The sequence below is a fragment of the Enterococcus sp. DIV0174 genome, from assembly GCF_050529065.1.
Lineage (GTDB): Bacteria > Bacillota > Bacilli > Lactobacillales > Enterococcaceae > Enterococcus_B > Enterococcus_B thailandicus.
In genome coordinates this window covers 1-57,671 of sequence record NZ_CP172881.1, presented here as the reverse complement: position 1 = coordinate 57,671, position 57,671 = coordinate 1, and the positions used below count along the sequence as shown (strand labels likewise).

Annotated in this window: 56 protein-coding genes (1 of these 56 running past the window's edge); 10 read left to right on the top strand and 46 right to left on the bottom strand. The window is 36.5% G+C overall.

Annotation, left to right across the window (positions count from 1 at the left end; genetic code table 11):
* From rplB to rpsL, 9 genes are all read right to left on the bottom strand, one after another.
* Window positions 1-721, bottom strand: partial view of a 50S ribosomal protein L2 gene (rplB, locus tag IGJ93_RS00280; protein ID WP_067483545.1) — the 5' portion only. The gene continues 113 nt to the left of window position 1, outside the view; the window shows 721 of its 834 coding nt (coding positions 1-721); it begins with the start codon at window positions 719-721; its stop codon lies off the left edge, out of view.
* Window positions 722-761: 40 nt separating this feature from the next.
* The gene (gene rplW, locus IGJ93_RS00275; protein ID WP_067483546.1) at window positions 762-1,052 is read right to left on the bottom strand and encodes a 50S ribosomal protein L23; all 291 of its coding nucleotides are present in this window, start codon (window positions 1,050-1,052) and stop codon (window positions 762-764) included.
* Window positions 1,052-1,675, bottom strand: coding sequence for a 50S ribosomal protein L4 (rplD, locus tag IGJ93_RS00270; protein ID WP_067483547.1), 624 nt, complete (start codon window positions 1,673-1,675; stop codon window positions 1,052-1,054). The genes rplW and rplD overlap by 1 nt, the downstream gene beginning before the upstream one ends.
* 27 nt (window positions 1,676-1,702) lie before the next feature.
* The gene (gene rplC / locus IGJ93_RS00265; protein ID WP_067483548.1) at window positions 1,703-2,332 is read right to left on the bottom strand and encodes a 50S ribosomal protein L3; all 630 of its coding nucleotides are present in this window, start codon (window positions 2,330-2,332) and stop codon (window positions 1,703-1,705) included.
* A gap of 26 nt (window positions 2,333-2,358) precedes the next feature.
* Entirely contained in the window at window positions 2,359-2,667 is a 309-nt protein-coding gene (gene rpsJ, locus IGJ93_RS00260) for a 30S ribosomal protein S10 (RefSeq protein ID WP_005880808.1), read from the bottom strand.
* 335 nt (window positions 2,668-3,002) lie between these two features.
* Window positions 3,003-4,190 (bottom strand): elongation factor Tu, encoded by a 1,188-nt coding sequence (tuf, locus tag IGJ93_RS00255; RefSeq protein WP_067483550.1) that lies wholly within the window; start codon window positions 4,188-4,190, stop codon window positions 3,003-3,005.
* 172 nt (window positions 4,191-4,362) lie between these two features.
* Window positions 4,363-6,450 (bottom strand): elongation factor G, encoded by a 2,088-nt coding sequence (fusA, locus tag IGJ93_RS00250; protein WP_067483552.1) that lies wholly within the window; start codon window positions 6,448-6,450, stop codon window positions 4,363-4,365.
* Between the two features lie 90 nt (window positions 6,451-6,540).
* Window positions 6,541-7,011 (bottom strand): 30S ribosomal protein S7, encoded by a 471-nt coding sequence (rpsG, locus tag IGJ93_RS00245; protein WP_067483554.1) that lies wholly within the window; start codon window positions 7,009-7,011, stop codon window positions 6,541-6,543.
* 92 nt (window positions 7,012-7,103) lie between these two features.
* Window positions 7,104-7,517: a 30S ribosomal protein S12 gene (gene rpsL, locus IGJ93_RS00240; protein ID WP_002294318.1), complete on the bottom strand. Its 414-nt coding sequence runs from the start codon at window positions 7,515-7,517 to the stop codon at window positions 7,104-7,106.
* Window positions 7,518-7,827: 310 nt separating this feature from the next.
* On the opposite strand from rpsL, the gene rpiA reads away from it, so the two are divergent.
* The 3 genes from rpiA to gpmA all read left to right on the top strand — a co-directional run bounded on the left by rpiA (window position 7,828) and on the right by gpmA (window position 10,059).
* Complete coding sequence (rpiA, locus tag IGJ93_RS00235; RefSeq protein ID WP_086270533.1) at window positions 7,828-8,517, top strand: ribose-5-phosphate isomerase RpiA; 690 nt, start codon at window positions 7,828-7,830, stop codon at window positions 8,515-8,517.
* A 117-nt stretch (window positions 8,518-8,634) separates the two neighbouring features.
* Window positions 8,635-9,216, top strand: coding sequence for a recombinase family protein (locus tag IGJ93_RS00230; protein WP_067483558.1), 582 nt, complete (start codon window positions 8,635-8,637; stop codon window positions 9,214-9,216).
* 156 nt (window positions 9,217-9,372) lie between these two features.
* Window positions 9,373-10,059, top strand: a complete 687-nt coding sequence (gene gpmA, locus IGJ93_RS00225; protein WP_067483560.1) for a 2,3-diphosphoglycerate-dependent phosphoglycerate mutase — start codon at window positions 9,373-9,375, stop codon at window positions 10,057-10,059.
* 58 nt (window positions 10,060-10,117) lie between these two features.
* Here the strand turns inward: gpmA and IGJ93_RS00220 are convergent, their stop codons facing one another.
* From IGJ93_RS00220 to IGJ93_RS00160, 13 genes are all read right to left on the bottom strand, one after another.
* Complete coding sequence (locus IGJ93_RS00220) at window positions 10,118-11,302, bottom strand: iron-containing alcohol dehydrogenase (RefSeq protein ID WP_075491927.1); 1,185 nt, start codon at window positions 11,300-11,302, stop codon at window positions 10,118-10,120.
* Window positions 11,303-11,377: 75 nt separating this feature from the next.
* Window positions 11,378-12,085, bottom strand: a complete 708-nt coding sequence (deoD, locus tag IGJ93_RS00215) for a purine-nucleoside phosphorylase (protein WP_095803337.1) — start codon at window positions 12,083-12,085, stop codon at window positions 11,378-11,380.
* A 38-nt stretch (window positions 12,086-12,123) separates the two neighbouring features.
* Window positions 12,124-12,942 carry a purine-nucleoside phosphorylase gene (locus tag IGJ93_RS00210; protein ID WP_067483566.1) on the bottom strand — a complete coding sequence of 273 codons (819 nt, stop codon included), beginning with the start codon at window positions 12,940-12,942 and terminating at the stop codon, window positions 12,124-12,126.
* Window positions 12,943-12,976: 34 nt separating this feature from the next.
* A complete protein-coding gene (deoB, locus tag IGJ93_RS00205) occupies window positions 12,977-14,143 on the bottom strand; it encodes a phosphopentomutase (protein ID WP_067483569.1) in 1,167 nt (388 codons plus the stop codon).
* 102 nt (window positions 14,144-14,245) lie between these two features.
* Entirely contained in the window at window positions 14,246-15,202 is a 957-nt protein-coding gene (locus IGJ93_RS00200; protein ID WP_067483571.1) for an ABC transporter permease, read from the bottom strand.
* Window positions 15,202-16,335, bottom strand: a complete 1,134-nt coding sequence (locus IGJ93_RS00195; RefSeq protein WP_067483573.1) for an ABC transporter permease — start codon at window positions 16,333-16,335, stop codon at window positions 15,202-15,204. Before IGJ93_RS00195 ends, IGJ93_RS00200 begins: the two co-directional genes overlap by 1 nt.
* Window positions 16,328-17,890 (bottom strand): ABC transporter ATP-binding protein, encoded by a 1,563-nt coding sequence (locus tag IGJ93_RS00190; RefSeq protein WP_067483575.1) that lies wholly within the window; start codon window positions 17,888-17,890, stop codon window positions 16,328-16,330. The genes IGJ93_RS00195 and IGJ93_RS00190 overlap by 8 nt, the downstream gene beginning before the upstream one ends.
* 214 nt (window positions 17,891-18,104) lie before the next feature.
* Window positions 18,105-19,196 carry a BMP family lipoprotein gene (locus IGJ93_RS00185; RefSeq protein ID WP_067483707.1) on the bottom strand — a complete coding sequence of 364 codons (1,092 nt, stop codon included), beginning with the start codon at window positions 19,194-19,196 and terminating at the stop codon, window positions 18,105-18,107.
* 61 nt (window positions 19,197-19,257) lie between these two features.
* On the bottom strand, window positions 19,258-19,659 hold the full coding sequence (locus IGJ93_RS00180) for a cytidine deaminase (RefSeq protein WP_067483577.1): 402 nt from the start codon (window positions 19,657-19,659) through the stop codon (window positions 19,258-19,260).
* 1 nt (window position 19,660) lies between these two features.
* A complete protein-coding gene (gene deoC, locus IGJ93_RS00175) occupies window positions 19,661-20,323 on the bottom strand; it encodes a deoxyribose-phosphate aldolase (RefSeq protein WP_071868759.1) in 663 nt (220 codons plus the stop codon).
* 14 nt (window positions 20,324-20,337) lie between these two features.
* The gene (locus IGJ93_RS00170; protein ID WP_071868760.1) at window positions 20,338-21,639 is read right to left on the bottom strand and encodes a pyrimidine-nucleoside phosphorylase; all 1,302 of its coding nucleotides are present in this window, start codon (window positions 21,637-21,639) and stop codon (window positions 20,338-20,340) included.
* A 140-nt stretch (window positions 21,640-21,779) separates the two neighbouring features.
* A complete protein-coding gene (locus IGJ93_RS00165) occupies window positions 21,780-22,796 on the bottom strand; it encodes a LacI family DNA-binding transcriptional regulator (protein WP_067483582.1) in 1,017 nt (338 codons plus the stop codon).
* Between the two features lie 167 nt (window positions 22,797-22,963).
* Complete coding sequence (locus IGJ93_RS00160; protein ID WP_067483583.1) at window positions 22,964-23,569, bottom strand: class I SAM-dependent methyltransferase; 606 nt, start codon at window positions 23,567-23,569, stop codon at window positions 22,964-22,966.
* A 250-nt stretch (window positions 23,570-23,819) separates the two neighbouring features.
* Here IGJ93_RS00160 and coaA point away from each other — a divergent pair, with 250 nt between their 5' ends.
* From coaA to IGJ93_RS00140, 4 genes are all read left to right on the top strand, one after another.
* The gene (gene coaA / locus IGJ93_RS00155) at window positions 23,820-24,743 is read left to right on the top strand and encodes a type I pantothenate kinase (protein ID WP_067483584.1); all 924 of its coding nucleotides are present in this window, start codon (window positions 23,820-23,822) and stop codon (window positions 24,741-24,743) included.
* Between the two features lie 57 nt (window positions 24,744-24,800).
* Complete coding sequence (gene guaA, locus IGJ93_RS00150) at window positions 24,801-26,366, top strand: glutamine-hydrolyzing GMP synthase (protein ID WP_067483585.1); 1,566 nt, start codon at window positions 24,801-24,803, stop codon at window positions 26,364-26,366.
* A 398-nt stretch (window positions 26,367-26,764) separates the two neighbouring features.
* A complete protein-coding gene (locus tag IGJ93_RS00145) occupies window positions 26,765-27,502 on the top strand; it encodes a class I SAM-dependent methyltransferase (protein WP_086270527.1) in 738 nt (245 codons plus the stop codon).
* A 221-nt stretch (window positions 27,503-27,723) separates the two neighbouring features.
* The gene (locus IGJ93_RS00140) at window positions 27,724-28,746 is read left to right on the top strand and encodes an LLM class flavin-dependent oxidoreductase (protein ID WP_067483610.1); all 1,023 of its coding nucleotides are present in this window, start codon (window positions 27,724-27,726) and stop codon (window positions 28,744-28,746) included.
* 223 nt (window positions 28,747-28,969) lie between these two features.
* On the opposite strand, the gene IGJ93_RS00135 is transcribed toward IGJ93_RS00140, so the two are convergent.
* From IGJ93_RS00135 to IGJ93_RS00120, 4 genes are all read right to left on the bottom strand, one after another.
* A complete protein-coding gene (locus IGJ93_RS00135) occupies window positions 28,970-29,641 on the bottom strand; it encodes an ABC transporter ATP-binding protein (RefSeq protein ID WP_067483612.1) in 672 nt (223 codons plus the stop codon).
* A gap of 9 nt (window positions 29,642-29,650) precedes the next feature.
* Window positions 29,651-30,721, bottom strand: a complete 1,071-nt coding sequence (locus IGJ93_RS00130) for an ABC transporter permease (RefSeq protein ID WP_430596961.1) — start codon at window positions 30,719-30,721, stop codon at window positions 29,651-29,653.
* A 160-nt stretch (window positions 30,722-30,881) separates the two neighbouring features.
* Complete coding sequence (locus IGJ93_RS00125; protein ID WP_067483616.1) at window positions 30,882-31,289, bottom strand: NUDIX hydrolase; 408 nt, start codon at window positions 31,287-31,289, stop codon at window positions 30,882-30,884.
* 132 nt (window positions 31,290-31,421) lie between these two features.
* Window positions 31,422-32,024 (bottom strand): response regulator transcription factor, encoded by a 603-nt coding sequence (locus IGJ93_RS00120; protein ID WP_270375926.1) that lies wholly within the window; start codon window positions 32,022-32,024, stop codon window positions 31,422-31,424.
* Window positions 32,025-32,312: 288 nt separating this feature from the next.
* On the opposite strand from IGJ93_RS00120, the gene IGJ93_RS00115 reads away from it, so the two are divergent.
* Window positions 32,313-32,924 (top strand): hypothetical protein, encoded by a 612-nt coding sequence (locus tag IGJ93_RS00115; RefSeq protein ID WP_067483620.1) that lies wholly within the window; start codon window positions 32,313-32,315, stop codon window positions 32,922-32,924.
* A 237-nt stretch (window positions 32,925-33,161) separates the two neighbouring features.
* Here the strand turns inward: IGJ93_RS00115 and IGJ93_RS00110 are convergent, their stop codons facing one another.
* The 5 genes from IGJ93_RS00110 to IGJ93_RS00090 form a co-directional block, all read right to left on the bottom strand.
* Window positions 33,162-33,527: a hypothetical protein gene (locus IGJ93_RS00110; protein WP_071869221.1), complete on the bottom strand. Its 366-nt coding sequence runs from the start codon at window positions 33,525-33,527 to the stop codon at window positions 33,162-33,164.
* 142 nt (window positions 33,528-33,669) lie between these two features.
* A complete protein-coding gene (locus tag IGJ93_RS00105) occupies window positions 33,670-33,825 on the bottom strand; it encodes a helix-turn-helix domain-containing protein (protein WP_261768395.1) in 156 nt (51 codons plus the stop codon).
* Between the two features lie 229 nt (window positions 33,826-34,054).
* Window positions 34,055-34,297: a helix-turn-helix domain-containing protein gene (locus IGJ93_RS00100; protein ID WP_067483624.1), complete on the bottom strand. Its 243-nt coding sequence runs from the start codon at window positions 34,295-34,297 to the stop codon at window positions 34,055-34,057.
* Between the two features lie 364 nt (window positions 34,298-34,661).
* Complete coding sequence (locus IGJ93_RS00095) at window positions 34,662-35,237, bottom strand: TMEM175 family protein (RefSeq protein WP_067483626.1); 576 nt, start codon at window positions 35,235-35,237, stop codon at window positions 34,662-34,664.
* A 517-nt stretch (window positions 35,238-35,754) separates the two neighbouring features.
* Complete coding sequence (locus IGJ93_RS00090; protein WP_067483631.1) at window positions 35,755-36,573, bottom strand: ZIP family metal transporter; 819 nt, start codon at window positions 36,571-36,573, stop codon at window positions 35,755-35,757.
* A gap of 154 nt (window positions 36,574-36,727) precedes the next feature.
* On the opposite strand from IGJ93_RS00090, the gene spxB reads away from it, so the two are divergent.
* Entirely contained in the window at window positions 36,728-38,455 is a 1,728-nt protein-coding gene (spxB, locus tag IGJ93_RS00085; RefSeq protein ID WP_071869222.1) for a pyruvate oxidase, read from the top strand.
* A 51-nt stretch (window positions 38,456-38,506) separates the two neighbouring features.
* Here the strand turns inward: spxB and IGJ93_RS00080 are convergent, their stop codons facing one another.
* The gene (locus tag IGJ93_RS00080; protein WP_067483636.1) at window positions 38,507-39,031 is read right to left on the bottom strand and encodes an HdeD family acid-resistance protein; all 525 of its coding nucleotides are present in this window, start codon (window positions 39,029-39,031) and stop codon (window positions 38,507-38,509) included.
* Window positions 39,032-39,258: 227 nt separating this feature from the next.
* Here IGJ93_RS00080 and IGJ93_RS00075 point away from each other — a divergent pair, with 227 nt between their 5' ends.
* Complete coding sequence (locus IGJ93_RS00075) at window positions 39,259-40,881, top strand: ABC-F family ATP-binding cassette domain-containing protein (protein WP_071869223.1); 1,623 nt, start codon at window positions 39,259-39,261, stop codon at window positions 40,879-40,881.
* A gap of 69 nt (window positions 40,882-40,950) precedes the next feature.
* Here the strand turns inward: IGJ93_RS00075 and IGJ93_RS00070 are convergent, their stop codons facing one another.
* The 14 genes from IGJ93_RS00070 to dnaA all read right to left on the bottom strand — a co-directional run bounded on the left by IGJ93_RS00070 (window position 40,951) and on the right by dnaA (window position 57,671).
* Entirely contained in the window at window positions 40,951-41,814 is an 864-nt protein-coding gene (locus IGJ93_RS00070; protein WP_067483640.1) for a DegV family protein, read from the bottom strand.
* Window positions 41,815-42,043: 229 nt separating this feature from the next.
* The gene (locus IGJ93_RS00065; protein ID WP_067483642.1) at window positions 42,044-43,336 is read right to left on the bottom strand and encodes an adenylosuccinate synthase; all 1,293 of its coding nucleotides are present in this window, start codon (window positions 43,334-43,336) and stop codon (window positions 42,044-42,046) included.
* A 211-nt stretch (window positions 43,337-43,547) separates the two neighbouring features.
* Entirely contained in the window at window positions 43,548-44,915 is a 1,368-nt protein-coding gene (gene dnaB, locus IGJ93_RS00060) for a replicative DNA helicase (RefSeq protein ID WP_067483644.1), read from the bottom strand.
* 184 nt (window positions 44,916-45,099) lie between these two features.
* Window positions 45,100-45,552, bottom strand: coding sequence for a 50S ribosomal protein L9 (gene rplI, locus IGJ93_RS00055; protein WP_067483646.1), 453 nt, complete (start codon window positions 45,550-45,552; stop codon window positions 45,100-45,102).
* A 5-nt stretch (window positions 45,553-45,557) separates the two neighbouring features.
* Entirely contained in the window at window positions 45,558-47,531 is a 1,974-nt protein-coding gene (locus IGJ93_RS00050) for a DHH family phosphoesterase (RefSeq protein ID WP_071869224.1), read from the bottom strand.
* A 167-nt stretch (window positions 47,532-47,698) separates the two neighbouring features.
* A complete protein-coding gene (rpsR, locus tag IGJ93_RS00045; RefSeq protein ID WP_016623165.1) occupies window positions 47,699-47,935 on the bottom strand; it encodes a 30S ribosomal protein S18 in 237 nt (78 codons plus the stop codon).
* A 24-nt stretch (window positions 47,936-47,959) separates the two neighbouring features.
* Window positions 47,960-48,472, bottom strand: a complete 513-nt coding sequence (ssb, locus tag IGJ93_RS00040; protein ID WP_067483650.1) for a single-stranded DNA-binding protein — start codon at window positions 48,470-48,472, stop codon at window positions 47,960-47,962.
* A 47-nt stretch (window positions 48,473-48,519) separates the two neighbouring features.
* Window positions 48,520-48,819, bottom strand: a complete 300-nt coding sequence (gene rpsF, locus IGJ93_RS00035; RefSeq protein ID WP_067483652.1) for a 30S ribosomal protein S6 — start codon at window positions 48,817-48,819, stop codon at window positions 48,520-48,522.
* A 182-nt stretch (window positions 48,820-49,001) separates the two neighbouring features.
* Complete coding sequence (gyrA, locus tag IGJ93_RS00030) at window positions 49,002-51,494, bottom strand: DNA gyrase subunit A (protein WP_285700733.1); 2,493 nt, start codon at window positions 51,492-51,494, stop codon at window positions 49,002-49,004.
* A 21-nt stretch (window positions 51,495-51,515) separates the two neighbouring features.
* Window positions 51,516-53,462 (bottom strand): DNA topoisomerase (ATP-hydrolyzing) subunit B, encoded by a 1,947-nt coding sequence (gyrB, locus tag IGJ93_RS00025; protein WP_075491783.1) that lies wholly within the window; start codon window positions 53,460-53,462, stop codon window positions 51,516-51,518.
* Window positions 53,459-54,583, bottom strand: coding sequence for a DNA replication/repair protein RecF (recF, locus tag IGJ93_RS00020; RefSeq protein ID WP_075491781.1), 1,125 nt, complete (start codon window positions 54,581-54,583; stop codon window positions 53,459-53,461). Before recF ends, gyrB begins: the two co-directional genes overlap by 4 nt.
* On the bottom strand, window positions 54,570-54,812 hold the full coding sequence (yaaA, locus tag IGJ93_RS00015) for a S4 domain-containing protein YaaA (protein ID WP_067483660.1): 243 nt from the start codon (window positions 54,810-54,812) through the stop codon (window positions 54,570-54,572). The genes recF and yaaA overlap by 14 nt, the downstream gene beginning before the upstream one ends.
* Before the next feature lie 224 nt (window positions 54,813-55,036).
* Window positions 55,037-56,167 (bottom strand): DNA polymerase III subunit beta, encoded by a 1,131-nt coding sequence (gene dnaN / locus IGJ93_RS00010; protein WP_075491779.1) that lies wholly within the window; start codon window positions 56,165-56,167, stop codon window positions 55,037-55,039.
* 169 nt (window positions 56,168-56,336) lie between these two features.
* Window positions 56,337-57,671, bottom strand: a complete 1,335-nt coding sequence (gene dnaA / locus IGJ93_RS00005) for a chromosomal replication initiator protein DnaA (RefSeq protein ID WP_067483664.1) — start codon at window positions 57,669-57,671, stop codon at window positions 56,337-56,339.

Sequence of the window (57,671 nt, the reverse complement as noted above, 5' to 3'; positions counted from 1 at the left end):
TCGGAGCTTTACCTTCACCACCACCGTGTGGGTGATCGTTAGGGTTCATTACGCTACCACGTACTGTTGGGCGTTTACGCATCCAACGAGAGCGTCCAGCTTTACCGATGTTAATAAGTTCATGTTGTTCATTACCTACAGAACCGATTGTTGCACGGCATGCAGCTAAAATCATACGAACTTCACCAGAGTTTAAGCGGATCAATACGTATTTGCCTTCTTTACCAAGTACTTGAGCACTTGTACCAGCAGAACGAATCAATTGTCCACCTTTACCAGGTTTCATTTCGATGTTATGGATAACAGTACCAACTGGAATGTTTGCTAAAGGAAGAGCATTCCCAACTTTGATATCTGCATCTGGACCTGAAACAAGTTTCATTCCAACTTGTAGTCCTTTTGGTGCTAAGATGTAAGCTTTCACTCCATCTTCGTAGTGTACTAACGCGATATTTGCTGAACGGTTTGGATCATATTCGATCGTTTGAACAGTAGCAACAACGTTATCTTTGTTACGTTTGAAGTCGATTACGCGGTATTGACGTTTGTGTCCGCCGCCTTGATGACGTACAGTGATGCGACCGTTGTTATTACGACCAGCATGGTTTTTCAATGGTTGTAACAATGTTTTTTCAGGTGTTGATGTTGTGATTTCAGCAAAATCAGAACCTGTCATGTTACGACGACCATTTGAGGTAGGTTTGTACTTTTTAATCGCCACGTTTTTCCCTCCTATTTATAATAAGTTTTCAAGATAGTGCTTATTCAGCAGCTTCGAATAATTGAATTTCTTTTGAATCTTCTGTTAATGTAACAATCGCTTTGCGACGTTTTTTAGTGTATCCCGCATGTTTGCCCATACGCTTGAATTTCGCACGAACGTTCACGATGTTCACGTTTTTGACTTTAACGTCAAAAGCAGCTTCAACCGCTTGTTTTACTAAAGTTTTGTTTACGCGAGTGTCAACTTCGAAAGTATACTTTTTATCATCCATAGCAAGCATAGATTTTTCAGTGATCACTGGGCGTTTAATTACGTCTAGTAAGTTCATTATGCAAGCACCTCCTCAATTTGAGTAAGAGCAGTTTGTGTTGCTAATACTTTCACGTTAGAAACAACGTCTAGAACACTAACATTATCAGAAGTTACTACAGAAACGTTTGATAAGTTACGTGCAGATAAAGCAGCGAACTCATTGCCAGTTTCTAAAACTACTAATACTTTAGCGTCTACAGATAAGTTAGCAAGAACTTCTTTAAATTCTTTTGTTTTTGGTGCGTCAAAGCTTAATGCGTCAACAACAACCAAGTTATTTGAAGCAACTTTTTCTGATAAAACAGATTTCATTGCTAAACGACGAACTTTTTTAGGAAGTTTGTAGCTGTAAGAACGTGGTGTTGGTCCGAAAACTACGCCACCTCCACGCCATTGTGGTGAGCGGATAGATCCTTGACGAGCACGACCTGTTCCTTTTTGACGCCATGGTTTACGTCCACCGCCGCGAACAGCACTACGATTTTTAACCGCATGTGTTCCTTGTCTTAATGAAGCACGTTGCATAACGATTGCATCGTAAACAACACTTTCATTAGGTTCGATTCCGAAAATTTCTTCGTTAAGTGTGATTTCACCGTTTTGGCTACCATCTTGTTTGAATAATGCTACATTCGGCATTCCTTAGTTCCTCCTTTCTTCCTACTATTATTTAGCTTTCACAGCTGATTTGATAGTGATTAGTGATTTTTTAGCTCCAGGAACGTTTCCTTTAATTAAGATTACGTTTCTTTCTGCATCAACGCGTACAACTTCCAAGTTTTGGATTGTCACGCGGTTGCCACCCATACGGCCAGCAAGACGTTTATTTTTGAATACACGGTTAGGTGCAACTGGACCCATTGACCCAGGACGACGATGGTAACGAGAACCGTGAGCCATTGGTCCGCGGCTTTGGCCGTGACGTTTGATAACCCCTTGGAATCCTTTACCTTTCGTAGTACCTGTTACATCAATAATGTCTCCTGCTTGGAAAACATCTACTGTAACTTCTTTTCCTACTTCATATTCTCCTAGCTCAACATTTTTGAATTCACGAATGAAGCGCTTAGGAGCCGTGTTTGCTTTTGCAACATGACCTTTCGCAGGTTTGTTTGATAAAACTTCACGCATATCTTGGTAACCAACTTGAATAGCTTCGTAGCCATCAGTTTCCATTGTTTTCACTTGTAGCACTACGTTTGGAGTAGCTTCTACAACAGTTACTGGAATTAATTCACCAGATTCAGTGAAGATTTGTGTCATTCCCACTTTTTTCCCTAAGATTCCTTTGGTCATGAGTACACCTCCATTAATTTAGTTTTTTATAGTTTGATTTCGATGTTTACACCAGATGGTAAGTCTAGCTTCATCAAAGCATCAACAGTTTTTGGTGTTGGGTTCACAATGTCAATTAGACGTTTGTGAGTACGCATTTCGAATTGTTCGCGAGAATCTTTGTATTTATGAGTCGCACGAATAACAGTGTAAAGACTACGTTCTGTTGGTAATGGAATTGGACCAGATACACTAGCTCCAGTTCTTTTTGCAGTTTCTACAATTTTATCCGCTGATTGATCTAAAATACGGTGTTCATACGCTTTTAAACGGATACGAATTTTTTGTTTTGCCATCTTGTTCCCTCCTTCGCCTATTTTGAAAAGTAGACATAGCTCCACGAAAATTTCCGTCACGCTCGTTCGTGGCAAAGCGTCCGGGCGTGTCGCAACCTCTCGTTTCTTAGCCGACAAGAATCAAATTGATTCCGTCTGTGCAATTCACCAAGGTAAACGCACCTTTGTAATTATAGTATATTCAAACACACAACGCAAGGCTTTTTCTTTGGAAATTCAATTTATTTTCATATTTTTTCATAAAGAAAAGAAAAAGCTCGAAACAATCACTAAATAATGATTGCTTCGAGCTTTTAGGTCCGAATATAATGTTGCATTAATTAGGCTTAAAAAAATTAAGCTTTGATTTCAGTAACGACACCGGCACCAACTGTACGTCCGCCTTCACGGATTGAGAATTTAGTACCGTTTTCGATAGCGATTGGGTGAATTAATTCAACTTCCATAGTTACGTTGTCGCCAGGCATAACCATTTCAGTTCCTTCTGGCAATTCAACAACACCAGTTACGTCTGTTGTACGGAAGTAGAATTGTGGACGGTAGTTAGTGAAGAATGGAGTATGACGTCCACCTTCTTCTTTAGTCAACACATATACTTCTGCAGAGAATTTTGTATGAGGTGTAATTGTACCTGGTTTAGCTAAAACTTGACCACGTTGGATATCGTCACGTGAAACACCACGTAATAATGCACCAATGTTATCGCCTGCTTCAGCGTAATCCAATAATTTACGGAACATTTCAACACCAGTTACAGTTGTTTTTGAAGTTTCTTCAGCAATACCAACAACTTCAACTTCGTCCCCAACGCGAACTTGTCCACGTTCAACACGACCAGTTGCAACAGTACCACGACCAGTAATTGAGAATACATCTTCAACTGGCATCATGAATGGTTTGTCGTTTTCACGTTCTGGAGTTGGGATATATTCGTCAACTGCAGCCATTAATTCAAGGATTTTTTCTTCGTATGAAGCGTCGCCTTCTAGAGCTTTTAAAGCTGAACCAGCAACAACAGGAACATCATCACCAGGGAATTCGTATTCTGTTAATAAGTCACGAACTTCCATTTCAACTAATTCTAATAATTCTTCGTCGTCAACCATGTCAACTTTGTTCAAGAATACAACGATGTAAGGAACACCAACTTGACGTGACAATAGGATGTGTTCACGAGTTTGAGGCATAGGGCCATCAGCAGCAGAAACTACTAAGATAGCTCCATCCATTTGAGCAGCACCAGTGATCATGTTTTTAACGTAGTCCGCGTGTCCTGGGCAGTCAACGTGAGCGTAGTGACGTGCGTCAGTTTCATACTCAACGTGAGCTGTTGAAATAGTGATTCCGCGTTCGCGTTCTTCTGGAGCACCATCGATTTGATCGTAAGCCATAGCTTGGCCGCCGTTTTTCTTAGATAGTACAGTTGTGATTGCAGCTGTTAATGTAGTTTTACCATGGTCAACGTGGCCAATAGTACCAATGTTAACGTGTGGTTTAGAACGGTCAAATTTTTCTTTTGCCATTTTAAAATGTCCTCCCAAAATACAATATAATTTTTTATTTATCTGATAGGAACATGATGTACTAAACGTACATCACATGCCCATATCATCGATAGCTATTTTACACGAAACTATATTAAAAATATAGTCTCTTTAGATAATCTCTTTACGTGATTATCAAGTTTTTAAGAAATTATTCAGCTTTTCCGCCGTTTTTCTTAATGATTTCTTCTTGAACTGATTTCGGTACATCTTCGTAGTGATCAAATGTCATAGTAAATGTACCACGACCTTGAGTAGCTGAACGAAGAGTTGTAGCATAACCAAACATTTCAGCAAGAGGGACCATAGCACGAACAACTTGTTGTCCGCCAGCGCGAGCTTCCATACCTTCAACGCGACCACGACGTGCAGTAACGTGTCCCATAACATCACCTAAGTAATCTTCTGGAATAACTACTTCAACACCCATGATTGGTTCAAGGATAACTGGATTAGCTTTCTTAGCTGCCGCACGCAATGCCATAGAAGCAGCAACACGGAAGGCAGTTTCATTTGAATCGACATCATGGTATGAACCATCGTAAAGTTTTGCTTTGATATCAACTAATGGATATCCAGCTAAGACACCATTTTCCATAGCATCTTTCAAACCTGTTTCAACAGCTGGGATATATTCACGAGGAACAACCCCACCAACGATTGCATTTTCAAATTCAAAGCCGCCGCCTTCTTCGTTTGGAGTAAATTCAACCCATACGTGACCGTATTGACCTTTACCACCAGACTGACGTACAAACTTACCTTCGGCTTGAGTGCCAGAACGGAAAGTTTCACGGTAAGATACTTGAGGAGCACCTACGTTAGCTTCAACTTTAAATTCGCGACGCATACGGTCTACGATAATGTCTAAGTGAAGTTCACCCATACCAGCGATAATAGTTTCGCCTGTTTCCACGTTTGTTTCAGCGCGGAAAGTAGGATCTTCTTCAGATAGTTTTTGAAGAGCAACACCCATTTTATCTTGGTCAGCTTTTGATTTAGGTTCAATAGCGACTTGGATAACTGGTTCTGGGAATTCCATTGATTCAAGAATTACTAAATTCTTTTCATCACAAAGAGTGTCCCCAGTTGTTGTATCTTTCAAACCAACAGCAGCAGCGATATCTCCAGCGTAAACTTCAGAGATTTCTGAACGTGAGTTAGCATGCATCTGTAAGATACGACCAACACGTTCGCGTTTGCCTTTTGTTGCGTTTTGTACGTATGAACCTGATTTCAAGACACCAGAGTACACACGGAAGAAAGTTAGACGACCTACGAATGGGTCAGTCATAACTTTAAATGCTAATGCTGAGAAAGGAGCTTCATCGTCTGCAGGACGTAAAACTTCTTCGTCAGTTTTAGGATCAATCCCTTTAATAGCAGGAATATCTAATGGTGATGGTAAGTAGTCAAGAACAGCGTCCAATAATAATTGAACCCCTTTGTTCTTAAATGCTGAACCACATAATACTGGGTAGAAGTCTACGCCAAGTGTTGCGCGACGAATACCTTCTTTTAACTCAGCTTCAGTGATTTCTTCACCTTCTAAGTATTTTAAAGTAAGTTCTTCATCAGTTTCAGCAACTGCTTCAACCAATTTTTCACGCCATTCTTCAGCTAATTCACGATATTCTTCTGGAATTTCTCGTTCTTCAATTTCAGTACCTAAATCATTTGTATAGATTTCAGCCTTCATTGTTACAAGGTCAATAATTCCTGTGAAGTCATCTTCAGCACCAATTGGTAATTGAATTGGGTGAGCATTTGCTTGCAAGCGGTCATGTAAAGTTGATACTGAGTATAAGAAGTCAGCACCAATTTTATCCATTTTGTTTGCAAATACAATACGAGGTACACCATAAGTTGTAGCCTGACGCCAAACTGTTTCAGTTTGAGGTTCTACACCTGATTGTGCATCAAGGACTGTAACAGCACCATCAAGTACACGCAATGAACGTTCAACTTCAACAGTGAAGTCTACGTGTCCTGGTGTGTCGATGATGTTGATTCGGTGACCCTTCCATTGTGCAGTTGTTGCAGCAGAAGTGATCGTAATTCCACGTTCTTGTTCTTGTTCCATCCAGTCCATTTGTGAAGCTCCTTCATGAGTTTCACCAATTTTATGGATTTTACCAGTATAGTACAAGATACGTTCAGTAGCAGTTGTTTTACCAGCATCAATATGGGCCATGATACCGATATTACGAGTATTATCTAAAGAAAATTCTCTGGTCATTCTCCTTGTTTCTCCTCTCTTTACTATCTAGTTGCTAAAAATAAGGATATCTTCTGAGGTCGGCACAAAGCCGACCAAACAGAGAGAATCTTACCAGCGGTAGTGAGCAAACGCACGGTTAGCATCTGCCATTTTATGAGTGTCTTCACGTTTTTTAACAGAAGCACCTGTGTTGTTTGCAGCGTCCATGATTTCTTTAGCTAGACGTTCTTCCATTGTGTGTTCACCGCGCAAACGAGCGTAGTTTACTACCCAACGAAGACCTAGAGTTGTACGACGTTCAGGGCGAACTTCAACTGGTACTTGATAGTTTGAACCCCCAACACGACGTGCTTTAACTTCAAGAACAGGCATTACATTTTTCATTGCTTGTTCAAACACTTCTAATGGATCGTTACCTGTAGATTCTTTGATTAAATCAAAGGCATTATAGATAATGTTAGCTGCAATCCCGCGTTTTCCATCAACCATTACACGGTTGATTAAGCGAGTTACTAATTTTGAGTTATAAATAGGATCTGGTAAAACATCACGTTTTGCAACAGGACCTTTACGTGGCATCCGTAACTCCTCCTTCCGAAATATAGTTCTTAGTATTTACTCCTTTTATATAGAAGTAAAGTTTAATTGTTTGTTTGACTAATTAATTAAAATTAAGCTTTAGGTTTCTTAGTACCGTATTTAGAACGGCTTTGTTTACGATCGTTAACACCAGCAGTATCTAGTGCACCACGAACGATGTGGTAACGTACCCCTGGTAAGTCTTTTACACGTCCACCGCGTAATAATACAACGCTATGTTCTTGTAAATTATGACCAATCCCTGGGATATAAGCAGTAACTTCAATCAAGTTTGACAAACGAACACGAGCATATTTACGCAAAGCTGAGTTCGGTTTTTTAGGTGTCATAGTTCCCACACGAGTTGCTACCCCACGTTTTTGAGGAGAGTTCACGTTAGTTTGAGTTTTCTTAAAGCTGTTATATCCTTTGTTCAAAGCAGGTGAATTTGATTTTTCCACCTTTGATTTACGAGGTTTACGTACTAATTGGTTAATTGTAGGCATTCCTTGTTTCCTCCTTCCCTCATTCGCATCTAGTTCCACACATCCAGGTGGTTCTTTTTTTGCGATAAAAAATAAATGCAATGTCTGCATCTTTATCAAATATGCTTTGATAAACAGTCAGCACGTCTCTTTACAGAGACCTGTAGATAAAGCACCTTCGTTAGAATAGCACGAATGAAAACCCATGTCAACTTGTTCCATATTTTTTTTGAAAATCATTCAAATTGGTACCAAAGAAAGGTATCTTTTTACTAAAATAAACGCTAAAATAAGCAGGAAAGCTCAAACTCAAAAAAGGGGAAAAGCAAACATGAATCTAAAACAACAAGCTGGTATCGAAGCCGCAAAATTTGTCAAAGATGGTATGATCGTTGGTCTTGGAACAGGATCTACTGCTTACTATATGGTAGAAGAACTTGGTCGTCGTATGCGAGAAGAAGGCTTAAATATCATAGGTGTAACAACATCAAACGCTACGAAAGAACAAGCTGAGAAACTTGGCATTCCATTAAAGAGTATTGATGATGTTGTTGAGGTTGACTTAACAATTGATGGCGCAGATGAAATTAGTACTGATTTCCAAGGGATTAAAGGTGGAGGTGCAGCCTTACTATTCGAAAAAATCGTTGCTACTTATTCAAAAGAAACGATTTGGATCGTTGATGAATCAAAATTAGTCGAAAACCTTGGTGATTTCCCTCTTCCTGTTGAAGTTATCCCTTATGGTTCGCAACAACTATTACGTCTATTTGCAGCAAAAGATTTTCATCCAGTTTTACGAAAAACAGCTGATGGTGAAACACTTAAAACTGATAGTGGTCATTTCATTATTGATTTACACCTTCAAACTATTGAACAACCAGAAATACTTGCTGACTACTTAGATAATCTCGTTGGTGTTGTTGAGCATGGCTTATTCTTGAATCTTGTTTCAAAAGTAGTTGTCGGATCCGAAAATGGTGTGAAAATTTTGGATACACCACATGCCCCTAAAGCATAGTATTTTCAGATAAAGCTTCTAGATAAAATCCACTAAAATACTATCTTTTTAGTGGGCTTTATGCTAAATTTTTACTATTGTATTCTGTTTAAAATTCACCGCTAGAAAGGAATCATCATGAAAATTATTGGTTATGCACGCACAACCATAAACGATGTTGATTTAACAACTCAGGTTGAACAACTATCTACCTTTGGTTGTCAGGAAATTTTCCATGAAACGTACGAAGCAAAAGATGCTGAGACAATGATCAAATTACAATCCGTCATTGAACAAATGCAACAAGGAGATACTCTTGTCATTTGCCAACTTCATCGTCTTGGCAAATCAACAAGACAATTAACGGAATTTACAAAACTTTTTAACGATCGTGGGCTCCATTTAGTAAGTATCGCTGAAGAAATCGATACTCGTAAACCAATGGGCAAGGTTTACTTTCAATTAATGGAAGGTCTAGCTACGATGGAATGCTCATTGATTAAAGAACGCACTTTAATTGGCTTGAATGAAGCACGTAAAAAAGGGAAAATTGGCGGCCGTCCTAAAATTGATGCCAAAACCATCAAAAAAATTCGTCGCCTTTATTATGAGAAGAAAGAAACAATTCAATTTATTTCATCAAAATGTGGTGTTTCAGTTGGAACTTGCTATAAATATATAAATCTTCCAGAAAAAGATATTGAGCAATTATATAATTAATTAAAAATAAGTAATCTTTCCGAAGATTACTTATTTTTTTGTGTATCTGAATTCAATCTTCTATCATTTTCAATGGAAATCTTTTCAAAAAAATTGTACAATAAACAAGAACTGAAATTTTCAGAAATAAATACATTTTAAAAAGGAGCACACAACATGCCAAAATTAGTTTTTTCTCGTCACGGTCTTAGTGAATGGAACGCTTTAAACCAATTTACTGGTTGGGCTGATGTAAACTTAGCACCAGAAGGTATCGAAGAAGCAAAAGAAGGCGGACGCAAAATCAAAGAAGCTGGAATCGAATTTGATATTGCTTACACTTCTGTTTTAACTCGTGCCATCAAAACTTGTAACCTTATCTTAGAATACTCAGATCAACTTTGGGTACCTCAAGTAAAATCATGGCGCTTAAACGAACGTCATTATGGTAAATTACAAGGCTTGAACAAAAAAGAAACTGCTGAAAAATATGGTGATGAACAAGTTCATATTTGGCGCCGTTCTTACGACACTCTTCCTCCATTATTGGACGAAACTGACGAAGGTTCAGCTGCAAATGAACGTCGTTACGCTATGTTAGACAAACGCGATATTCCTGGTGGCGAAAACTTAAAAGTTACTTTGGAACGTGCTTTACCATTCTGGCAAGATCATATTGCTCCAGCATTACTAGACGACAAAACTGTTTTAGTAGCTGCACATGGTAACTCATTACGCGCTTTAGCAAAACATATCGAAGGAATCTCTGACGAAGACATTATGGATCTTGAAATTCCAACAGGTCAACCACTTGTTTATGAATTGAATGATGATCTAACTGTTGCTAAAAAATACTACTTATAATTTTCATTGATTATAAGCAAAAAAAGGAGTGGCGATAAAATCGCCACTCCTTTTTTACTTATAAATAATTAGATTCTGTCAAACACTCGCGCAAAATTTTTTCGACTGCTTGTTCATCCAATGGAACATACGCATCTGTAGCAATTTGACTGTGCTTAACAGCTTGTTCTGCCATCAAAGAAAATTTGGTTTCATCAATCCCTACCTCAGGCAAAGTCATAGGTATGCCGCATGCTTTAAAGTAATCATATGTTTTTTGAATTCCTTCTTTTGCAGCAAGATGATTTACTGACTCTTGAATTCCCCACACGTTACGAGCAAATTGTGCAAATTTTTCTTCAGTTTCTTCATTCAATGCATAATTCATCCAGCGTGGCGTCAAAATAGCCAAGCCAACGCCATGCGTAATATCATAAAATGCACTTAATTCATGTTCAATTGGATGGCAGGACCACGCACCCGTCTTTCCACTACCAGTTAATCCATTTAGAGCTAAGGTACTAGCCCACATTAAGTTTGCTCGTGCATCATAATCATCTGGATACTTCAATGCAATTGGGCAATTTTTAATGACTGTTCTAAAAATTCCTTCTGCAACGAAATCTTGAATATCTGTTCCAGCGGTCCGCTTAAAATAATTTTCAGTTAGATGACTGAAAATATCTGCTGAGCCTGCCGCCGTTTGATTCTTTGGTACAGTGAATGTCGTTGTTGGATCAAGAAATGAAACTTTGGGTAACATTTCCCAACCACCTAGACCTAGTTTTTGATTTGTTTTGGGATTTGAAATGACCGCTCCTCGATTCATTTCGCTTCCGGTTGCCGCAAGTGTTAAAACTGTTACTAATGGTAATACTTTCCCGACGTTTGCTTTTTTGATGACTAAATCCCATGGATCTCCCTCATAGAAAACGCCAGCACCAATCACTTTAGCGCAATCAATTGTTGAACCTCCGCCGACTGGAAGAATTACATCAATTTGATTTTCATGACAAAGAGCAATCCCTTTTCTAACTGTTTCAATACGAGGATTTGGTTCTACCCCACTTAGTTCTGTCACATTGAAATCATGTTCTTGCAGACGACTCATAATATTTTGATAAACACCATTTTTTTTAATACTTCCTCCACCATAAACAAGTAAAATATTTTTTCCAAACTGATATAAGACCTCTGGTAATTCGTCCCAACGATCTTTACCAAAACGAATATCTGTTGCTACATCAAAGCGAAAGTTTTCCATTTTTCTTTTCCTCCTTACCTATTAAAAAAGCCTGGAACCAACATTAATAATAGTCGTTCCAAGCTTTTTCTACAATTATTTTGCGATTGCTGTCTCTAAACCGACTTCAATCATTTCATTAAACGTTGTTTGACGTTCTTGTGCCGTTGTTTCTTCTCCAGTAATCAAATGATCACTAACTGTCATAATTCCTAACGTTTGCACTTTATATTTTGCACCCAAATAGTAAAGTGCTGCAGCTTCCATCTCAACACCCAAAACACCAAGTTCAGCTAGCTTTAGTGTTTCAGTTAAATCATCTTTATAAAAGGTATCTTCTGACAAAACATTTCCTACATGAGTCGTGTACCCTTTTCCTTTAGCAAATTCGTAAGCTTTTAATAGTAAATCGAAATCACCAATTGGTGGAAAATGGAATTGATGAAAATTCTTTTCAATCATAGATGAACTTGTTGCTGCACCTTGAGCAATCACTAAATCTCTCACATGAACATCTTTTGATAACGCACCACAAGTCCCAACGCGAATCAATTTTTTCACGCCATAAGAATTAATTAGTTCATGCGCATAAATAGTCGCTGAAGGCATCCCCATCCCTGTACCTTGTACAGAAACACGCTCACCTTTATATTCTCCTGTATAACCTAACATTCCACGAACTTGATTATAGCAAACCAGATTTTCTAAAAAAGTTTCTGCAATATATTTTGCACGTAGTGGGTCTCCTGGAAGTAAAATCTTATCGGCAATTTCGCCTTGTTTTGCTTCGATATGAACACTCATTTAGTTTATCTCTCCTTCATTTTCAACTACTACTCTTTTTATAATACTGCTAGGGTTTCTTTCACTAAAGCTTTAAATGATTGTTTAACACGTTCCGTTGTTTCCACTACTTCTTCGTGATTTAAATTTGCTTGCATTCCTGCCGCTAGGTTTGTGATACAAGAAATACCCAACACCTTTAATCCACCATGTGCCGCAACGATTACTTCCGGTACAGTCGACATTCCGACTGCATCAGCACCCATGACACGTGACATTTTAATTTCTGCTGGCGTTTCATAAGTTGGACCTGAATAACCCATGTAGACACCTTCTTTTAAGTCTAACCCTAACTTGTTAGCAACTTCTTTTGCAGATTCTCGATACGCAGGTGTGTAAGCTTGACTCATATCCGGGAAACGTGGGCCGATTTCATCTTCATTTGGTCCAATCAACGGATTAGTGCCTGTAAAATTAATATGATCACTGATCAACATCAAATCACCTGGTACAAAAGATTCATTTACGCCACCGCAAGCATTTGTTACGATCACTGAATGTGCACCAAGAGCGCCCATTACTCGGACTGGATAAGTAACTGTTTGCATGGAATGCCCTTCATAAAAATGAAAACGTCCTTGCATTGCTAAGACTTTTTTGCCTGATAATGTACCGTAAACTAGTTGTCCCGCATGTCCAACAACGGTTGAAACTGGGAAGAAAGGAATTTTGTCATATGGAATCTTAATTGCATCTTCAATTTCATCTGCCAACTCACCAAGACCTGAGCCAAGAATCATACCAAATTCAATTTCTTTTACTCCTTGATCAAGGATGAATTGAGTTGTTTCTTGTAACATTTCGCTTAATTTTTTCATTCTTTTTCTCCTAAGTTATGGTTTTTAGTAACTATTATTTCAGCAATTTCAAGAAGCTTTCACCATTTTCAGTTGCTGGTACTTCAAAGTTTTCAGCAATCGTTGCTGAGATATCTGCATAGTACCCTTGTGGTAAGCTTCCTTGTTCATTCATTTTTTTACTATAAGCCAATAATGGTACATATTCACGCGTATGATCTGTTCCTGGGAATGTTGGATCATTTCCGTGGTCTGCTGTGATCAACAATAAATCATCATCATTCATTGCATCAAGTAACTCCGGAATGCGTAAATCAAATTCTTCAATTGCATGTGCGTAACCAACAACATCACGACGATGACCAAATAAAGCATCAAAGTCTACTAAATTAGTAAAGCTTAGTCCGTTGAAATCCTGCTTCATCACATTTAATAGTTGATCTACACCATCCATATTACTTTTAGTACGGACAGATTGAGTGATTCCTTGGCCGTTGAAGATGTCATTAATTTTGCCAACAGCAATCACATCTTTACCAGCTTCTTTTAATGAGTCTAAAACTGTATGTCCAAATGGATCAAGAGCATAGTCATGACGGTTACTTGTTCGAGTGAAGTTTCCTGGTTCTCCAATATAAGGACGTGCGATAATTCTTCCAATCATGTATGGATCATCTTTCGTAATATCACGAACAAATTGGCAAATACGATACAACTCTTCCAAAGGAATAATTTCTTCATGTGCAGCAATTTGCAAAACAGGATCTGCAGACGTATAAACAATCAAGTCACCTGTCTTCATTTGATGTTCACCATAATCATCAATTACAGCTGTTCCGCTATAAGGTTTGTTACAAACAATTTTTCGTCCAGAGAATTCTTCAATTTGTTGTAATAATTCATCAGGAAATCCATTGGGAAATACCCGAAATGGTGTCTTGATATTCAAGCCCATAATTTCCCAGTGACCTGTCATCGTATCTTTACCAACAGAAACTTCTTCTAATTTTGTTGCATAGCCTTGATGATCTGTTACAGTCTTTACGCCTTCTAATGGGCGAATTGCACCTAAGCCTAAGTTTTCTAAGTGAGGAATTGTTAAACCTGCTTCTTTTGCAATATGACCTAGCGTATCTGATCCAACATCATTAAATTTGTCTGCATCAGGTGCTTCACCAATTCCGACTGAATCCATTACAATTAAGTGTACGCGTTTAAACATTTCGATTCCTTCTTTCTTTTCATCTTTTCTACTTTAAACTAAACAAAAAGGGCGAGACGAAGAAACACTTCCCATAGTCCCACCCTTTTTATTAACTAAAAATTATTTGGATTTGATATAGTTCTTCCCATTTGCTTTCGGACCAGATGCTTGTCCTAAGAAAACAACTAAGACGATAATTGTTAACAAGTAAGGTGCAATTTGTAATAACACTGGTGGAATGGAAGAAATCACTGGAAGCTGTGCTCCTATAATACTCAAACTTTGTGCAAAACCAAAGAATAATGATGCACCCATTACACCCAAAGGATTCCACTTACCAAAAATCATTGCTGCCATCGAAATGAAACCTTGGCCAACAATCGTTCCCGCAGAGAAATTACCTGAGATTGATTGAGCAAATACTGCACCACCCATACCGCCTAATAAACCTGAAAGCAAAACGCCTGAATAACGCATCGCATAAACATTGATGCCTAAAGTATCTGCAGCTTGTGGATTTTCTCCGACAGAACGCAGACGTAAACCAAATCTTGTTTTAAAAATGACAAACCAAGCAATTACAGCAATTAAAATAGCACAATAGGCTGGTAAGAATGTATTTTTAAAGAAAATTGGACCAATCACAGGAATTTTTGATAACCCAGGAAATGAGAAATAACCTAAGTTTCGTGTGATATTATCTGTTTGTCCTTTTCCATACCACGCTTTAACTAAGAACACACCTAACGCAGGTGCCATCAAGTTGATTACCGTACCACTAATAATGTGGTCTGCACGAAGACTAACTGTTGCCACTGCATGAAGTAATGAAAATAAAACACCAACTATCCCACCAACTAGAATGGCAATCCAAGGTGTCATCGCGCCTAAAGATGGACTCATCGTTAAATTGAATACGATTGAGCTGAAAGCGCCCATTACCATAATTCCTTCTAAACCAACGTTAACGATTCCGCTTCGTTCAGAAAATGTTCCACCTAACGATGTCAAAATCAAAGGTGTGGAATAAACTAATGTTGACGTAAGGATTAAAGCAATCAATTCTACAGCTGTCATTATAAATTCCCTCCTTCTTGATCTTGATGCGTTGATTTAGATTCAATTGTTTCAACTACAGCTACTTGTTTTTTACCTTGGAAAAATTTTGCCATAATAAAACGGATTAAGAAGTTAATACCAATAAAGAAGATAATCAATGCAATTGATACATTCACGATTTCAAATGGCACACCGGCACCTGTTTGCATTCCCAAACCACCGATTTTTAAAATACTGAATAAAATTGCTGACAACAACACACCAATTGCTGAACCAGAGCCCAGTAAAGATACTGCCATTCCGTCAAAGCCAATTGCTAAAGAAGTTGTTTGAACAAAAAAGTTTTGGTACGTTCCCAAACCTTCAACAACGCCCCCTAATCCTGCAAGTGTACCAGAAATAACCATTGATAAAACAATTGTTCGTTTGCTACTCATTCCTGCATATTCTGACGCAAAAGGATTTAGACCAACTGAACGAATTTCATATCCCAAAGTTGTCTTTTTCATAAGTAACCACACAAGGAACAAAGCAATTAGAGCTAAGAACAAACCAGCGTTTACCCGAGAACCGCCAAACATTTGGGTTAACCAAGGAACTCTTAATGAAGCATTTTGACTAATTAAATTGGATGAGTCTAAACTTGAACGATAACTTTCTGGCATCACATCATGTAAAGCATAAGTGCTTAAATACAATAAAATATAATTCATCATAATTGTGACGATTACTTCACTGGTTCCAAAGAACGCGCGTAATAATCCGGGAATTGCCGCAGCCATCGCCCCTGCCAAAGCACCTAAGATGACACAAGCTGGAAGCAAAATCACCTTCGGCAGATCTGGAAAGGCCAACGCAAACCACACACTAACAATCCAGCCACATAGCGCTTGTCCAGAAAGCCCGATATTAAAGAAACCCGCTGAATTCGCCACTGAAAATCCTAACGCTGTAAAAATGAGCGGTGTTGCTTGTCGTAAAGTTTCACCAATACTTCGTTGTGAACCTAGCGCAGCTTCCAACATAGAAGAGTATCCTTGAATTGGATTATATCCAAAAGCTGCCATTAATAATGCACCTAAAATTAATCCTAAAATTACTGAAAAAATAGGTACAAGTAAATTACGGAGTTTTTCGCTACGATCATTCATGTGCGCCACCCGCCTTTTCTAACTCTTTTCTTGCTTCTTCTAAAGAATAGCCCGCCATTAATAGACCTAATTCATTTTCAGATGTTTCTTTTGGATCAACAATTCCAACGATTTTACCTTGGTGAAGCACAGCAATTCGATCAGACACATTTAAAATTTCTTCTAATTCGAAACTAACTAACAATACTGCTTTGAACTTATCTCGTTGTTCGATCAAACGTTTATGGATAAATTCAATGGCTCCTACATCTAGTCCACGTGTTGGATTCGCAACAATCAATAAATCTGGGTCGCGATCAATTTCGCGTGCAATAATTGCTTTTTGTTGATTCCCACCAGATAGCGCCTTAGCTGGAACTAATTCATTCGTCGTACGAACATCATACTCATCAATCAATTCTCTCGCATGTTCATTGATAACTGAATAATTTAATAGTCCAACTTTGCTATAAGGAGATTGGTAATATGTTTGAAGAGCAATATTTTCAGATAACGTCATGTCTAGAACTAAACCATATTTATGGCGATCTTCTGGGACATGGCCGACGCCAGACTCCGTAATTTTTCTTGGACGTTTATTACTAATTTCTTCTCCCTTTAAGCGAATACTTCCACTTTCAACTTTTCGCAAGCCAGTTAATGCTTGAATCAACTCAGATTGACCATTGCCATCAATTCCTGCAATTCCTAAAACTTCTCCTGCACGAACTTCTAGATTTAAGCTTTTTACTGCTTCTAATCCACGATTTTCATTTACAACTAAATCTTCAATCGCTAGGACAACTTCTTGAGGGCGAGCTTCTTTTTTATCCGTTTTAAATGAAACCGTTCGGCCAACCATCATATCAGCAAGTTGCTGTGAACTAACATCTTTTACATTGACAGTTCCAATTCCTTGACCTCGTCTGATAACTGTACAGCGATCAGCTACGGCTTTAATCTCATCTAATTTATGGGTAATCAAAATAATAGATTTACCTTCTTTAACTAATTCTTTCATAATCAAAATTAGTTCATCAATTTCTTGTGGTGTCAAAACAGCTGTTGGTTCATCAAAAATCAAGACATCTGCACCACGATAAAGTGTTTTTAAAATCTCGACACGTTGTTCCATTCCAACAGAAATATCACGAACGTAAGCATCTGGATTAACTGACAGTCCATATTGTTCTGATACTTTTTGAATTTCTTCACGTGCTTTTTTGCGATCAACAATTCCCATCCGACTTGGCTCGCTACCTAAAATTATGTTTTCAGTAACAGTGAACGCATCAACTAACATAAAATGTTGGTGAACCATTCCAATCCCTAATTGGTTGGCTTTAGTTGGGCTTGTGATTTGAACCTTTTTCCCATGCATCAAAATTTCTCCTGATGTTGGCTCTAAAAGGCCAGATAAAACGTTCATTAATGTTGACTTGCCAGCACCGTTTTCTCCAAGTAACGCATGGATCTCCCCAGCTTTTACTTGCAAATTGATGTTGTCATTTGCTTTGAATGTTCCAAACTGCTTGGTAATATTCCGCATTTCGATGACAATATTTTCTTGAACCACATTTTTCACATCCTAACGATTTCTATCTAGGGCAACGATGAGTAAAGATTTCTGACTATCGGAAATCTGTCCTCGCAAATTGAAGTAAATTCACTTCAGGGGGTGTTCCCTTATTCAAACAGTCAAATTTTGACCACTTGAATAAACAAACAACTACTAAAAATTGAACCATAGCCCTGTCAAACAGTTGTCTAACAAGGCTATAGAAAAATTATTATTTGCTTTCTGGAACTTCAGGAACTTTTACATCGCCTGCAATGATTTTTTCTTTAGCAGCATCAACTGCTTTTTGTGCTTCATCAGAAAGTTGACCTTTTGTTAAGCCAACACCGTCTTCTTTCAAGCCATAAACAGTATGTTCTCCACCAGGGAAGTCACCATCTGCAGATTTTTGAGCTAAGTCTTCAACAACAGTGCCCACACCTTTAAGTGTAGATGTTAATGTGAAGTTTTTATCTTCGCCGTTTAATGTGTAGCCGCCTTCGTCTGATTGGTCACGGTCAACACCGATTACCCAAACTTTTTTGTCGCCAGATTCATTTAATGATTTTGCTTCTTGGAATACACCATTACCAGTTCCGCCTGAAGCATGGAAGATAATGTCTGCATTTTGTGCGTACATACCTTGTGCAATTGAACGACCTTTGTCTGGTGCAGAGAAATCACCAGCATATTGGTTTTTCACGTCAATTTTTTTACCTAATTCTTTCGCCCCTGCTTCAACACCGGCTGTAAATCCAGCATCAAAACGGTCGATAACTTCACCTTTTACTCCGCCAATGAAACCAACAACATTTGTTTCAGTTGTGTAAGCTGCAGCGATCCCTGCTAAGTAAGAAGCTTCGTTGTCTTTAAATGTTGCAGAAACTACGTTGTCTAAGCCATCAATAACATCATCGATAATAACAAAGTTTGTTTCAGGATTATTTGTTGCTTGTTCTTTAATGGCAGGTTGTAATTTATACCCAATTCCAAAGATTGTTTGGAATCCTGCTGTTAAAGCTTGGTCGATATTTGGAATATAATCTGATTCATTTGAAGATTGGAAATACTGGTAGCCATCGTTTCCACGTGAAAGCTTGTGTTCTTTACCCCAAGCTTCTAGACCTTCCCAAGCTGACTGGTTGAATGAACGGTCGTCGACACCGCCTGTATCTGTGATTAATGCTGCAGTTGTTCCTGCTGATGAGCTTCCACTTCCACCATCAGTTGAATCTGTTCCGCTATTGCCATTGCCACATGCAGTTAGAAGTAATCCAGCTGTTAATGCTACGGCACCCAAACCAAATAATTTTGCTTTTTTCATTTCTGTAAAGCCCCCTAAAATAATTGTTTTTTCAACAGTCAGCTGACTGAATGAACATAGGTTATAAATCTTTTTCTGTGAATGCATACGGTAGTAGTTCTCTAACCGTCATTGTCTTTGTCACACCATCATCGCCAACCAACGTGACTGGCATTTCTGGTGAGCAAAATTCTGCCATTACTTGTCGACAAGCCCCACATGGTGAAATTGGTTCTGGCGTGTGACCAGCAATAACCAAATGAGAAAATTGTTTTTCGCCTTCTGACACAGCTTTAAAAAATGCTGTTCGTTCAGCACAATTGGTTAATCCAAAAGAAGCATTCTCAATATTTACGCCTTGATACGTCTTTTCTGTATCTGTTACTAAACACGCACCAACTGGGAAATGTGAATATGGGACATATGCTTTTTCCAATGCTGTTACAGCAATGTCAATCCATTCTTGTTTTGCCACTTCACTCATTTTAGTATCCTTCGCCAACTGAGCCAGAGATAATAGCAACTCCAGCACTCGTACCAATTCGTGTTGCTCCTGCTTCAACCATTGCTACAGCTTCTTCTTCATTGTGGATACCACCAGAAGCTTTCACGCCCATTTCAGGACCAACAGTTGCGCGCATTAAACGTATATCTTCTACTTTAGCGCCACCAGTTGAAAACCCAGTCGATGTCTTAACAAAGTCTGCTCCTGCAATTTTTGCAAGTTCACAAGCTTTGACGATTTCTTCATTTGTTAACAGTGCTGTCTCAATAATTACTTTAACAAGTGCGCGATCTTTTGCCGCTTCGACTACTGCCTCAATATCTTGTTGAACTTTATTGAACTGTTTTGATTTCAATGCACCAATATTGATGACCATATCCACTTCGTCAGCACCATTATTGATTGCATCTGTCGTTTCATAGGCTTTAACAGCAGAAGTATTTGCTCCTAAAGGAAAGCCGATTACTGTACAGACTGCAACAGGTTCACCTTTTAACTGTTCTTTTGCTAATGAAACCCAAGTTGGATTGATACATACAGAATAAAAATGATATTTTTTTGCTTCTTCAATGATGCGTAACACATCTTCCTCTGTCGCATCTGCCTTTAAAATTGTGTGGTCAATCATTCGATTTAATTCCATTTTTTTCTTCCTTCCTACTCAGTAATAATATCGTGTACTAAAATTGGTTTTTTAGCTGAATCACTGATTTCAATGTTTTGATATAATAATTCGACAACTTGAGAAAGATCTTCTGTATTACTATAGATAGTTAATAAAGATTCGCCTTCTTGTACTGAATCGCCAATTTTTTTATGCAATTTCAAACCAACTGCGTGATCAATCGCATCTTCTTTCGTTTTACGACCGGCACCCAGCATCATCGCCGCGATACCCAATTCGTTAGCAACGATTTTAGAAACTAACCCAGCAGATTTTGCGGGAAGTTCTACTTGATATCGTGCTGTCAGAAGCAGTTCTGGTTTTTCAACCACGCGAATATCTCCACCTTGGTTTTGAATCATTTCCTTGAATTTTTCTAAGGCTTTACCTGAAGTTAACGCTTCTTGTAGCATTACACGAGCCTCTTCTACAGAGTCAGCTTTCTTAGCTAAAACAACCATTTGACTACCCAATACGTAACACATTTCGATTAAGTCTTCTGGACCATTCCCTTGCAATGTTTCAATTGCCTCAACTACTTCTAAACTGTTACCGATTGCCTCACCTAATGGCTCGGACATATCAGAAATTACGGCAATCGTTTGACGATTAGCAAGTTTGCCAATACTTGTCATTGTTTTTGCGAGGCGTCTCGCATCCTCAATGTTTTTCATGAAGGCACCGTCACCAGTTGTTACATCTAAAACAATTGCATCCGCACCAGCTGCAATTTTCTTACTCATAATTGAGCTAGCAATTAAAGGAATTGAATCTACAGTCGCCGTTACGTCACGTAAAGCGTAGAGCTTTTTATCCGCTGGGGCTAAATTCCCTGATTGTCCAATAACAGCAACTTGACTTTCATTAACAATTCGAATGAATTCTTCATCTGAAAGTTCAATTTTAAATCCAGGAATTGCTTCTAATTTGTCTAACGTTCCGCCAGTATAACCAAGCCCACGTCCTGACATTTTCGCCACAGTCACACCCACACTTGCAACTAACGGTGCTAAGATCAAAGTAGTTGTATCTCCAACTCCACCCGTAGAATGTTTATCTACTTTAATACCATTCAATGAAGTCAAGTCGATCACATCACCAGAATTTGCCATTGCTAAAGTCATGTTTGTAATTTCTTCATCAGTCATATCTTGATAAAAGATTGCCATCAATAATGCGCTGAGCTGATAATCTGGAATTTGATTGTTTGTATAATTAGTAATTATGTAATCAATCTCATTCTTTGTTAAGGTTTTTCCATCCCTCTTTTTTTCAATCAAATCTACCATTCGCATCGCTTGATCCTCCTAGCCTTCATTCGGTATTATACATTATTTTTATAAAAGGTAAACCACTTTAGTAAACTGGTTTACTAAAAATGCAAAAGGCTTTGCCCTGCATTTGTAAACACTTACATAAGCAATATACCGCCCACTTAGCCATTTGTCAATGCTTTTACGCTCTCACGAATAATTAATTTTGTCTCGAAGACTTTGTTCGGAACTTTGCGTTGAGGGAATTCAATCGTATCGATTAGAAAACGAGCCGCATAAAATCCAATATCAAAACTAGGTTGTCGCACCGTCGTTAATTGTGGAATCATGTACTCAGATAATTTTAATCCATCAAAACCGATGACAGAAATATCATCCGGAATTTTTTTACCCATTTCATGAATAGCTTGATAACAACCGATTGCCATTGCATCATTTCCACAAAAAATCGCTGTGATATCTTTGTGTTCCAATAATCTTTTAGTTGCGTCATACCCACCTTGAACCGTTAGTTCGCCATGCTCAACGAATTTCCCATTAAACGATATTCCATGATCTTTTAGTGCATGTCGATAGCCATTAAACCGTTCTTCTAGTTGATAGTAGCCAGTTGTTTCCTTCAACATGCCAATTTTTGTGTGTCCTTCTTTGATAAATAATGAAACAGCTTGATACGCTCCCTCATATTCTTTAACAATTAAGCGGCCACTATCTCGACGATTTAAACCACGATCAATCAAGATAATCGGCATATTTTTATAAAATCCACTGTCTAAAGCATAAGCCTCTGGTAAAACGTTTGGTGTAGCTAATAAAATCCCATCGACTGAACGATGCGCTAATTCACGTAAATATTTGATTTCATTTTCTTGCTTGTGTCTTGAGTTACACAACATAATTACATACCCAAGTGGATTTAAATAGCTTTCGACGCCTTCAATTAGTTTTGAGAAAAAAAAGTCTGTTACATCTGGAACAATCATTCCAATTGTTTTTGAATGACGGTTGATTACATTTGAAGCAAAATAATCTGGCTTATAATGATGTTCATTAACAATGTTCAAAACTTTTTTTCTAGTTTTGTCACTAAAGCGACTTCCTTTATTATTCAAAATTTGCGAAACAGTTGTAACTGATACACCAGCCATCTCAGCAATATCTCTAATTGTTAACTTCACTTTTTCTCCCCCTCAACTTGAACTTTTAATCAGTGTAACAAAACCTTTTCTAAAAAAATAGTTAATTGATAGCACTTTCTTAAAATGAAAATAATTTTGCAAACAAAAAAATTGCAATAGATATTCCACACTCGAATATCTATTACAATAAAAATTGATGGTCAAACTTATTCTTTTACACTTTTAATAATGTAATAACCTTTGTCTTTGGTAACGATTGTTGCGTTGCCAAAAGTTTCTTCCATTTTCTTTTGTGCACTTGGTGCGCCCTGTTTTTTCTGAATGACAATTGTCAACGTGCCACCTGTTTCTAAAAGTGGATAGGCGCCTGTCAAAATTTCGTGAACAACTTTTTTTCCAGCACGAATAGGCGGATTGCTAATAATCGCTGCGTACTTTTCTTGATGCACATCTTCGTAAATATTTGATTGATGAATGTCTACGTTCGCCAGTTGATTACGATTCGCATTTCCTTGTGCTAATTCCACTGCGCGTAAATTAATGTCAATCATTTCAATCGTACGTTGGCTAGCATACGCAATGGCTAACCCAATTGGTCCATAACCACAGCCAACATCTAACACGTTTCCTTCAGCTGGAATTTCTTCCCAATCAAATGCGTCGATTAACACACGCGAACCATAGTCTACCGTTTCACGTGAAAATACCCCGGCATCTGTCACAAAGTGAAATAATTTTCCTTTTAACTCAAACGACCATTGCTCAAAGTCATGGGCAACATTGGGACGCTCTGTATAATAATGATCTGTCATCTTTTCCATCCTTCTTCTATTATGCTGCACATAGTCTACCTTTTTCTTCAAAAACAAACAAGTACTATCCATTCAAAATCAGTTCATTTAACTCGTTTCTTTCTTTGATTTTAGCAAATCGAACCTATTGGATAAAGCCATGTTTTCAAATTCGTGAAAAAGTCTTCTCATTCCCTTTATAAGAGGTAGGGTTTAGCACTATTTTATGTTAGAATAAATCCATTGACGGGAGAGAACGCAGGAGGCTATTATGAACGACCCAATGAACTACTATCGTATTGCAAGGGAAGAATGGCAAGAATTTTATCGTAATGGACAAGCACCACTGACACAAGCGGAATTAGACAGCATCAAAAGCTTGAATGATCGAATCTCGATGCAAGATGTTCAAGATATTTATGTTCCTTTAACGCACCTCATTCATCTTTATATGAAAGAATTTGAATCTTTATCATTAAGTAAAGGACTCTTTCTCCATAAATATGTACCTGTGTCGCCTTTCATTATTGGAATTGCGGGGAGCGTTGCTGTTGGAAAAAGTACAACTGCACGTTTGTTGCAAACAATCTTGTCTCGTACGCTAAAACGACGAAACGTTCAATTGATTACGACTGATGGTTTTTTGTATCCTAATAAGGTCTTGCGTGAAAAAGGAATCATGGATCGCAAAGGATTTCCTGAAAGCTATGACATGGAAATGCTCATTGATTTTTTAAATCAAGTAAAGTCTGGAAAAGACGAGTTGAAAGTTCCTATCTACTCTCATGATGTTTATGATATTATTCCCGACGAGTATGAAGTGATCCAGCAACCAGATATTTTAATCGTTGAAGGAATCAATACCTTACAACTCCCAGCTAACCAACAAATTTACGTTAGTGACTTTTTTGATTTTTCTGTTTTTGTTGATGCCGAACCTGATTTGATTGAAAAATGGTATCTCGATCGTTTTGCTGCGCTGTTAGACACAGCTTTTCAAAATCCTGAGAATTATTATTATCGTTTTGCAATCGGTGATCGTGAAGACGCCTTTCAAATGGCCAAAGAAGTCTGGAAAAATGTGAATTTGAAAAATTTAGAGGAATATATCTTGCCTACACGTGGTAGAGCAGATATAATTCTCCATAAAACTGAAAATCATATCATCGATTCGATTTTCATGCGCAAATATTAGCATTTTAAAATAGTAAAACTATTTTGAGATAAATTTAAATGGATAGGGGTAATAAATGTGACAAACGTTGCCGATATGACGAACGTTGAAAAGATTATCGTGTTAGATTATGGTAGCCAGTATAATCAATTGATTACACGACGCATCCGTGATTTAGGGGTCTTTTCTGAATTATTGAGCCACCGAATTACTGCAGAAGAAGTTAAAGCTATGAATCCAAAAGGAATTATCCTTTCTGGTGGACCAAACAGTGTTTATGACGAAGGTGCTTTTAGTATTGATCCTGAGATTTTCAATTTAGATATACCTGTATTAGGAATTTGTTACGGAATGCAGTTGATTACGTACAATCTTGGTGGGAAAGTTGAACCTGCTAAAAACCGTGAATACGGAAAAGCCTTATTGGAAGTTACAACAGATGATGCGGTGTTATTCACTGATACACCAAAAGAACAAACGGTTTGGATGAGTCATGGCGACTTAGTAACGAAAGTTCCTGAAGGTTTTGAAGTTGTCGGTACAAGCAAAGACTGTCCTATCGCTTCTATTCAAGATACTACACGTAACTTTTATGGTATCCAATTCCATGCTGAAGTACGTCATTCTGAATACGGAATCGAATTATTACGTCACTTTGCCTTCGATGTCTGCCATTGCCAAGGTAACTGGTCAATGGATAGCTTCATTGATATGCAAGTTGAAAAAATCCGTGAACAAGTTGGCGACAAAAAAGTCTTGCTTGGCCTTTCTGGCGGAGTTGACTCAAGTGTTGTTGGTGTCCTTTTACAAAAAGCGATTGGCGACCAATTAACATCAATTTTTGTTGACCATGGTTTGTTACGCAAAAATGAAGCAGATCAAGTAATGGAAAGCTTAGGTGGAAAATTCGGCCTAAACATCATCAAAGTAGATGCACGTGATCGTTTCTTAAACAAACTAAAAGGTGTTTCTGATCCTGAACAAAAGCGCAAAATCATTGGTAATGAATTTGTTTATGTTTTTGATGATGAAGCAACAAAATTAGCTGGCGAAGAAGGTATTTCTTTCTTGGCACAAGGAACACTTTATACAGACGTTATCGAAAGTGGTACTGAAACAGCTCAAACAATCAAATCTCACCATAATGTTGGTGGACTACCTGAAGATATGCAATTCGAATTAATCGAACCTTTAAATACACTCTTCAAAGACGAAGTACGTGAATTAGGAACTCAACTTGGAATGCCTGACTCAATCGTTTGGCGTCAACCATTCCCTGGACCTGGTCTTGGTATCCGTGTCTTAGGTGAAATCAGCGAAGACAAATTAGAAATCGTTCGTGAATCAGATGCTATCTTGCGTGAAGAAATCGCAGCAGCTGGTCTTGATCGTGACATCTGGCAATACTTTACTGTCTTACCTGGCATTCGTTCAGTTGGTGTTATGGGTGATGGCCGTACGTATGATTACACAGTCGGTATCCGTGCAGTTACTTCGATTGATGGAATGACAGCTGACTTTGCTCGTATTCCTTGGGATGTCTTGCAAAAAATCTCTGTTCGCATCGTAAATGAAGTCGCACACGTAAACCGCATCGTGTACGATATTACTTCTAAGCCACCTGCAACTGTGGAGTGGGAATAATAAAAAGAGCCAACAAACATTGTTAAATCAATGTTTGTTGGCTCTTTATTTTTTTATAATCACACTTTTATCACAGTTGCTTCTTTTATTTCTGAAATTGATTTTTAACATCTTTTACTAAGCTCTGGTAATTCAATCTTTATATAATTATTTGAAGATTCTGCAACAGCAAAACTTGCTAATAGAAAAAATTGAACAAATCGCTTTTTCTATATAAAAAACAAACATTCACTTTGAAAATTCTGGACTAAATGTCGCTGCTATTGTAAGCTTACTTAAAATATTCGTAAAAAAGGACCCCTTATCATTGTAAAAAATCATGAGCCTTTAGCATGAATGGGTGAAGATTAATTACAGCAAGCACACAACAATTGATTACATTTTAGGAGTGAACATAATTGAAAGAAAACATTTACGATAATAATCGCTTTTTTGATAAATACAGCCATTTTCCAAGATCCGTAGCTGGACTCAGTGCTGCTGGCGAATGGCATGAATTAAAAAAAATGCTGCCAGACTTTCAAGGGAAAGCTGTTTTAGATATTGGCTGTGGTTTTGGTTGGCACTGTATCTACGCGGCAGAACGCGGTGCAGATACAGTAATTGGGACAGATATTTCAACAAAAATGTTAGCTGGGGCACGCGAACGAACACACCTTGCCAATATTGAGTATCAACAGATTGCAATGGAAGACTTAGATTTTAAACCTGAAAGTTTCGACATCATTATCAGTTCATTGGCACTTCACTATACCCCTGATTTTGATCGAATTTGCTCAAAAATTTCTTCTTTTCTTCGTGTAAATGGTGAGTTCATATTTTCGGTAGAACACCCTGTTTTTACCGCATATGGGAATCAAGACTGGATCTATAACGAAGATGGGACACCTGATCATTGGCCTGTTGACAATTATTTTCTGGAAAATCAGCGTAAAGCAGTATTTTTGGGAGAAACTGTCACCAAATACCATAAAACACTGACAACTTATTTAAATACATTAATCAAACATGGATTGAGCATTACCGCAATTGTAGAACCAATACCAGACAAACATTTATTGGATAGTGTTCCCGGAATGAAAGATGAATTAAGACGTCCAATGATGCTACTGGTTTCTGCTAAAAAAATCAAATAGATTTCTTGCTTTTATTTTTTACTATAGATTATCAAAAGTCAGCTAATTAAAGGCTGACTTTTTCCTTTTTCACTGTAAAGTAAATACTAGGGAGAATCGCTTCTTTTCATTTGAGAATCACAGCCGGAACAATTATTCGCCTTTTAAAATAAAAAGTAGTAGAATAAATTCAACTTATTAAAAGTAAGTGAAATTATTCAAGGTTAAGGAGGATTTCAATTATGAAAAACATTGGCTTTTTAAGTTTCGGTCATTGGATGGATCAAGGTTCTTTAGTAAAAACCGCTCAAGATGCTTATCTACAATCAATTGAGCTAGCTGTCGAAGCAGAAAAACTCGGCATTGATGGTGCTTGGTTCCGCGTCCATCATTTTGCACCACAAATTGGCTCACCATTCCCACTACTTTCTGCAATTGGTGCACAAACAAGTAAAATTGAGATTGGAACAGGATTAATCGACATGCGTTACGAAAATCCTTACTACATGGCAGAAAATGCTGGATTAACAGATATCATTACCCAAGGACGAGTGCAATTAGGCGTCGGTCGTGGTTCACCTGAACAAGTTCTCGATGGTTGGAAATACTTTGGTTATGATTACAGCGAAGAAGAAATCAAAGAAGTTACACGTGAACGAACACTTGAATTTTTAGAGTTATTGAAAGGTGAACGTTTTGCTGAACCAAATCCAATGCCAATGTTCCCACAAGCACCAGGAAAATTGCGTATTGAACCTTATTCAGAAGGTTTAGAAAAACGGATTTGGTGGGGAGCAGGCTCACAAGAAACAGCCATTTGGGCGGCTAAACACGGAATGAATCTTCAATCATCAACACTTGTTAATAACGAATCAAATGAACCTTTCCACGTTCAACAAGCAAAACAACTACGTGCATACAAAGAAGCTTGGAAAGAAGCGGGTCATGATTTTGAACCAAGAACGCTCGTTACTCGTTCCATTCAGCCAATTACAAGTGACTTAGATCGTCGTTTATTTGGTGGAAATGATGATTCTAAATACGATCAAGTTGGTTTCTTAGCTTATCATCAAAATCCAACAATTTTTGGTAAAACGTTTGCTGGCGAGCCAGATCAAATCGTAAAAGAATTAGCGGAAGATGAAGCAATCAAAGAAGCGGATACTGTTCTTGTAACTATTCCAAACACTCTGGGAGTTGAATACAACGTTCATTTGCTTGAATCCATTGTAAAAGATGTCGCCCCTGACTTGGGTTGGCGTTAAAAAATTTGAAGAGTTGAGCGTATCTTTTGTTCGAGAATTTCAATTGTATAAATAATAATAAATACCAAGTAGCCTTCCCTATTTTATGCGTATGTACGTTATTTTGCTGAAATTTACTCAACAGTTCTCTCTTCGTAACTAAAAAATAGAAAGAGCCTAGGAAAAATGATTCCTAGGCTCTTTCTATTTTAAAAACAAGCTTTTGTTAGCATTCGGGAATTAATTACTCCTTCTGCTCTGTTAGTTGACCATCTTTCATCACCAACACGCGATCACAATGTTCAATCAAACGAGTATCATGAGTCACCATAATCGTTGCTTTTTGTTTTTCTTTGGTTTCTTCAGCTAATATTTTTACTACTTCATAAGCTTTCTCTGAGTCAAGACTTGCTGTTGGTTCATCTGCCAAAATAATTGTTGGGTCATGGTACAATGCACGTGCAATTGCTACACGCTGACGCTCTCCTCCTGATAATTCTTCAGGATATTTATCAAGCAACTTACCTACACCTAACTGTTCTAACAACTTAATCCCATTATCTAGTCGGTTTTCTTTACTAACTTTATCGACCAATTTTAATTGTTTTTTTACAGTTAAAAAAGGAACCAAATTAGATGCCTGCAAGATAAATCCAATTTCTTTAAAGCGTAAAGCTGCACGTTGCTTTTCTTTTTCTTCACTAAACGGACGATCGTTAATCAGCACTTGCCCAGCAGAAGGAGCCTGTAGCCCCCCAGCAATTGTTAAGAGTGTACTTTTGCCAGAACCAGAAGGGCCAATAATTGCCACAAATTCTCCTTTTTCAACTGAAAAATTCGTTTCCTTTAAAGCCTCAATAACAGAATCACCATCTTTAAATGATTTTTTTACTTGTTTAAATTCAATTGCTTTCATTATTTTCTCCTATCCGATAGCTTTTAATGGATCAATTTTCACAATTGTTCTGACAGAGAACAAAGCACCCAAAACTGCTATCACAATCATCAAAATACTGATACTTAAAAAGAACAGAAGATTTACTTGAAATGGCACAGCTTCAGGTAACAGTAAACTTGTCCCCAACGTTCCCACTAATCCCGTTGCCACCCCGATAATTGCAAGTAAAAAAGTCTGAACAATCACTGAATTAGCAATGTATCGACTAGAAATTCCTTGTGCTTTCATGACACCAAAAACATCCGCTTTTTGCATAGTTAAAACATAGATAAAGATCCCAATCACAATAGCAGCAATCACAATTAAAAAACCAATCATAAAGCCAAAAGTTAGGACTTGTGCGCTATATCCAGGCAAATCATTTATGAATGTCTTAATACTTATTTTTTTTAGATCATCTGGAATTTTACTTACGTTTCCTCTCGTAACAATCGCATTGACTCTCGTTTTTTCACTAGTTTGACTGCCCTGTGTTTCAAAACGAATTTCTTGATAAGCACCCACTGTTGTATACAAAACTGGGGCAACGCTAAACTTTGCATTCTTCGTGAATCCTACAATTTTTAATTTTTTATCACTGCCCGCAAGTTGAACTGTGTCACCTAAACTCAGCTCATACTGCTCTTTTACACTACTATCCGCAACTGTTTCATCATCGGAATGGAACATTCTCCCATTACTGATTTTTGGAGCTAAAAATTGATCTTGATTAATTCCAAAAAAAGTAACATCAATTTTTTCTTTCCCTTTTTCTTTCTGTATCACACCCGCAGTCTGTGTTAGGTAGGCCTTTTCTTCTGCCTTGACCTCCTCAAATTTCGTTAATGGAATCATCGACATATTTAAATTATTATTAGCTTCATCTGCTAATAATATATCGTCTGCTTGCCAATTATCTATTGCTGTCCGATTGTCCTGAGCTAATCCATATGCTAATCCTGTTAAAAAAAATACTAGATAAGCAATCAAAAACATAACTCCAATTACCAAAACATATCTTAACTTTGAATACCTGATTTCGTTTATTGCTAAAAACATGTCGCTCCTCCTTGCCTTCTATCGAGTAAAACAAGCGTACCATCTTTTCTTCTAAGATAAAAATAGAGTGACTTATTTGCTATAAAAATAAAAAAACCTGACTATGTAGTCAGGAGGGTAACATCCTTAAAAAGTTAAACATAAAGTAACTGCGTCTTTTTTAACACCAAATTGTATGTTCTGTCTTTAAATCATCTTGTTTAGAAAGCCATCGAAATAACGAAGCTAAACTAGGAGAAAATTCAACGGAACTTAGCTCAGAAATAAATTGTACACCTTTAATTTTATTAGGCTCATTTAATGTTGGACGCCCCGAAACCTGATGAGCAAAATAGAAATGTCCTTCCCATTCCACTCCTTCAAAAAGGAAGTCCGCTTGATAAACTTCTTCTACTTGAGAAATTCGTAAGGCAGTTTCCTCATATACTTCACGGATAGCACATTCCATTGTGGTTTCGCCAATTTCTTTTTTACCACCTGGAAAATTCCAAACATCTGCTCTATCTCTAATTATTAAAAAATCCCCAGCAGTGTCTTTAATAAATACGCGAGAAAAAACTTTCTTCATAAAATCAGTCCCTTTTGAGTTATAGCAATAATTTGTTTCCGCTTCCATATGTTAGTATATCAGATTTGTTATTCGAATTTAGGTTCTCAAAAATATTTAAAAGTAACAACAAAAACGGATGGTAAAATACTATTACTGATTTTTTTCTGATTTAATTTTCACAACACCTAGCTCAAGCGCTTTAACAACTGCTGACACGGTAGAATGAACACCTAATTTGTTTAAGATATGTTGCATATGCGTGGATATTGTCCTTTGACTCATGTACAACTGAATAGCGACTTCTTTTTGCGTCTTGCCATCCGTAATCATTTGTAAGATTTTGTTTTCTTTAGCAGTTAAGCTTTCCACCATAAGTTCTTTCTTGGGAAAAATCCTGTTCCCTTTTATAACTAGCCTTAATTTTGTAATAAAATCTTCTCTGGAACTTCTTTTAGAAATAACAGCAGCTGCACCGATACTAATCATTTCTTCATAGCATTGATTAAATGGATACTCTGTTAAAAAAACCACTTTCGATTCTGAATTTGATTCTACTAGCTTCTTTCCTTCTTCAAATCCATCCTTTCCTTCCATATGGATGTCCATCAAAACAACATCTGGGTTCTCTCTATGTACTGTGGCTATAATATTACTAGAAGTGGGAAATGTACGAAAACTAGCGACTTCTTGTGTAAGAACTTCCTCTACTCCTTTTGAAAATAACTCTTGATCATCAAATAAAATTACTTTCATTATTTACACCTCAATATCTCTTTTTCTCTCAGTGCACTTTTTCAAAAATGTGGTTCAAAAAATTAGTTGGTCTCGCTGCCCATCCCTCCCCTTAGAATCATTTAATACGTCATATTTTATCACGCTTCAATACATGGCATACGTAAATAGAGAAAAAAAGATACATTTTTTACGGATGAAATAAACATTTTTTTAGTTAATAATAAAAAAGAACACCACCAAACTTGGTAGATAATTGGGCCTATTTATCAGCATAAAATTAGTTGTTAAAGAACGAGGGACATTTAAATGAAAAAAATGATAATTACAATGGTTATGTGTTTCAGTTTTTCATCAATAATTTTGTCACCTATTACTACTACATATGCAACAGAAACTAGCATAGACAGCTATTCAATAACTAGAGAATCAAATAAACAATGGATTGGATTTGAGCAAGAGTTTAATAATCTACGGGCTAGTCAACTATGCCAGTCTGGTACACTCGATTTGACTAGAGATCAACTTCTTTATTTAATCAATAAATATGATAATGCAGAATCTACTGTATGTATCAATGGTAGAGCCTCCTTTTCAGAAGTATTTTTCTCCGGTGGATACAATGCTTTCGCTTCTAATAAAACAGCTATGGTAAGTTTACGTGATAATCTAGGTGCGAGTGCAACATTATTACAAGTAAATGGCACATTAGGTGGTGCCCTTGCTGGTGGACCTGCGGGGGCTCTTATTGGACTAGTAGGAGCTACCATTCTAGCATCAAGATTTAGAGATGGTAACAATGATAGGAAAAAATGGATTAGTGTTGACTCAGCTAAAGGAGGAATCCGAATTACTCTTACCGATGAGTTCCCAATTGCTAATTTAAAGACAACGACTCAAAGTCCAATCAAAAAGTTGTAATTTTATGTTACTAACGAAGTATCTAATGTTTCTTATTTGTCTGATGACATTTGGAACCTACTACCACTTAAAAATCAAAAAAAAGAGAGAAACGGTGTTAAGCAGAGAACTGCTTGTCATTTATCTTTTAGTAAATTTACTATTTATTGTATTGCATCTCTGATCTAACCCTTCGCAAAAAGAGCAGCCTCTGAGTCGTTTACTCAAAAGCTGCCTTTTATTTTACTTAGTTGTTTTCTATTTAACTACGTTGAGAATCTCTTGATAAATATTTTCAATATTCAGCAAACCATAGTCTCTCTTTGATATTTCAATCACAGGAATTTTAGGAAATTGTTTTTCAATGTCTTTTTGCGCAAAACTAAATGACGGTGTCAATAGAATAACATCTGCTTGTTCTCCGTACTTATTTATTTGACTAGATTCATAGGTGTCTACTATGACTTTTTTTCCACTTTTATTCATTAGTGACTGTAATTTACTATTCAAAATTTGTGTCTGTAACAAGCCTTTATCACTCATAAAACTACCACTTAAATCAAAAATCAGGACTTTTGTATCAGTTGAAACTTGCTCTATATTCGTGTTTTGAGAATTTTCCATCTGCTTACCCCTTTTCATTTTTGAAAAAAGAGAATCAAAAAGTGTCTGCTTAGTATTACCTGAAGTATCAGTAACGGAAACATCTAACGACTAAGTCTTAAACGTATTTGAAGATACGGATTACTTAACGTTTTGCTCCAACTTAGATACTTGCTTGAGGTGTAACATTCAAGATTTCTGCTAATTCTTTTTGCGTCATTTCTTTTGATTGTCTTAATTCTTTTATTTTCTTTCCTATTTCTACTATCAATGTACTCCTTGAAAAATAGTTTGGCAATGTACGCTTTGTTGCGCTCACTTTTTTGACTCAACGAACAGTTGAATCATTACTTACTTCCACTATAAGTCATTTCTACACCACTTAACATTCATGGAACAACACATCTAATAAAAATTCTCCACTATTTGATGAAAAATAAAAAATCAAACTACTATTTTGTTTTATCTATTTTTGACTTTCTTCTTATCTCGTCTCCAACCAAAATTTGATATATCAAATTTTGGTTGGCTATATTTTATCAATAATTCTATGTACGATCATATTCAGATGGTTCTTTAGACGATGGAAGTTTTTTAGGATAATCTGTTCGTCCCAGTAAAAAATCACTATTCGTATCATAAAAATCTGATAATATGACCAAATATTTAATCGGAATACTCCGCTCATCACGTTCATATTTTGAATACAAAGAGAAGTCACAAACTAAAATATCAGCTAACTCTCGAATGGTTAATTGGTGTTCTAATCGTAATTTACGTAAATTATTCATTATTTTCTTCCTTTTTGTTTATTGTAACTCATCTATCTCAATATAAGAAAACAGTTCCCCCCTCTCTACTAGCCTGGTACCCTTTCAACTAAGCATTTCTAGTGTTTAGTACCTTAGTTTAATCCTTAATTTAAATACCCCCTAACGGTATGTGAGATACTGATATATCCCCTTATTTATTCTCTTGTTGCCAACTGTCTATCACTTGTATGCTGTAAAGAAACGTTATTCAATCATTTACAAATAACGCATATTTACTTCTGAATTTTGTCATTCTTCCAGAGTTATCCACTGTGGAAAACTCTGGTTCTTTTATTTAATCCACAAAAGAAAGGTGTAAGACTATTGTCCCACACCTTTCTTTTCATCGAAAATACTGTTCCACTTTTTTTATTGGAATAATCCACATCAATAATATCAATACATTCACGATCAAAACTGCAATAGGAGCGACTAACCACCCCAATAATAACCCTAAAATATTCAGTCCAATAGATAGATAAGATTTCCGATAGTCAATCAACAGTTCTTTCACGATGCTTTCTTTTTTATTTACTTTAGCAAGTTCTCTCGCTAAAAAATAATAGGTGACATTAGCAAACAATGTGACTAAACCATAAATAAGCTCAGGCACGAGACTATTTATGTATTCACTGATCCAAGCAGTCGCAAAAGGGAATAACGATAAAGAAAAAATAAAGATACTATTTCGCCACAATACTTGTCCGTTGATTTTTTTGACCACTAAAAACAAATGATGGTGGTTATTCCAATAAATAACCAGTGTAAAGAAACTGATAACATAAATTAAAATTTTATGTTCGAGTCCAATCAACGCCGACCACGTATCCGAACCAGGCTGATGTAATTCTAAAACTAAGATGGTCATAATAATTGCAATAACTGCATCTGTAAATGCTTCTAAACGATTCTTTGTCATAATTTTCTCTCCTTTCGCTTATTTTATATGGAAACATTCAAAAAAAGCAAAAGATAATCATCTGAAGTCTGATGAAATAATCAGTCTTTAGTTGGACGTGAAAAAAGTAAAAATTTGTTAAACTTTCTATATAGAAAAAAACATATGAAATGAGGGAATAGTTCATGGGACAAAAAAATATACTTGGAAAAGTATTCTTGTTAATTCTTTTTCTAATCATCGCTAGCTCTATCATCAGTCTTTTTGTTGGTTTATTAAGCGGATTCTTGTGGTTTGCAATCAAATTACTTATCCCATTGGCTATTGCTATTTGGCTAGTTCGATTGATTACAGGAACGTCCGGTAACAATAGACGATACTACTAGTTATTGCACGAAAAAACTGGCTATAGCTTACAGGACCCTTTCGAGCAATCACTAAAAATGCTGCAATTTTATGATTCATTATTTAACAGAAAACAACCAGAGAAAAATTTTCTCTGGTTGTTTCTTTGAGCAAAACTGCCGTTACATTCATTTTATCCTAATGCTACATCTAAAATCATCATAATCATAAATCCAAGCATGACACCAAATACAGCAAAGTGTCGTCTGCTTGATAATGTTTGTTGTGCCTCTGGAATTAACTCTTCTACAACAACGTAAATCATCGCGCCTGCGGCAAAAGCCAATGCATAAGGCAACAATAGTGATACTTTCGTTACAAGCAGTGCACCTAGCACACCTGCTATTGGTTCAACCACACCTGAAGCCTGCCCATACCAGAACGCTTTTCTTCGACTTAATCCTTCTTGTCTCAATGGAATCGATACTGCTGCACCTTCGGGGAAGTTTTGAATACCTATTCCTAAAGCAACCGAAATGGCCGCCAACGTTGCTGCCTTAGGATCACTAGCATTGGCTGCTGCGCCAAATGCCACCCCTACTGCCAATCCCTCTGGAATATTGTGTAGTGTAATCGAAAAAACCAATAAAATTGTTCGTTTCAAATGTGTTTGAAACCCTTCTACTTCATGCTTTGGACCAAAGTGCATGTGAGGTAACGTCTTATCTGCTATGTAAAGAAAAACGCCACCTAAACCAAATCCAATACTTACGACCAACCAGGCAATGTCGCCATTTTCTTCTGCTTTTGAAATTGCTGGATCTAACAATGACCAAAAACTAGCAGCAATCATTATCCCCGAAGCAAATCCCAACATCAAATTCAATAACTCTTTCTTAATCTCTTTAAAGAAAAATACAAGTGCTGCGCCTAGCGCTGTCATAAAATAAGTGAATCCTGTTCCGACTAATGCTTGTTGCCATGAATCCAATCCTAATAACCAGGTAACCATTGATTTCTCCTTTCTCATTTACTTATTCATCATACTAAAAAAAAGAGTTTTTCGACACCTATCACGACTTATTATGTGAAAAAACGAATTAGTTGGGACAAAACAAAGAAAGAGTTATACTGTGTCTAACAAAGCAAAAGGAGTGATACATCATATGTCAACAATTAATTCAGGCGTAGCTATGGTCAAAGTTTTAGAAAGTTGGGGCATTGATCATATCTATGGTATCCCTGGTGGTTCCTTTAATTCCATCATGGATGCTTTATATCAAGAAAAACACTCTATTAAATATATTCAAGTTCGTCACGAAGAGGTAGGTGCACTAGCAGCTGCAGCTGACGCTAAACTAACTGGTAAAGTTGGGGCTGTATTTGGCTCAGCTGGTCCTGGGGCAACACACTTAATCAACGGGCTGTACGACGCACAAATGGATCATGTACCAGTAGTCGCCTTTCTTGGACAAGTCGCTTCAAGTGCAATGAATTATAATGCTTTCCAAGAATTAAATGAAAACCCTATGTTTGCTGATGTTAGTGTTTATAACCGAACAGTAATGACACCAGAAAGTCTCCCTCATGTAGCTGATGAAGCAATTAAAGCTGCTTACAAATACAATGGTGTAGCTGTGGTAACTATTCCTGTTGATTTTGGTTATGCAACTATTGAAGAACAAGAATTCAGTACAGCCTCCACCTATCAAAATAATGTTTTGTTACCAAAAAAAGATGAAGTAATCAAAGCTTTACCATACATCAGCGAAGCGAAAAAGCCTGTGCTTTATATTGGGCAAGGAACTCGTGGAGGATTTGAACAGATCAAAGCTTTCTCAGAACATTTTTCAATGCCTGTTGTTTCTTCTGTTTTAGGAAAAGGTATTGTTCCAGATAGCTATCCTAATTTTCTTGGTTTTGCTGGTCGTGTTGCTACCAAGCCTGCAAACGAAGCTTTGGCTGAAGCAGATTTAATTTTCTTCGTAGGAAGTGATTTTCCTTTCGCCCAATACTTCTTTAATCCTGATGCAAAATTTGTCCAAGTAGACATTGATGCTTCAAAATTTGGTCGTCGGCACCAAACTTCGCTAGCCATTTTAGGTGATGCCGTCACAACATTGCAAACGTTGGTTGAACTTGGAGAAGCACGACCTTCAGATAACTGGTTGCTTGCTAACCAAAAAAATAAAGAAAATTGGGTAAATTGGCTTCAATCGTTTGCAACTAAAGCTGATAAGCCAATCCGTCCCGAAGCTGTGTACAATGAAATCAATCGTATTGCAGAAGAATCAGCTATTTTTGTAACAGATGTCGGTAATACCACAATCCAATCTATTCGTTTATTAGATTTAAATGGTCAACAAAAACATACAACATCTGGTTGGTTTGCCACGATGGGTTACGCTGTTCCGGCCGGGCTTGCTGCAAAATTAAGTTATCCTGAACAACAAGTTTTTACACTTAGTGGTGATGGTGGCTTTGCAATGGTCATGCAAGATATTATTACTCAAGTAAAATATCAATTACCTATTATCAATGTTGTTTTTTCAAATGAATCCTTTGGTTTTATCGAAGCTGAGCAAGAAGATTCTGAACAAAATAAATTTGGTGTCTTTTTGGAAGGTGCTGACTTCGGAAAAGTAGGGGAAGCGCTAGGTGCTGATGGTTTCACAATCACTGAATTTTCACAATTGCGCCCTGCATTTGATGCTGCAGCAAAATCAACTCGTCCAGTCGTCATTGATGTCAAAATTTCAGACAAACGTCCACTACCAGTTGAAGATTTACATTTGGATCCTCGTCTCTATTCAGCTGAAGAAATTGAAAGTTTTAAACAAAAATACGAAGTACACGACATGCCCGTCCTTCATGAAATTTACGAAAATCTATAAAACTATAAAAAATAGCGTATGCTCAAAAAGCATACGCTATTTTTTCATTTATTATCTAAATGCATAAACAATATGAGTGATTCCAAACATCATGAAGTAAAAACCAACTAAAAAACTCAAAGTCAATGCTGAAGAAATTGGGTTAAATAGTAACACAATTCCTAAGAAGATTCCTAAAATATTGATAATAACTGTAAACCAATAATATCCTGTACTAATATTTTTTGCCAAATCAGTAACAAATAAAGCAAATATCGAATCAATGATGAACCAAACAGCAAATACAAATGGTAAAGCCATCACACCTGCATTTACATTAAACAGGAAAAAAATCCCAATTAAAATATCAATAATCCCAACTACTAAAGGCATTTTTGCTTTATAACCAGTTAACTCTTTCAATCGATTACGTCCAATAATTTCAAAAATTCCCTTTAAAAAAGCAAACACTGCAAACACCATAACAATAGCCACTAAATTTCCGACAGGATCTTGAAATGATAATAGCGATACAATCACAAACAAAACCCCTAACAGCAAGGAGCCCCAATCAACCGATCTTCTATTTTCATTCATTTTCATACCTTCTTTCTTTTATTTACATAACTAATACTAAACACTCTTTCGATATACGTCAAAATTTATGCTGTCTATCTGACAAAAAAAATTTTGATCAATTTTTTTACGTTCCACGTGAAACACAATTAAAATTGGTATTACCTTGAAACTTTTACCTTTCCCCTTTATAATTCTATAAGACTCAAATTCGTCAAAACTACTATAGATATAAGTGAGGAAAAAAATTGATTACTGTAAATGATGTAAGTTTGCACTTTTCAGATCGCAAACTATTTGATGACGTTAATATTAAATTCACTCCCGGAAATTGTTATGGATTGATTGGTGCAAATGGAGCAGGTAAATCAACTTTCCTTAAAGTTTTATCTGGAGATTTACAACCGTCAACTGGGAACGTTACTTTAGGCCCTGATGAACGTATGGCAGTATTGAAACAAAATCATTTTGATTATGAAGAATATACTGTTTTAGAAACTGTTATTATGGGTCATAAACGATTATATGAAGTAATGAAAGAAAAAGATGCTTTATATATGAAAGAAGACTTTTCCGATGCTGACGGTATTCGTGCCGCAGAATTAGAGGGAGAGTTTGCTGAGCTAAATGGTTGGGAAGCTGAACCCGAAGCAGCAGTTTTATTGCAAGGATTAAATATCCCTGAAGAATTACATCATCAATCAATGAGTGAATTAACGGCTGGTCAAAAAGTCAAAGTTTTACTAGCGCAAACACTTTTTGGTAAACCTGATGTATTACTACTTGACGAACCTACCAATGGGCTGGATATCCAATCAATCAATTGGTTAGAAGAATTTTTAATTGAATTTGAAAATACTGTAATCGTAGTATCCCATGACCGCCACTTCTTAAACAAAGTTTGTACACACATGGCAGATTTAGACTTCGGTAAAATCAAACTTTACGTCGGTAACTATGATTTTTGGTTAGAATCTAGCCAACTTGCAACAAAACTCCAAGCAAATGCAAATGCAAAAAAAGAAGAACAGATCAAAGAGCTACAAGAATTTATTGCGCGTTTCAGTGCAAATGCTTCAAAATCAAAACAAGCAACTTCACGTAAAAAAATGTTAGAAAAAATTACTTTAGATGATATTCAACCATCTTCAAGACGCTATCCATTTGTTGGATTTAAACCTGAACGTGAAATTGGAAATGATCTTTTACAAGTAGATAATGTAAGTGTAACCATTGATGGTAAGCAAATCTTAAAAGATATATCATTTACTTTGAACAAAGAAGATAAAGTTGCTTTCATAGCAGATAATGATATTACAACTACTACCTTATTTAAAGTAATCATGGGTGAAATCAAGCCTGATACTGGTACTGTTCGCTGGGGTGTTACAACAAGTCATTCTTATTTAGCAAAAGATACTACAAAAGAATTCAATAATGACTTAACGATTCTTGACTGGTTACGTCAGTATGCAAGCAAAGAAGAAGATGACAATACATTCTTGAGAAGTTTCTTAGGTCGAATGCTCTTTTCTGGAGAAGAAGTCCTAAAACCAGTTAACGTTTTATCTGGTGGTGAAAAAGTTCGTTGTATGCTTTCAAAAATGATGCTTTCAAAAGCGAATGTCTTAGTACTCGACGACCCGACAAATCATTTAGATTTAGAATCAATTACTGCTTTAAACGATGGATTGATGGCTTTCACTGGTTCTATCCTATTTGCTTCCCATGACCACCAATTCATTCAAACACTAGCAAACCGCATCATTGCTGTTTCTGATAAAGGTGTAATTGATCGTGCAGATACAACCTACGATGAGTTTTTAGAAAATCCTGATATTAAGAAAAGTATGGATGCATTGTTCTCATAAAATAAACACAAAAAGCGTAGAGACAACTTAACCGTCCTACGCTTTTTTGTTATGGATTATTGATATTGATTAACGACTCGTTCCCATTGAAAAGATAGCAATACAACCATAACCAGTATGGCTAGCAATCGTTGGTCCTAAGGGGTAAAGTACAATGTTTTTTACTTGGATTTTTTCTTCTAATTGTTTCTTAGCTTTTTCAGCACTTTCTAAATCACCAGCATATGCAATATAAATGGTTTGTTCAAGAGGCGCTACGATTGATTGGATCGTTTCATCAACGATTTTTTGAATGGATTTATTTCTTCCACGAACTTTGTCAACATTTGTTAAACGTCCAGCTTCATCAACGGTAATGATAGGTTTTACACTTAGAATGCTTCCTAAGGTCGCACTTGTCTTAGAAATTCTTCCCCCACGCTCAAGATGTTTTAAATCATCGACAGTTACCCAAGAACGCACTTTTAAATAATTATTATTCAACCACTCTAAAACTTCTTCAAGTGGCTTGCCTTCTTCTTTTAATCGAGCTGCCGCTAAAACCAACAGTCCTTCGCCAACACTAGCTGCTTTCGTATCAAAAACATAAATTTCTGGATTTTCATACTCTTCCTTCAATAACTCAACAGCTTGCATTGCACTACTATAAGAGCCACTCATTGAGCTAGAAAAAGCAACATAAAGGACAGGAATCTTTTTTTCAACATATGATCGGAAAAATTCTAAATAGCCCCCCACATTTATTTGAGAAGTTGTTGGCATTGCTTCGCCTTTTAATTCATTCATATATTTTTCATAATCAAAAGTTTTTCCTAAGTCGTCAATTAATTCTTCGCCATTTAGCTGAATCTTCATTGATAAAAAATCGACATTTATTTCTTCTAATACCTGATAAGGTAAATCACAACAAGAATCAGTCACTATTTGATACACATTATTCAACTCCTTTTTATTCTTAACCCGCCTAACTACTACATTATAACAAACGTCTTGCAATCAAAAGGAATTTATGGCCAGTATTTACAAAAAAACTTGAAGCAACATGAATAAATTCAAGGTTACTTCAAGTTTCAGCTGTTTTTTATTAAAAAGGTTCCCCAAGATGATAACTCACTTCTAAAAGAAATGTCCTGATTCAGTTATCTATGTGGGCTGAAACGTCCTAGATTTGCGCCCATACGCTTTCTAAGATGTTTGTTTGGTTTCTATCTGGTCCAACTGAGAAAGTAGAAATACGCACGCCTACAAGCTCTGAGATACGTCTCACATAATTACGAGCATTTTCTGGTAATTCTGCCAATGTTTTACAACTTGTAATATCTTCAGACCAGCCTGGTAATTCTTCATATACAGGCTTGCAACGTTTTAATTCTTTCAAGCTAGCTGGGTAATGATAGATTAACTCTCCATCTAACTCATAAGCTGTACAGATTTTTACTGTGTCTAAGCCACTTAACACATCAATAGAGTTAAGTGAAAGGTTTGTAATCCCCGATACACGTTTTGAATGACGCATAACAACCGTATCGAACCAACCAACACGACGTGGTCGACCAGTTGTTGTACCATATTCGCGACCGATTTTACGAATTTGTTCACCAGTTTCATCAAATAATTCAGTTGGGAAAGGACCATCACCTACACGTGAAGTATAAGCTTTACATACACCAACCACTTTGTTGATTTTAGATGGGCCAACACCACTACCAATTGTTACGCCTCCAGCAACTGGATTAGATGAAGTAACAAACGGATAAGTTCCTTGATCAATATCCAACATAACTCCTTGTGCACCTTCGAATAACACACGCTTTCCAGCATCTAACGCATCATTTAAAATGACTGAAGTGTCTGTCACATATTGTTTAATTTGTTGCCCATATTCATAGTATTCTTCAAAAATCTCATCAAATGAAATTGGCTCAGAGTCAAACATTTTAACAAATTGACGGTTTTTGTCTTCCAAATTCATGCGTAAACGTTCTTCAAAAATTTCTTTATCTAATAAATCTGCAATTCGAATCCCTACACGTGCTGCTTTGTCCATATATGCAGGTCCGATTCCTTTGATCGTTGTTCCAATTTTATTCTCACCTTTAGCATCTTCTTGCAATTGATCCAATTTAATGTGATATGGCAAGATGACATGTGCACGGTCAGAAATTCTTAAATTGTCCGTCGTAATATCTTTTTCGTGTAGATAGGCAAGCTCTTTTACTAAAGATTTAGGATTAACAACAACACCATTTCCAATCACACTGATTTTATCTTTGTAAAAAATTCCAGAAGGAATTAAATGCAGTTTATACGTAACACCACTAAATTTAATTGTGTGTCCTGCATTATCGCCACCTTGGTAACGTGCGATTACTTCTGCGTTCTCACTAAGAAAGTCAGTGATTTTTCCTTTCCCTTCATCGCCCCATTGTGTACCTACTACTACTACAGATGACATTCGAACACCTCATTTTATATTATTTGATCCTGAACTATTGTACCAAGTTATGCCTATATATTCAAACAAAATTCGAATGATATTTTATTTTTTTTTGTAAAAACGGTTTATTTACGAACGTTTTACAAATTATTTAAAAAATTTCCATAATAAAAAAAGCTTGGCTTTACTGTCTACACAATAAAAACAAACTTTTTTTCAAAAAAATTTATTAGAATTCTTCCCTCGGTGAAAGTGAAGAAAACTTATTATATTCTTTAATAAATAGTAGCTCAACAGTCCCACGTGCACCACTCCGGTTTTTCTCAATGATTACTTCGATTACATTATCATTTTGTGGTTCTGTCGTTTCTCCGTCTTCTCCGCTTTCACGATCATAATAATCATCACGATATAAGAACGCTACGATATCGGCATCTTGCTCAATAGATCCAGATTCCCGAATATCACTAAGAACTGGACGTTTGTCTTGTCTCTGTTCTACACCACGTGAAAGTTGGGATAACGCAATTACAGGTACTTTTAACTCTTTTGCCAATTTTTTCAACTGACGCGAAATATCAGACACTTCTTGTTGACGATTTTCTCGCCCACTCCCTTCAATCAATTGTAAGTAATCAATCAAAATCAATCCTAAATTTCCTTTTTCTTGTGCTAGTTTTCTACATTTCGCACGAATTTCAGAAATTTTGATACCAGGAGTATCATCAATATAAATATTGGCTCGTGATAAGCTTCCCATAGCAACAATTAAGTTTGACCACTCTTCCTCTGATAATTGACCTGTTCGTAAATGACTAGCCTCAATGGATCCTTCTGCACAAAGCATACGATTTACTAATGATTCCGCACCCATTTCTAAACTAAAAATTGCTACAGCACGATCTGTTTTTGTTCCAACATTTTGAGCAATGTTCAGAGCAAAAGCTGTTTTACCTACCGCTGGACGAGCGGCAATGATAATTAATTCTTCTGCTTGAAAACCTGCAGTCATTTTATCTAACCCTTGATACCCTGTCGGTAACCCGGTAATTTCTTCATTATTTTGTGCTAGCTGATCAATATTTTCAATTGTGGAGTTCAAAACTTCAGCAATTGATAAAAAACCACTACGATTTCTTTTTTCAGATACTTCTAAAATACTTCGTTCTGCGTCGTCCAAAATCGACTGAACTTCTTCACCTTGTTCAAAGCCCTTAGTTACAATTCCAGTTGCTGTTTGGATTAAATTTCGCAACAGAGATTTTTCTTCAACAATTTTGGCATAGTAAGCCACATTTGCAGCTGTAGGGACCGCCAAAGCAAGTTCTGAGAGGTAACTTAATCCCCCAGCATCTTCTAAAAGATTTCCTTGCTCTAATCGATCCTTCACAGTTACAACATCTATCGCTTCATTGCGATCATTCAACTCAATCATTGTTTCAAAAATAATTTGATGACCACGACGATAAAAATCTTTTGGCTCTATGTATTCCATGGCATCAATGATCGTTTCTGCATCAAGAAAAACAGAGCCTAAGACTGCTTGTTCCGCTTCAATATTTTGCGGTGGAATTCGATCCTGCCACACTTCACTCATACTTATCGCTCCTTGTCTTCGGTTGCTTCATTTTACAAGAAAATAACTGAAATGTACACCGCATAAGAAAAGAGGTGTGACAAAAATCTTGTCATACCTCCTTTTTCCGAATAAACAGTGTTCCAAAACAACGCCTCACTATTTGTCAGAGTTAAACGTTTTGCGTCACAATCTCTTTGTACTCTTATTCTTGCACAACATGTACTTTAATCGTCGCAGTTACATCATGATGCAACTTAACTGGTACGTTTGTGTAACCTAAAGCTCTGATTGGTGTTTCCAATTCTATTTTTCGTTTATCGATTTTTACTTTATATTGTTTGTTCAATCCTTCTGCAATTTGTTTTGATGGGATTGATCCAAACAAACGACTGTCTTCACCAGCTTTTGCTTTAATTTCAACAACTGTGTCTTCTTTTTCAAGAAAATCTTTTAATTTTTTTGCTTCAGCTAAAATTTCGGCTTCATGCTTTTCTTGTGCCTTTTTTTGTCCAGCTAATTGACTAATGCTACCTTTATTAGCTTCCTTAGCTAAATTATTTTTCAATAGATAGTTTTGTGCATATCCAGTTGGAACTTCTTTGACGTCCCCTTTTTTGCCTTTTCCTTTTACATCTTGCAAGAAAATTACTTTCATTTGGCCTACTCCTTGTCATATATTTGATTTATATTCTCATGAATTGCTGCTAATAACCGCTCTTTTGTTTCTTCAACTGTTGTATTTTCCAATTGTGTTGCTGCATTGGTAAAATGACCTCCACCACCTAAAGACTCCATGATGAGTTGGACATTGATTGTTCCACTGCTTCTTGCGCTAATTCCGATCAAACCATCTGTTCGCTTAGTGATAACAAAGGCAGCATTAATATCAATCATTGACAGCAACGTATCAGCTGTTTTAGCGGCAATAACACTATTATACTCTTTCTCATTTGTTCCTGCTGTTACCACAATATCTTTTGTAACATACTCACTGTGAGCAATTAGATCGCTGATTTCTAAATAAGTATCTAAATCAGAGCTTAATAAATATTGTACTAATGACGCATCTGCTCCGCAAGACCTCAAATAACTTGCCACATCAAATGTTCGAGCCGTAGTTCTCACATTAAAACTATTCGTGTCTACGGTCATCCCAGCGAGTAAAAGTGTTGCTTCAAAACGATCAAGTCTATTGGTTCTCGTACTTTGATATTGAATCAATTCTGTTACCAATTCTGAGGCTGATGACGCAGATGATTCAATGTAAGTTAATAATGGTTTATTTGGAAATTCTTCTCCACGTCGATGATGGTCAATGATAACAATCTTATCAAATTGGTCATACAGGCTCTGTGAGATTGATAATGATGGTTTATGATAATCTACCATAACTAATAAGTCATTGTCTTGTTTGATCTCCATCGCTCGCTCTGGCGAAATTATTTGAGCTTCTAGCTCTGGATGCTTGTGAATTTCTTCTAAACACCTAGAAACATCTGGAATAATTTCATCTTCATTAATCACAACGTATGCTTTTTTCTGATTGAAGCGCGCCAAACAACTGACACCAAAAGCAGAACCTAAAGCGTCCATATCTGGAAAACGATGGCCCATAATAAACACATCATTTGTTTCTGTAAATATTTTCCGTAACGCAGTACTCATTGCACGAGATCTTACTCTTGTTCTTTTTACGTTTTTCGCTGACTTACCACCATAGTAAGTTGGTTTTGATCCTTCTTGGACTTCTTTTACAACAACTTGATCGCCCCCGCGAACTAAAGCAATATCTAAATTATTCTGTGCTTCGTCGCCAATTTCTTCTAGCGTTTTTTGCCCATAAGCAACACCCATACTTAGCGTAATCGGTAAATTTTGTTTTTCTGCTTCAGCTCTCAGCCGGTCTAATAAGTCAAATTTCTTTTCCATCATCTTTTTCAAATCAATCATTTGTGCAAAAAAGAAGAAACGCTCTGCATTTATTCTCTTATAAAAAATATGATATTCATCCATCCAATCAGAAATCAATGTGGTAACAAATGAATTTAGATAAGAAATCTCTTTATCATCTAATTTATCAATTGCATCTGCATAGTTATCAATTGATAAAATTCCGATTACGGGCTGTATATTTGTTTGATGCAATTTTAATAATTGATTTTGTGTGACATCACTGAAGTAGATAACTCCTTTGACCGTATCTAGATCAAACTGAAAGGTTTTGTCTGCTAAATATAATTGATTTTTCTTTTTTTCTTTAGCAGAAAAAAAGGCATCTAATAATTCAGTTTCCGATAATGCACTCTTATCTTTTATATCTAGAGCAAAGGGATTTAACCATTCGATTTTTTGTGTCGTTGGTTGGTAAGCGATTACTCCTACAGGCATAATCTCTGAAACATATGCGAGATTAGTTTCTGCCACAGTCGATGCTTGTTGAATTTTCTCTCGGTTTCTTAAAACTAACCATCGACTCATCTTTAACCAATAACGGAAACAAAGTGCATTCATGACAAATACAATTAATGCACTAATTAATCGAAACGGAAACACTAGAATAACCAAAACTTCTATTAGAATAAACAAAAAAAAGAAGAATGGTCTGGGGGTAAAGTTTAAATTTTCATCTTCCATATTCTCCCTCCCACTAATAATTAGTTCAATTTTACCATATTTTGGTCAATACAAGCGACTAACATCTATATCTGCTCCCTAAACAAAAAAAAGAAACTATAATTCTGCTTTTATATAAAAAAGAAGCAATAATCCTTTGGGATTATTGCTTCTTTTTTTACAATTTATTAGTCTTCACTAACGAAAGGTAGTAAGCCCATAATACGAGCACGTTTAATTGCAACAGTAAGTTTACGTTGGTTTTTAGCGCCTGTACCAGTTACACGACGTGGCAAAATTTTACCGCGTTCTGAGATAAATCTTTTTAGTAATTCGATATCTTTATAATCGATATATTCAATATGATTAGCAGCAATATAGTCTACTTTACGACGTTTACGTCCGCCTCTTCTTTGTTGTGCCATTCTATTTCCCTCCTATCAATTCGTTTAGAATGGTAAATCATCATCTGAAATGTCAATCGTTGAACTTGAACCAAATGGATCAGTTGTGTCACGATCAAAATCAGGCATACCGTTGGATGATTGAGATGTTTGATTAAAGTTATTGTTTCCACCAAATGTGTTTGTTGATTGGTTTGAGCTTTGGAAACCGCCACTTTGTTGACGATTTTCTGATGCAGAACGAGATTCCAATAATTGGAAGTTATCAGCTACTACTTCTGTAACATAGACTTTTTGTCCTTGTTGATTATCATAAGAACGTGTTTGAATACGACCAGTAACACCTAAAAGTGTACCTTTACGTGCATAGTTAGCCATTGTTTCTGCTGATTTACGCCAAATAACGCAGTTAATAAAGTCAGCCTCTCGATTTCCACTTTGGTTTGTAAAATTACGATTTACGGCCAGAGTAAACGTTGCTACTGCAGTTCCGTTTGATGTGTATCGTAAATCCGGATCTTTAGTCAGACGTCCAACTAGTACAACATTATTAATCAAAATAGTCATCTCCTCTCATCGTTTTCCTTTGTTCCATGTGAAACAAATTAAGCTTCTTCTTTAACAATCATGTGACGAACGATATCGTCATTGATTTTAGCAAGACGATCAAATTCATTGATTGCACTTGCATTTGATGGAGAAGACACTTTAACGATGTGATAGATACCTTCACGGTAACCGTTAATTTCATAAGCTAAACGGCGTTTTTCCCAATCTTTAGATTCGATAACTTCAGCTCCGTTATCTTTTAAGATTGTATCGAAACGTTCGATTAAAGCAGTTTTTGCTTCTTCATCAATGTTTGGACGAATAATATACATAATTTCATATTTCGTATTTTCCATTGATTTCACCTCCCTATGGACTTTAGGCTCTTGTTATTCCAAGAGCAAGGAGAGTTTTCTAATATAATTAGACTACTCACAATCTTTGATTATACACGCATTACGTCTTTTGCGCAACAAAAAAATAAGAGCACCTTAAAATTTAAGGTACTCTTATTATAGATTGTTTTCAAAGAAAATTTTTATTCCTCTGTTGTTTCTTCTGCATCAATTTCTGAATTTACTTCTGTTACTTCTTCAGTCGCTTCAGGTTCAACTGCTGCCATTGTTACAACTTTTGTATCAGCTTCCATTTTCATTAAACGAACGCCTAATGTTGAACGACCAGTTTGAGAGACTGTTGACACATTAAAACGAATAATGACGCCTTTATCTGTAATCAACATAATATCTTCTTCACCAGTAACAGTCGTTAATCCAGCTAAAGGACCATTCTTCTCAGTAATATTGGCCGTTTTAATTCCTTTACCACCACGACCTTTTACAGGATATTCAGATACTTTTGTACGTTTTCCATATCCTTTTTCTGTAATTACAAGAACCTCATGATTTTCTGTCATCAAAGCTGCGCCGATGACATAGTCTTCTTCTCTTAAACGAATTCCCCTTACACCAGAAGCAGTTCTCCCCATATCACGGATAGCTTTTTCTTTGAATGTAACTGAGTAACCATTGTGCGTTCCAATGATAATATTCGATTCGCCATTTGTTAATAAGACATTGACTAACTCATCACCATCTTTTAAGCCAATGGCAATCAAGCCATTACTTCTAATGTTAGAAAAGGCGGTCACTGCTGTTCGTTTTACAGTTCCTAGACGAGTAGTAAAGAATAGATAATGCCCTTCTTCTGCTTTCCCTGTTACAGCAATAATTGCTTGGATTTTTTCACTAGAATCAATTCCAAGTAAATTAATGACGGGGATCCCCTTGGCAGTTCTACCATATTCTGGAATTTCATATCCTTTTGCACGATATACTTTTCCGTTGTTCGTGAAGAATAATAATGTGTCGTGTGTTGAACAGGAAACAAGATTTTTTACAAAATCATCGTTATGAACACCCATGCCTTGTACACCACGTCCGCCACGTCTTTGTGCTCTAAATTCATTATTAGCAACACGTTTGATATAACCATTATTTGTCAAAGTAATAACGATTTCTTCTTCTTCGATTAAATCTTCATCTTCTAAGCTTAAGACTTCACCAACTAAAAGTTCTGTCCGACGTTTATCACCAAATCGTTGATTTAACTCAGCAAGTTCTGTTTTGATAATTTCAGTAATTCGTTCAGGTCTTGCCAAAATATCAGTTAAATCTGCAATCAATTTTAATAATTCTTGATATTCATTTTCAATTTTTTCACGTTCTAAACCAGTTAGTCTACGAAGGCGCATATCTAAAATTGCTTGTGCTTGACGATCTGACAAAGCAAATCGTTCAATCATTGTTGCTTTTGCAATATCATCAGATTTTGATCCACGAATAATAGCAATAATTTCATCAATGTGATCTAACGCAATGCGTAAACCTTCTAAAATATGTGCCCGTGCTTCAGCTTTTTCTTTATCAAAAATTGTACGACGTGTGATTACTTCACGCTGATGTTCAACATAGTTTTCAAGAATTTCTTTCAAGCTTAAAACTTTAGGAACACCTTTTTCAATTGCTAACATATTAAATCCAAACGAGTTTTGCAATGAAGTCATTTTATATAAGTTATTTAAAATAACAGAAGCACTAGCATCACGGCGTATATCAATAACAATACGCATTCCTTCACGAGAAGATTCATCCCGTAAATCAGTAATTCCTTCAATTCGTTTATCACGATGAAGTTCAGAAATTCGTTCAATTAGTTTTGCTTTATTTACCATGTATGGTAATTCTGTGACTAAAATTCTTTCTTTGCCATTCGGCATTTCAGTGATTTCAACTTTTGCTCGAACAGTAATTGATCCTCTACCCGTTTCATAGGCACGGCGTATTCCAGATTTACCCATAACTAGACCGCCAGTTGGGAAGTCTGGTCCAGGTAACACTTCCATTAACTCATTTGTTGTAACTTCCGGATTTTCTATCAACAAATCAATTGCCGCTACAACTTCTGATAAATTATGTGGAGGGATGTTCGTTGCCATACCTACCGCAATACCAGTTGTCCCATTGACCAAAAGATTGGGGAACCGAGCAGGAAGAACTTCTGGTTCCTTTTCCGTATCATCATAGTTACTTTGGAAATCAACTGTATTTTTGTTAATGTCTCTTAGCATTTCCATAGCAATCTTACTCATTCGGGCTTCCGTGTAACGCATTGCGGCAGCTCCGTCACCGTCCACAGAGCCAAAGTTTCCGTGACCGTCAACTAGCATATAGCGATAGCTGAATGGCTGAGCCATCCGAACCATGGATTCATAAATAGCACTATCACCGTGGGGATGGTATTTACCCATAACATCCCCAACAATTCTGGCTGATTTTTTATGTGATTTATCTGGTGTAACACCTAATTCATTCATTCCGTACAAGATACGACGATGAACTGGTTTCAATCCATCTCGAACATCAGGTAATGCACGAGCTACGATAACACTCATTGCATAATCGATGAAGGAGTCTTTCATTTCATTGGTTAGATTGACATCATGGATGTTTTCACTAAATTTTTCACTCACAATTCTTTTCCTCCTTCATGATTAAATATCTAAGTTTTTAACGTAATGTGCATTTTCTTCAATGAACGCACGACGAGGTTCTACGCGATCTCCCATCAGCATTTCAAAAATTTGGTCTGCAGCAATTGCATCGTCTACAGTTACGCGAGCCATCATTCGATTAGCAGGATTCATGGTTGTTTCCCATAATTGATGATCATCCATTTCCCCTAGACCTTTATAACGCTGAACGTTTGGTTTAGGCGATGCAGGTAAGGAAGCAATAACATTTTTCAAGTCCTCTTCTGCGTTTTTACCTGGTTGAACATAAGTGATTTTCTTTCCTTGTTTTACTCCATACAAAGGTGGCTGTGCAATATAAACATAGCCGGCCTCCACGATTGGACGCATGTAACGATAAAACAATGTTAATAGCAGTGTTCTGATATGAGCACCATCAACATCGGCATCGGTCATAATAACTAATTTATGATAACGTGCTTTTGCTACGTCAAAATCTGCTCCAAATCCTGTTCCCATTGCTGTAAACAGTGAACGAATTTCTTCATTGGCTAAAATTTTATCCATACTTGCTTTTTCAACGTTTAAAATTTTCCCACGAATTGGTAAAATAGCTTGAAATTGACGATCACGTCCTTGTTTTGCTGATCCTCCAGCAGAATCGCCTTCGACGATAAATAGTTCGCATTTTTCAGGATCATTACTTGAACAGTCAGCTAATTTTCCTGGCAAATTACTAATTTCTAGTGCGCCTTTACGTCGAGTAACTTCACGTGCGCGTTTAGCAGCTAAACGTGCTTTAGATGCAAGTAATCCCTTATCAACGATTTGTCGTCCAACACTTGGATTTTCAAGTAAAAATTTCATGAAATGTTCGCTGAACAATCGATCAGTTACAGTACGAACTTCAGAATTTCCTAATTTTGTTTTCGTTTGACCTTCAAATTGTGGATCTGGATGTTTAATTGAAATAACAGCTGTTAACCCTTCACGAACATCTTCTCCAGTTAGATTGTCGTCATTTTCTTTCATCAATTTTTGTTTTCTTGCATAGTCATTAACAACGCGTGTCAGTGCTGTTTTAAATCCAGATTCATGTGTTCCGCCTTCATATGTATGAATATTATTGGCAAAACTCATAATGTTTGAATGATAACCATCTGTATACTGCATTGATACTTCAACTGTGATATCTTGCTGTTCACCTTCCAAATAAACTGGTTCTGGGAACAAAACATTTTTACTGCTATTTAAAAATTCAACGTAGCTCTTAATCCCGCCGTCATAATGATATTCTTTAATAACTGGTTCTTCTTCACGCTTATCTTCAATTGAAATATGCATTCCGCGGTTTAAGAAAGCTAGTTCTCTAATACGCGTTGCTAATTTATTAAAGTCAAAAACAGTTGTTTCAGTGAAGATTTCTGGATCAGGAATAAAATGGACTGTTGTTCCGTGACGATCGGTTGTATCAATAATTTTCAAATCATCGACAACAGCACCTCGACGGTATTCTTGATAATAAACATTTCCGTCTTTATAAACTTTTACATCTAATAGAGTAGACAACGCATTTACAACAGAAGATCCTACACCATGAAGACCACCTGATACTTTATATCCGCCACCGCCAAATTTACCTCCGGCATGCAAGATAGTAAAAACTGTTTCCACAGCTGGACGTCCCGTTTTAGCTTGGATATCAACAGGAATACCACGACCATCATCAACTACTGTTATACTATTATCTTTTTCAATAATAACGTGGATAGAAGTAGCAAACCCAGCTAATACTTCATCAATTGAATTATCAACGATTTCCCATACTAAGTGGTGCAATCCTTCAGAACTTGTTGTTCCAATGTACATCCCTGGACGTTTACGAACGGCTTCCAGTCCTTCTAATACTTGAATCTGACTGGCATCATATTCTTTAGCGCGATCCACTAAACTTTTTTCTTCCGTCATTCAGTTTCGTCTCCTTTTATTTTTCCCTGTTGAACATAAAATATTTCTGGTTCAACGGTCATTTTATTTTTTACATGATCAAGTGTTGTCGTTGTTAAAAAGGTTTGGACTTTCCCTTCGATTGTCTCCAACAAATGTAATTGGCGGTTATCATCTAGTTCACTCATCACATCATCCAATAGCAAAATTGGGTACTCACCTGTTTCCTCTTTAATCAAATCGATTTCTGCCAATTTAACACTTAAAGCAGTAGTTCTCTGCTGTCCTTGTGACCCATAAACTTGAACATTTTTTTCATTGATAAAAAAATGAAGGTCATCTCGATGTGGTCCTACAGTTGTCGTACCTCGAAATAGATCCTTTTTTTGATTTTTTGCTAATTCTTCTAAAAATTGTTTTTGAATTTGCTCTTGCGATTGGCTCTCCAAAGAATTAAGCGTCGTCACATATTCAATTTTAAGGTGCTCTTTTTGATGCGTGATTTGTTGATGTAGTGAATTAGCCCAAAACTCTAACTTTTTAATAAACTGGCTTCTAGCTTTCAACACTTTACTTCCAAAATCTGCTAATTGTTCCGATAAAATATCTAGATAAAGCAAATCTGACTGCTTTTTTTCGCTTAATTGCTTTAAATATTGATTTCGTTGTTTCAAAATTGACTGATATTGAACCAAATTATATAGATAAATAGGATTAATTTGACCTAATTCCATATCTAAAAATTTTCGACGTACTTGAGGACTACCTTTTACTAATGATAAATCTTCTGGTGCAAATAAAATGACATTTAGTTGCCCAACGTAACTACTTAATTTTTTTTGCTCAATATGATTAATCTTGGTTTTACGCCCTTTTTTAGATAATAAAATCTCTAAAGGAAGTTTAGAAGAACCTTTACTAATTTCACCTTGAACAAGTGCTTGTTCTTGTTCCCAGCCAATTAGTTCTTGTTCACTAGTTGTACGATGACTTCGTGTCATAGCAAGTACATAAATACTTTCTAACAAATTCGTCTTTCCTTGAGCATTTTCACCTAAAAAAATAATCAAATTCTTGGAAAAATCCATAGTCAATTCATCATAGTTTCTATAATTTTTAAGGTGTAGCTTATTCAGCCTCATTATTCACTTTTCCTTTTTTTACCATAAAAAAAGTTCCTACATCTGGAACTTCAATCATCATTCCGGGATAAAGTTTTCTTCCTCGACGGTTTTCTGGTTCACCGTCAACTAAAACAGTATTTTCAGCTAAATACCATTTTGCTTGGCCACCACTGCCAATAACAGTAGTTTCTTTCAACATTTGGCCCAACGTCATAAATTCTGTTTCTAAAATGACTTGTTGTTTCAATATCCATCCCTCATTTTCATTATTAAACATAGCATTATTATACCTTTTTTTGAGGAATAAAACAAATTTTCCTACATATTTTCAAATATAAGAAGATTTGATTCTAAAAAGGTCTTTTGAATAAAAAGAAACAGAAAGCCTTAAAATTGATTTTAGGGCCTTCTGTTTCAAAATTTATTTTTTTGATTTTTTTCAAAGTATTTTTCAAAAGGATGAAAAAAAGATTAATTTGTCCGAACCGGCGTGATCAACTGAATAAATTGAACACCTTCTTCAGCAGGTTCTAATGTGAACGGACGGATAGCTGAAATGAATTTAACTTTGATACTCATATCTCCAAATGCACGTAGAGCAGCTTTCATGTAGTCTGGATTAAATGAAATTTCTAATGGATCTCCACTGCTAGCCGTATAATTTAAGCTTTCTTCTACTTTACCAATTTCAGGCGAGTTTCCGTATAACACAACTGAATCTGAATTAATTGATAAACGAACAATGTTATTGCGGCCTTCGTGAGACAACAATGAAGCACGTTCAATCGCTGCTAATAAGCTTGGTACTGAGAATTCAACTTCCGTATTAAAGCTTGATGGAATTAAACGATTAGTATCAGGATAATTCCCTTCTAGTAAACGAGAATAGAAGAACATTGTTTCAGTTTTAAAAAGCACTTGGTTTTCCATGATACTAATTTCAACAATTTCTTCTTCATTGGTTAACGAGCGAGAAAGTTCAGTCAAACTTTTACCAGGAATAACAATATCAAAATGGTCAGCTGTTTGATCTACTGGAATAACACGTTGGCTCAAGCGATGTGAATCTGTAGCAACTGCTAATAATGATTCATCCGATAAAATTAAATGTACTCCAGTTAAAATTGGGCGACTTTCATGTTGAGAAACAGCAAAAACTGTTTCATTGATCAATTTATTTAATACATGAACAGGTAATTTCATTTGGTTGTGGCTTTCGATAACTGGTAAATGTGGGTAATTATCTGCATCTAATCCATTAACAGTAAAGTTGGCTTTACCAGAAGTAATTGCTACCTGCTTATTTTCTAAAACTTCTAAAGTAAAGTTTTCTTCCGGTAAACGACGAATAATCTCGCTAAAAAAGCGTGCTTGTAAAACAATTGAACCTGTAGATTCAATTTGCATCTGAGCCTTTTCATTTTCAACAGATAAAAGTGTTTCAATTGAGATATCTGCATTGCTCCCTGTTAACGTTAAACCTTCATCAGTTAACGTAATTTTGACCCCAGTTAAAATTGGGATGGTCGTTTTACTTGAAATAGCTCTTTGAACAGTATGTAGCTCTTGCATAAAGCTAGCTCGATTTAAAGTAACTTTCATGATGAATCTCCTTTTGCGTAGTTAATTTATTATTAGTTAATTAAAATAATAAAAGTAATAGGGCATGTTAATTTTGTGGAAAACTATTAAAAACATAATAGTCCGTAGAAAAAATCGCTGTGGACAAACTGTGGATAAAAAAAGTAAAACTTTTATCTTTATCCACAAGCTAATTAAGTAAGAAATTTTTGATTTCTGAAACTTCATTTTGCATGCTCATGCTGGAATCCATCAAATGTTGGATTTTTTCATGTGCATGGATGACAGTTGTATGATCTTTCCCACCAAATTCAGCGCCGATTTTTGGTAATGAGCTATCTGTGAGTTCACGTGCAAGATACATCGCAATTTGACGTGGGACAACGATAGACTTGACACGTTTCTTTCCTTTTAGATCTTTTAGCTGGACATGATAATACTTAGCAACTTCTTCTTGGATTTGTAAAATAGTCAATTGAGAATGACCTTTTCCAGATTTTAACGTTTTTAAAGCATCAGCGGCCAAGCTAGTTGAAATATCTGCGCTATTAATTGCAGCGAAGGCTTGAACTCGAACCAAAGCACCTTCAAGTTCCCGAATATTTGAATCAATTTGGCCTGCGATATAACTTAAAGTGTCATCTGGAATTTCTAATTGTTCGGCAGCAGCTTTTTTACGTAAAATAGCTGTTCTAGTTTCAAGATCTGGAGGTGTAATATCGACAGAAAGTCCCCAAGCAAAGCGCGAAACTAGTCGTTCTTGCAGTTTTGGAATTTCATTGGGCAAACGATCACTTGTTAAGACAATCTGTTTGCCCTCGTTGTAAAGTGCATTAAATGTATGAAAAAATTCCTCTTGAGTAGCCTCTTTTTCTGCAAAAAATTGAATGTCATCTACTAATAGTAAATCAACATTTCGGTATTCTTGACGAAATTCTTCGGCAGTTTTATTTTGGATCGAATTGATAAAATCATTCGCAAAAGTTTCACTGCTTACGTATTTTACTTTTGCATTTGGCTGGCTTAACAGCATTTGGTGACCAATCGCATGCATCAAGTGAGTCTTCCCTAAACCAACACCACCATAAAAGAAAAGTGGATTGTAAATTGATCCAGGATCTTCTGCTACAACTAATGCTGCAGCATGTGCCATTTGATTTCCTTTACCAATGACAAATGTATCAAAAGTATATTTAGGATTTAACATGGCTTTTTTGATTGGCGCAGCCATGGTGGGCTTCTCCATTTTTTCAGTAATGATTTCTTCTTGTTCAAGCTCATCCCCAGTGACAAAACGTGGAATAATTTCATCTTCAGTCAGCATATAGCCAACTTCAACAATTTTTGTAGCTAGATTTTTTTCCCAATATTCTTTGTGAATCTTACTTGGAACCTCTAAGACAAATTGATGATTGTCTAATGAACGAGGTGTTGCAGTTTCAATCCAAGTATTGTAACTCGCAGGAGATAAATCTCTTTGATAAGTAGTTTTTAATTCGTTCCATAAAGCATCGAGGGATACCAT

Coding starts and splice junctions, on each gene's coding strand:
- rplW (WP_067483546.1), bottom strand. CDS start 1,052: ATGAACTTACTAGACGTAATTAAACGCCCAGTGATCACTGAAAAATCT.
- rplD (WP_067483547.1), bottom strand. CDS start 1,675: ATGCCGAATGTAGCATTATTCAAACAAGATGGTAGCCAAAACGGTGAA.
- rplC (WP_067483548.1), bottom strand. CDS start 2,332: ATGACCAAAGGAATCTTAGGGAAAAAAGTGGGAATGACACAAATCTTC.
- rpsJ (WP_005880808.1), bottom strand. CDS start 2,667: ATGGCAAAACAAAAAATTCGTATCCGTTTAAAAGCGTATGAACACCGT.
- tuf (WP_067483550.1), bottom strand. CDS start 4,190: ATGGCAAAAGAAAAATTTGACCGTTCTAAACCACACGTTAACATTGGT.
- fusA (WP_067483552.1), bottom strand. CDS start 6,450: ATGACCAGAGAATTTTCTTTAGATAATACTCGTAATATCGGTATCATG.
- rpsG (WP_067483554.1), bottom strand. CDS start 7,011: ATGCCACGTAAAGGTCCTGTTGCAAAACGTGATGTTTTACCAGATCCT.
- rpsL (WP_002294318.1), bottom strand. CDS start 7,517: ATGCCTACAATTAACCAATTAGTACGTAAACCTCGTAAATCAAAGGTG.
- rpiA (WP_086270533.1), top strand. CDS start 7,828: ATGAATCTAAAACAACAAGCTGGTATCGAAGCCGCAAAATTTGTCAAA.
- IGJ93_RS00230 (WP_067483558.1), top strand. CDS start 8,635: ATGAAAATTATTGGTTATGCACGCACAACCATAAACGATGTTGATTTA.
- gpmA (WP_067483560.1), top strand. CDS start 9,373: ATGCCAAAATTAGTTTTTTCTCGTCACGGTCTTAGTGAATGGAACGCT.
- IGJ93_RS00220 (WP_075491927.1), bottom strand. CDS start 11,302: ATGGAAAACTTTCGCTTTGATGTAGCAACAGATATTCGTTTTGGTAAA.
- deoD (WP_095803337.1), bottom strand. CDS start 12,085: ATGAGTGTTCATATCGAAGCAAAACAAGGCGAAATTGCCGATAAGATT.
- IGJ93_RS00210 (WP_067483566.1), bottom strand. CDS start 12,942: ATGAAAAAATTAAGCGAAATGTTACAAGAAACAACTCAATTCATCCTT.
- deoB (WP_067483569.1), bottom strand. CDS start 14,143: ATGTTTAAACGCGTACACTTAATTGTAATGGATTCAGTCGGAATTGGT.
- IGJ93_RS00200 (WP_067483571.1), bottom strand. CDS start 15,202: ATGACAGCTGTAGAATTGATTGCTTTAATCCTTACGTCAACATTAGTT.
- IGJ93_RS00195 (WP_067483573.1), bottom strand. CDS start 16,335: ATGAATGATCGTAGCGAAAAACTCCGTAATTTACTTGTACCTATTTTT.
- IGJ93_RS00185 (WP_067483707.1), bottom strand. CDS start 19,196: ATGAAAAAAGCAAAATTATTTGGTTTGGGTGCCGTAGCATTAACAGCT.
- IGJ93_RS00180 (WP_067483577.1), bottom strand. CDS start 19,659: ATGAGTGAAGTGGCAAAACAAGAATGGATTGACATTGCTGTAACAGCA.
- deoC (WP_071868759.1), bottom strand. CDS start 20,323: ATGGAATTAAATCGAATGATTGACCACACAATTTTAAAGGCAGATGCG.
- IGJ93_RS00170 (WP_071868760.1), bottom strand. CDS start 21,639: ATGCGAATGGTAGATTTGATTGAAAAAAAGAGGGATGGAAAAACCTTA.
- IGJ93_RS00160 (WP_067483583.1), bottom strand. CDS start 23,569: ATGACAGATCATTATTATACAGAGCGTCCCAATGTTGCCCATGACTTT.
- coaA (WP_067483584.1), top strand. CDS start 23,820: ATGAACGACCCAATGAACTACTATCGTATTGCAAGGGAAGAATGGCAA.
- IGJ93_RS00140 (WP_067483610.1), top strand. CDS start 27,724: ATGAAAAACATTGGCTTTTTAAGTTTCGGTCATTGGATGGATCAAGGT.
- IGJ93_RS00135 (WP_067483612.1), bottom strand. CDS start 29,641: ATGAAAGCAATTGAATTTAAACAAGTAAAAAAATCATTTAAAGATGGT.
- IGJ93_RS00130 (WP_430596961.1), bottom strand. CDS start 30,721: ATGTTTTTAGCAATAAACGAAATCAGGTATTCAAAGTTAAGATATGTT.
- IGJ93_RS00125 (WP_067483616.1), bottom strand. CDS start 31,289: ATGAAGAAAGTTTTTTCTCGCGTATTTATTAAAGACACTGCTGGGGAT.
- IGJ93_RS00120 (WP_270375926.1), bottom strand. CDS start 32,024: ATGAAAGTAATTTTATTTGATGATCAAGAGTTATTTTCAAAAGGAGTA.
- IGJ93_RS00115 (WP_067483620.1), top strand. CDS start 32,313: ATGAAAAAAATGATAATTACAATGGTTATGTGTTTCAGTTTTTCATCA.
- IGJ93_RS00110 (WP_071869221.1), bottom strand. CDS start 33,527: ATGGAAAATTCTCAAAACACGAATATAGAGCAAGTTTCAACTGATACA.
- IGJ93_RS00100 (WP_067483624.1), bottom strand. CDS start 34,297: ATGAATAATTTACGTAAATTACGATTAGAACACCAATTAACCATTCGA.
- IGJ93_RS00095 (WP_067483626.1), bottom strand. CDS start 35,237: ATGACAAAGAATCGTTTAGAAGCATTTACAGATGCAGTTATTGCAATT.
- IGJ93_RS00090 (WP_067483631.1), bottom strand. CDS start 36,573: ATGGTTACCTGGTTATTAGGATTGGATTCATGGCAACAAGCATTAGTC.
- spxB (WP_071869222.1), top strand. CDS start 36,728: ATGTCAACAATTAATTCAGGCGTAGCTATGGTCAAAGTTTTAGAAAGT.
- IGJ93_RS00080 (WP_067483636.1), bottom strand. CDS start 39,031: ATGAATGAAAATAGAAGATCGGTTGATTGGGGCTCCTTGCTGTTAGGG.
- IGJ93_RS00065 (WP_067483642.1), bottom strand. CDS start 43,336: ATGTCATCTGTAGTAGTAGTAGGTACACAATGGGGCGATGAAGGGAAA.
- dnaB (WP_067483644.1), bottom strand. CDS start 44,915: ATGAGTGAAGTGTGGCAGGATCGAATTCCACCGCAAAATATTGAAGCG.
- rplI (WP_067483646.1), bottom strand. CDS start 45,552: ATGAAAGTAATTTTCTTGCAAGATGTAAAAGGAAAAGGCAAAAAAGGG.
- IGJ93_RS00050 (WP_071869224.1), bottom strand. CDS start 47,531: ATGGAAGATGAAAATTTAAACTTTACCCCCAGACCATTCTTCTTTTTT.
- rpsR (WP_016623165.1), bottom strand. CDS start 47,935: ATGGCACAACAAAGAAGAGGCGGACGTAAACGTCGTAAAGTAGACTAT.
- rpsF (WP_067483652.1), bottom strand. CDS start 48,819: ATGGAAAATACGAAATATGAAATTATGTATATTATTCGTCCAAACATT.
- gyrB (WP_075491783.1), bottom strand. CDS start 53,462: ATGACGGAAGAAAAAAGTTTAGTGGATCGCGCTAAAGAATATGATGCC.
- recF (WP_075491781.1), bottom strand. CDS start 54,583: ATGAGGCTGAATAAGCTACACCTTAAAAATTATAGAAACTATGATGAA.
- dnaN (WP_075491779.1), bottom strand. CDS start 56,167: ATGAAAGTTACTTTAAATCGAGCTAGCTTTATGCAAGAGCTACATACT.
- dnaA (WP_067483664.1), bottom strand. CDS start 57,671: ATGGTATCCCTCGATGCTTTATGGAACGAATTAAAAACTACTTATCAA.